Here is a 57,671-nt window from a genome sequence, read left to right as displayed (position 1 = left end):
CATGGCCTTGTCCATGTCCACTTCCAGCAGGAAGTGCACGCCACCGGACAGGTCCAGGCCCAGCTTCATGGGGCTGGCACCCAGGTTGCGCAACCACTGCGGGGTGGTTTGTGCCAGGTTCAGCGCCACGACATAGTCATCGCCCAGCGCCTTGCGCACCACATCCTTGGCGGGCAGCTGGTCTTCCTGATTGGTCAGACGAATCAGGCCACTGCCCTTCTCACCCAGGCTCACGCCTTTGACTGCGATGTTTGCATCGACCAGCGCCTTGCTGACGCGATCGAGATCGGCCTGGTTGACCTGCAGCGCCGAGCTGGCACCGCTGATCTGCACGGCCGGGTCATCCGGGTAGAGGTTGGGAGCGGAATAAATGAAACCGATCGCCAGTACCAGCAGGATCAGTGCGTATTTCCACAGAGGGTATTTGTTCAGCATCACGCCGCCCGTTCAAGACGCGGGGCGCGTTGCGCGCCCCGACTGGAAAAATGAAACCGGTAACTCAGATAGCCTTGAGCGTACCTTTTGGCAGGGTCGCGGCAATGGCGCCCTTCTGGAACTTCAGCTCGACAGTGTCGGACACTTCCAGCACCACGAAATCATCGGCCACTTTGACGATCTTGCCGGCAATGCCACCGTTGGTGACAACTTCGTCACCTTTCTGCAAGTTGCCCAGCAGGTTCTTCTGCTCTTTGGCACGTTTGGCCTGTGGACGCCAGATCATCAGGTAGAAGATGACCAGGAAACCGACCAGGAAAATCCACTCGAAGCCAGTACCGGCAGGGCCGGCGGCGGGGGCTGCAGCGTCCGCGTATGCGGCGGGGATCAAGAAGCTCATGGGTGCACTCCTAATGCGAATATTTTAATAATGGATGCAGACAGTCAGTCCAAGGGCGGTACAACAAGCCCGCGCTTGGCGTAGAAGGCGTCGACGAAGGCGGCCAATTTACCTTGTTGAATAGCCTCGCGTAAACCGGCCATCAAACGCTGGTAATGGCGCAAGTTATGGATGGTATTCAACATGCTGCTGAGCATTTCGCCACACTTGTCCAGGTGATGCAGATAGGCGCGGGAGAAGTTGCTGCAGGTGTAGCAGTCACAGGTCGGATCCAGTGGCGATTCATCATGGCGATGGAACGCGTTGCGGATCTTGATCACCCCGGTGTCGACGAACAGGTGGCCGTTGCGCGCGTTGCGCGTAGGCATCACGCAGTCGAACATATCGACGCCGCGGCGCACACCCTCAACGAGATCCTCCGGTTTGCCTACCCCCATAAGGTAACGAGGTTTGTCAGCCGGCATCTGCTCGGGCAAGTAGTCCAGCACCTTGATCATCTCGTGCTTGGGCTCACCCACCGACAGGCCGCCGATGGCCAGGCCGTCGAAGCCGATGTTCTCAAGCCCTTCCAGCGAGCGCATGCGCAGGTCCTGGTACATGCCGCCCTGAACGATGCCGAACAGCGCGGCGGTGTTGTCGGCATGGGCGTTCTTCGAGCGCTGGGCCCAGCGCAGCGACAGCTCCATGGACGTACGGGCGATGTCGTGCTCGGCAGGGTACGGGGTGCACTCATCGAAGATCATCACCACGTCCGAACCCAGATCACGTTGCACCTGCATGGATTCTTCCGGGCCCATGAACACCTTGGAGCCGTCCACGGGAGAGGCGAAGGTCACGCCTTCTTCCTTGATTTTGCGCATGGCGCCCAGGCTGAAGACCTGGAAGCCACCGGAATCGGTGAGAATCGGGCCTTTCCACTGCATGAAGTCGTGCAGCCCGTTGTGCTTCTTGATCACCTCGGTACCTGGGCGCAGCCACAGGTGGAAGGTGTTGCCCAGTATCATCTCGGCACCAATGGCCTCGATGTCACGGGGCAACATGCCCTTGACCGTGCCATAGGTGCCCACCGGCATGAACGCCGGGGTTTCGACCGTGCCACGGGGGAAGGTGATGCGGCCACGACGGGCCTTGCCGTCGGTGGCCAGCAGTTCGAAGGACATTCGGCAGGTGCGACTCATGCTTGCTCCTCGGGCCCGCGAGGCGCCGGATTGCGGGTGATGAACATGGCATCACCGTAACTGAAGAAGCGGTACCCCTGCTCGACCGCCGCCGCGTAGGCAGCCATGGTCTCGGGGTAACCGGCGAAGGCCGAGACCAGCATCAGCAGCGTGGACTCAGGCAGATGGAAGTTGGTAACCAGCGCATCGACCACGTGGAATGGGCGGCCGGGGTAGATGAAGATATCGGTGTCACCGCTGAAGGGCTTGAGCTGGCCATCGCGGGCGGCGCTTTCGAGCGAGCGCACACTGGTGGTGCCCACGGCGATCACGCGCCCGCCGCGGGCACGGCAGGCCTCGATGGCGTCGACCACATCCTGGCTCACTTCGAGCCACTCTTTATGCATGTGGTGATCTTCAATCTTGTCGACCCGCACCGGCTGGAAGGTACCGGCGCCCACGTGCAGGGTGACGAACGCGCGCTCCACCCCTTTGGCGGCGATCTGCTCGAGCAGCGCCTCGTCGAAATGCAGGCCTGCGGTAGGCGCGGCGACAGCGCCTGCCTTCTCGGCGTAGACCGTCTGGTAGCGCTCCCGGTCCGCACCTTCGTCAGGGCGATCGATGTAGGGCGGCAGCGGCATGTGGCCGACGCGGTCGAGCAGCGGCAATACCTCTTCGGTGAAACGCAGCTCGAACAAGGTGTCGTGGCGCGCAACCATTTCAGCTTCACCGCCACCGTCCACCAAAATGACCGCCCCTACCTTGGGCGCCTTGCTCGCCCGCACATGGGCCAGCACACGGTGGCTGTCGAGCACACGCTCGACCAACACTTCGAGCTTGCCGCCGGAGGCTTTCTGACCGAACAGCCGCGCCGGAATGACCCGGGTGTTGTTGAACACCATCAGGTCACCCGGGCGCAGATAGCCCAGCAGGTCGGGGAATTGCCGGTGCTCGCGTGCACCGCTTGGCCCGTCGAGCACCAGCAGGCGGCTGCCATGGCGCTCGGCCAACGGATGGCGGGCGATCAGGGAATCGGGAAGTTCGAAGGAGAAATCGGCAACGCGCATGATGATGTTCGGTTCGGCAGGGCCGGGAAGTTTAGCCCAACGAATGAAAATTGACCATGAAAGACGATTGACCGACCGACGGCACCTCTCTATACTGCGCGCCACGCCCTGATGGCGGAATTGGTAGACGCGGCGGATTCAAAATCCGTTTTCGAAAGGAGTGGGAGTTCGAGTCTCCCTCGGGGCACCAAATCCGAAAAAGCCGACCTTAAATGGTCGGCTTTTTTTTTGCGCCGAAAAAACCATTCAGTGCAGCACATTTGCTTGGCGCCAGCCCATTGATTTGCTGGTGACTGACCATGCAGCAATGCTATTGGCCAGTGGCCATACCCGCCGCCTACCCTCACTTCGTCGGATAAAAGCCGAACGTATTGCCTAGCTGATGGCATTTAGCCATAGTGCGGCTCCTCTCAATCCCCTCCCCCCTCGTGTGACCAATGAAAACAACCGCGCCCTGTATGGCGGCAATGATGCTGCTAAGTGGGTGCAATGGAGTGCCAACGTCCTACGTTTCAGACCCGGTCTACAGTCAAGCTTTCGTGGTGACGTCCGGGGCACCGCTGCCCATGCTGCTGATGGCAAGCGCCATCCAGTGGAACGCAGATTATGCCGTCACCGCCAAACACACGCCTTTCCTGCGCAACGTGGTCCACGAAGGACTAGGCGATGTGGTGTTCTTCAAGCACAAAGCCAGCGAAATACCGCACTGGCGACAATATATGCCTGGAGAAACGGTCACGGCAGTGGGCTACAACAGCTTGATGATGCCCGTACAAGGCAAGGGCCACGCGCTCTCGTCACTGGTCCGGCTCGATGGCACCCCTGGCAGCGTGTTCTATTCGGTGCACGACGGGCCGATCACCAAAGGGATGTCTGGCGGCCCGGTATTCGCCGATGACGGTAGCGTGGTAGGGATCAACATCGCCATCATCCCTACCAGCGGCATCGATGCCATCAGACGACCGGACCTGGTGGGCAAGGACCGGGTCAGTGTGTTCATGTCCTTCAGCGAGATCGACAAGGAATGGCGGCGCTACCAGTACATGCTGGCGCGCAAGTCCAAACCCGCGGCCCCAACATCGATCAAGGGCTTCGTGGCCGTTGCAGCAAAACCCTGATCAGGCGGGCTCAGAAGCCTGGGGCGCCAGGACGATGCAATTTCGGCCGGCGCGCTTGGCGGCATACAACGCCATATCGGCGGCGTGCAGCCAGGCCTGGGCATCGGTAATGCCTGCATGATAAGGGGCGATGCCGATACTCAGGCTCAGGGTAAGGTGCGGCAGCGCCGGGTCGCGGAACGCCTCCACGGCCAGGCGCAGCCGCTCCAGCACATCCCTTGCTTGCCCTGGCGTCGTATCGGGCAGCATCACGCAGAATTCGTCTCCTCCGTAGCGGGCCGCAGGGTCGTGCTTGCGCAGATGGAAGGAGAGCGTGGCACTGATCACCCGCAGGATGTTGTCACCCACCTGGTGGCCATGACGATCATTGACCTGTTTGAAGTGGTCCACGTCGATCAGGGCAAGGCAACTGCTCCCGGCGTTAGCTCGGCAACGCGCGAATTCGCGCAGCAGCAGTTCCTGCCACGCCCCATGGTTGCTCAGGCCCGTAAGGCTGTCGGTCTGGCTCATGCGGGCCAGTGCACGTTTATGCTGGCCCAATTGGACAGTCACCTGATAGCAGATCATGCCAATGGCCATGGGGTAGATCAGCAGGATCGGCAGACACGCCAGCATCTGCACCTGCGTGGTGGCCGGAAAAAGCGGCGGCGCGAACAGCCACAGGCCCAAGGCGATGCCGATGCCCTGGGCAATCACCGTTCTGATCAACAGGGGCCAGCCACCTGCCGCGATCTTGTCCATGGCAATCATCGACAGGATGATCACGCTGGGCAAAGGATTGAGCCCCATGGCACCCGCCCAGCAACCCCCGGCGAATCCATCGACCACCAAGTTACGCTGCTCGGTCTTGTAGGGCTGGGCAGAAACCCGGGCTATCTGAAACGCAAGGTGCGGCCAGACAAAACCGTGTGCCAGTAACAGCGCCCACACCCACCACTCTGGCTGCAATGGCGCAATGCCGATCAATACACAAAAAAAGCCGAGGCCGGTTCCGATGGCGCGTGGTGCATACATGCGTTTGGCGAAGGAAAGGCCCGTGCCGGTGCGCTCGATCATGGCGGGATACCGAGAAAATAAGGCGGAAGGTGCAGGGTACAGCTGCAGAGCATGTGCATGCTGAGGCAAGGCATTGTGCCACCATCCAAATCGGGCCGGCAAACGCGTCTGGATGAAATGCACACACCCATTCGGATATCACGCCAGCACTTGTCAGCCCCACACGCGTTGCAACAACCTCATGCAGAACCTTCGGCGGGACTCAGCGTCCCATCCAAGGTCCTGAACCCGTAAAGGTGCGCCATTTGAAAGACGTCATCATCCGCAAATACCGTCTGGTCGTGAAAACCTTCGGCTACATCGGTTGGTCACTGTTCTGGCTGCTCATCTGGGACGTGCTGGTCACCATTGATTTCATGCTGTTTCTCAACAGCAAGTTCACCCTGCCCCTGATCCCTCTTTCATTGATGGGTTCGGCGCTGGTCGTGCTGGTGAGCTTTCGCAACAGCAGCGCCTACAACCGCTGGTGGGAGGCCCGTACCCTGTGGGGCGCGCTGGTCAACAGTTCCCGCAGTTTCGCCCGTCAGACGCTGACGCTGATCGATGACCATGACGATGGATTAAATCCGGTCAAGGCGACCCTGCTGCGTCGGCACATCGCCTATATCAATTGCCTGGCCGCACACCTGAAGGGGGAAAAATGCCCACAAGAGCTGGTGGCGTTTATCCCTGAGGCAGAATTCGAGCGTCACCACGGTTCCAACAATTTTGCCAATGACATCTTGAGTGGTTCCGCCGCGTTACTGGCCAGGGAATATCAGGAGGGCCGGCTGGACAGCATCCGTCTGGCTCGCCTTGAGTCCACCCTGGTGGACTTGTCCAATGCACAAGGTGGCATGGAGCGCATCGCCAATACGCCACTGCCCTACCCTTATGTGTATTTCCCTCGGTTATTCATCACGCTGTTCTGCCTGATCGTACCGGTCGGCCTGGTAGAGTCGCTGGAATGGTTCACGCCCCTGGCCTCCACAGTTGTTGGCTTCATGCTGCTGGCGATCGAGCGCATCGGGACCGACTTGCAGAGCCCGTTCCGCTTCAGCGAACACCAGATCCAGATGGATACCATCTGCGAGACGATCGAGCGCAACCTGGAATCGATGCAGCGTGGCGCGCAATCGGGCGAGGCGGTGAGCGCCTGAGAACGGGCAGCGGTCACAGGGCCGCTGGCCTGATCAGGCCCTTACGAAACGTTGGCGCAGTACATCACTGAGCGCATCGACCAGAAACACCAGCGCCAGCATTCCAATGATCACCGTACTGGCCTGGGCCTCCTGGAACAGGCTCAAGGTGGTGTAGAGCAGCTGTCCCAAGCCTCCGGCACCGACGAAGCCCAGTACACTGGCCATGCGTATGTTGTTTTCCCAACGGTACAAACTGTAGGCAAGCAATTGCGGCCACAGGTTGGGCAAGGTGCCGTAGCAGAAGGCTGCTACCTGCCCCGCGCCTTGCAGGCGTAAGGCTGCTGCAGGTTCGGGCGAGGCGTTTTCCAGCGCTTCGGCAAACAGCCGTCCCAGTACGCCAGCGGTGTGCAGCGCCAACGCCAGGGTGCCGGCGTTTGGTCCCAGTCCAGCTGCCAGCACCGTCAGCGCGGCCCATACCAGCTCCGGAATAGCGCGCAGGGCATTGAGCAGCAACCGGGCCAGCGCCCGCAGCGGCCAGCCGAAGCGGCCTGCCGCCGGCAGCGCCAGCAACAGGCCCATGATGGCGGCCAGCAAGGTGCTGATGCCAGACATGGCCAGGGTCTCCAACGCGCCCTGCGCCACGGCTCGCAGATGCTCGCTGGACAGGTCCGGGGCCAGGAACCGCCCGGCATACTGGCCCATCTGGGCCAGCCCACCGTTGCCGATCAAGGCACCGAAATCCAACCCCAGGTAAGCGAACGAGCCGACGATGGCTGCCAGCAGCGCGGCCAACAGGGCCAGGTTGATGAGCCGATTCATACAAGCCTCCAGCGCAATAACCGGCTGAGCCCATCGGCAAACATCACCAAGACCAGGAACGTCAGCAACATGCTGGCGACCTCGGCGCCAGCGAACATGCGCATGGACAGGTCGATCTGCTGACCCAGACCGCCGGCCCCCACGAACCCCATCACCACCGATGCCCGTACTGCACATTCCCACCGATAGACCGTGTAGGACACCGCTTCGCTGGCGGCATTGGGCAGGATGCCGTAGAAAAAGGCAGCCAGCCGTCCACTGCCCGCCTGCAACAAGGCGTGGGCAGGCCGTTGGTCCACTGATTCGAAGATTTCCGCATACACCTTGCCCAGCATGCCGCTGTAGGTAATGGCAATTGCCAGCACGCCAGCCGTGGGCCCCAGGCCTACGGCGCGCACGAACAACAGTGCCCAGACGATTTCAGGCACGCTGCGCAGGAAGATCAGCACTCCCCGTACGGGCAGCCGCACCAGGCGCGACCAGACACCCGGGCGCCCGCCACGTGAGGCAGCGCTCAGGGACAAGGCGCGGCTGGCCAGCAACGCCGCCGGCACGGCCAGCAGCCAGGCGAGTACCATGCCAGCGGTGGCCACAGCCAAGGTCTGTAGCGTGGCCTCCAGCAATAGCTCGAGAAAGTCGCGTTCATGTGCCGGTGGCCAGAATGCCCCTGTGAAACGTGCCATCTGCTCGCGGTTTTCGGCCTGCAACAGCACGGCCGGATTGAGCTCGCTCAATTGGATACCCGGCCACAGGACCGCGATGGCCAGCAACCCGATCAGTACCCTCGGCACCATTGCCGGATCACGGCGACTGGCGCTCAGCATCTGGGCAACTGCACGTGGGGGCTTGTAGCATCAACACCACGTCCAGCCACCAACTGCTCGTTGGCATACAGCGCCTGCAGCAGCTCGTCGGTCACCGCCTGGGCCGGGCAGTCGAACAGCACGCGCCCTTCGCGAATGCCGATCACCCGGGGAAAGTGGGCCAATGCCAAATCGACCGCGTGCAGGCTGGCCACCAACGCCACACCAGTGGCCTGGGCATGCCGGTTGAGCAACGCCAGGCTGTGATCGGCCAATACCGGGTCCATCGCCGACACTGGCTCGTCGGCAAGCACGATACGGGGTTGCTGATAAAGCACCCGCGCAATACCTACTCGCTGAAGCTGGCCACCCGACAGTTGACCGCACTGCACGAACAGCTTGTCTGCAAGACCCAGTTCGGCCAGGGCCTGGCGCGCACCAGGCACATCGCAGGGATACAGCAGGTTGAGCAGACTGCGACCAAGCCCCCACTGGCCCAGGCGGCCCGCGAGCACCGCAGTGACCACCCGCTGGCGCGGCGGCAGCGGCGGCGCCTGGTGAACCAGGCCTACCTGGGCCCGCAGGCGCTGCCGGGCCCCTGTCGACAACGCCCATGGCTGCTGCCCGAGCATCTCCAGACGACCGCTGCTAGGCCTGGTCGCCGTGGCCATCAGGTGCAGCAAGCTGGACTTGCCGGCCCCCGATGGGCCGATGATGGCGACGCGCTCAGCCTGCGCGATGCGCAAGGTCACGCCCTCCACGGCGCGCACCGCACCATGCCGCAAGCTTGCACCTTGCAGCGCGATGACTGCCTCAGAAGGCACGGCAGACGTCACTTGAGCAAGCCGGCCTCGCGGGCGGCCTGCTCGGTGCCCGCGTAGTTTTCCGGTTTGGTTTCGATGAAGCGGCTGGCCGCCTGCAGGTCGAGAATGGCTTTTTGCTCTGGGTCGGCAGGGTCGAGGTTCAAGAAGGCCTGTTTGATCTTCTCCTTGAGGGCCGGGTCCATGTTGCCACGCACCGTCCAGTTGTAGTCGAAATAGGTCGGGGTCGTGGCAAACACGCGCACCTTGGCGGTATCGACCTTGCCGGCGTCCACCAGCTTCTGCCAGACGCTGGCGTTGAGCACACCGGCATCGACCTTGCCAGCCTGCACCCAGGCCACGGTGGCGTCATGGGCACCGGAATAGGCGACGCGGCTGAAGTACCCTTCAGGCTTGATGTTGTCCTGCTTGAGCATGAAGTAGCGTGGCATCAGGCTACCGGACGTGGAAGAAACGGACCCGAAGGCGAAGGACTTGCCCTTGAGGTCCGCAAGGCTTTTCACCGCAGGGTCGGCAGTGATGAACTTGGAGGTGAACTGGGCGTCCTGCTCGCGTTGCACCAGCGGCGTGGCCGTTGGATCCTTCAGGTGCACCTGCACGAACGTAAATCCGCCCAGCCACGCCAGGTCCAGCCGATCGGAGGCCAGCGATTCGACCACGGCCGGATAGTCAGCCACCGGCACGAACTTCACCTGCATGCCCAACTGTTTGGACAAGTATTCGCCCAGGGGTTTGAACTTGCGTTGCAGTTCGGTGGGCGCCTCGTCAGGAATGGCGCTGACACGCAGTGTCTCTGCCGCCTGGACGGCCAGGGCACAGCAGGACAGCACCAGGCTGGCGGCGAGCGCCATAGGACGTTTGAGCATGGGTTTCTCCGGTTCAATAGCGGGGAATGGGGGCGAATTCGAGGCTGCGCGCAGTAGCAGGCGGCGCATGTGGGCTGCCTTGCCGACGTGCAGGTTGCAGCTCGATGCAAGTCATTGACCCAACGATTATAAGAGCCGCAGGCCCAATGACCAGCTTTGCTACAATCGGGCGATAAATTGACCTGCCGAGGTACACATGAGCGAGCCGATTCGCCTGACCCAGTACAGCCACGGTGCCGGCTGTGGCTGCAAGATATCCCCCAAGGTGCTGGACGTCATCCTGGCCGAAAGCGGTGCCCAGGCCCTGGACCCGAAACTCTGGGTCGGCAATGCGTCGCGCGACGATGCCGCCGTGTATGCCCTGGACGAGGAGCGCGGGGTGGTGTCGACCACCGACTTCTTCATGCCCATCGTCGATGACCCCTACGATTTCGGCCGCATCGCGGCAACCAATGCCATCAGCGATATCTACGCCATGGGCGGCGATCCACTGATGGCCATCGCCATCCTGGGCTGGCCGGTCAACGTCCTGGCACCCGAGGTTGCTCGTGAGGTAATCCGCGGTGGCCGGGCTGTCTGCGCCGAAGCCGGCATCCCGCTTGCTGGTGGTCATTCCATCGACGCCCCCGAGCCGATTTTCGGCCTGGCGGTAACCGGCGTGGTCAGCAAGCGCCATCTCAAGCGCAACGACACCGCCACGGCGGGCTGCCGCCTGTATCTGACCAAGCCGCTCGGCATCGGCATCCTCACCACTGCCGAGAAGAAAGCCGTGCTGCGCGAGCAGGATCGAGGCGTGGCGCGCGACTGGATGTGCACCCTGAACACGCCGGGCAGCCGATTTGGCAAGCTCGACGGGGTCAAGGCCATGACGGACGTCACCGGGTTTGGCCTGCTCGGCCATCTGGTTGAGCTTGCAGAAGGCAGCGGCCTGACCGCACACCTGGACTACGCCAAGGTGCCCCGCCTGCCGAGTGTCGAGCACTACCTCGCGGCCGGCTGCATTCCGGGGGGTACGCTGCGCAACTTCGAGAGCTACGGGCACAAGATCGGCGCGCTCAGTGACGATCAGAAGCACTTGCTGTGTGATCCGCAGACCAGCGGCGGGCTGCTTGTGGCCGTGACCCCGGAGGGTGAAGACGCATTTCTCGCGGCAGCCGCCGACCTGGGCTTGCAGCTGTCGCCTATCGGCTATCTGGCAGAGCGACAGAGCCACGCAGTCGAGGTCGCCTGATGCGGCCAGACTGCACCGATTTCCGTCAGTTGTTCCTCGACGATGTGCCGATGATGGACATGCGCGCGCCCGTCGAGTTTGCCAAGGGCGCCTTCCCCGGCGTGATCAACCTGCCCCTGATGAACGATCTGGAACGGCAGAAGGTGGGCACCTGCTACAAGCAGCAGGGCCAGGCTGCCGCCATCGCCTTGGGTCATCAACTGGTGGGCGGCGCCACCAAGCAGGCCCGTCTGGAGGCGTGGGTGGCCTTCACCCAGGCTCACCCGGAAGGCTATCTGTATTGCTTTCGTGGTGGCCTGCGTTCACAGATCGTCCAGGGATGGTTGCGCGATGAAGCCGGTATTCGCTACCCGCGTATCAGCGGGGGCTACAAGGCGATGCGCAACTACTTGCTGGAAACCACGGAGCAGGCCGTCAGCGAGTGTGATTTCGTACTGGTTGGCGGCTTGACCGGGACTGGCAAGACCGACGTGTTGCAGCAGCTGGGCAACGTGCTGGACCTTGAAGGCCATGCCAATCATCGCGGTTCGAGCTTTGGCAAACGCGCCACCGGGCAACCGGCCCAGATCGACTTCGAGAACCAGCTGGCCATCGATGTGCTGAAAAAGCGCGCGCAGGGTATCGGCCAATTCGTGTTGGAGGATGAAGGGCGCATCGTTGGCAGTTGCACGGTGCCTTTGTCTTTGTACCAGGGCATGCAGCATTACCCGCTGGTGTGGCTGGAGGACAGTTTCGATGGCCGGGTCGAGCGCATCCTGCGCGACTATGTCATCGACCTCAGTGCCGAGTTCATCGCCCTGCATGGCGAGCAAGCCGGGCCGCACTTGTTCGCGCAGCGCATGCTGCAGAGCATGGCCAACATCCGCAAGCGCCTGGGCGGAGAGCGCCATCAGCGGCTCACGGCGCTGCTGGAGCAGGCTTTGGAAGAGCAATTGCGCAGTGGCTGTGTGGACCTGCACCGAGGTTGGATCGAGGGGCTGCTCAACGAGTACTACGACCCGATGTATGCCTATCAGCGTGAGGCGAAGGCCGAGCGGATCGAGTTTGTTGGGGATGCTGTGCAGGTGCGGGAGTATCTGGCGCAACGCGCGCGGCGCAAGTAGGGTCTGAGCCGGGGCTGCCAGGCAGCTGCCAGCTCTCGCTCTTACTCGACTCTGGCCTTTGATCTTGATCTTGACCTCGATCTTGATCTTGATCTTGACCTTGACCTTGACCTTGACCTTGACCTTGATCTTGACCTTGACCTTGATCTTGATCTTGATCTTGATCTTGATCTTGCTTTTGATCTTCGCGACTTCAGAAGGCCGAACGCAGGTCTTGCGGAGGGAGGTGACAGGCATGGATGCCTGTCAAGCGCTGGGCCCCAGGATGGGGCCTACAGCGCGGTCCTCCCGGGAGCAAGACCGGAGTGAGGGAACCCCGAAGCGCAGCGTAGGGGCCGTATGAATGGAGCGCAGCGTTTTTTGGTTACTTTTTGTCGCGTTTGACAAAAAGTGACTCGCCGTAAGGGCGAAAAGGTGATTAAGCGTCCCCATCGCAAATGGACTATGCTCTCTTTCAATACCCACACCAATGCAACCAAAGCTCAAAGTTCAAAGTTCAAAGTTCAAAGTTCAAAGCGTGGGCGCATACAGCAAGTTGGTATCCATTGGCGCGGGTGGCGCACAGTCACCCTTCCGCCCTTACGGCGGCTCACTTTTTGTCTTGGCAAAAAGTAAGCAAAAACCGCCTGCTCCTATCATCCGGCCCCTACGCTGCGCTCCGGGGTCCCCTCGCTCCGGGCTTGCTCACGGGAGGACCGCGCTGCAGGCCCCATCCTGGGGCCCAGCGCTTGACAGGCATCCATGCCTGTCACCTCCCTCCGCAAGCCCTGCGCTCGGCCTCCTGAAGTCGCGATCTGTGTTGCCTGGACTACCGCGCGCTTAGAAGCAACAGCAACAGCAACAGCAACAGCAACAGCAACAGCAACAGCAACAGCAACAGCAACAGCAACAGCAACAGCAACAGCAACAGCAACAGCAACAGCAACAGCAACAGCAGTTTTACTTAGAGTAGGCAGGAGCGCCTGCAATACTGAACCGGATTAGTATGAATGAGAAGGGACAAATAAGATGCACTTACAGAATCATGACAAGGCACTGTTACCCAAGTTGTAACGAGTGGCCAACTTTGCGTATGGGCGTAAGAACGCCCACGCAATTACAACATAGCCTCAACTACACCAGCACAAGCCACCATCACCGCTGCGGATCCAATACGCGCTCAAGCTCCGCCGCCCGCTCTTGGGTCATGTCCATCAGGCAGGTCCCGCCCTCAAGCTGCGCCATGGTGCCGCCACTGGCCGTGCGATGAAACTGGCAGTTGGCATCCCGATAAGCCAGCCACTTGCGCTGCACATCGCGCAGGCTCTTTTGCTGATCCGCCGGCAGTTTACCCAGCAGCTGTTTGTAGACGCCGTTCAGACGCTGGTCCTGTACCTGCGTCTCGGCCTTGAGGCATTCACCCATGGCCAGGGTACTGGAGGCATTGTCCATACAGCGGGCATAAGCGGGCGACGGATCGTCGGCCATGGCCAGCGGCGTGCAGCACGCCAATGCCAGCCCAGCCAGATAGTGCTTGATCATGCGAACTCTCCGTGAAGGTCAAAGCGTTTGAGGTTGCTCCGGCGGCATCAACACCCTGCTCGGCTCGAAGCGCAGCGACGGCATCTGTGTGGCGGCATACAACATCACCGCCAATGCTGCAATCAGGGTAACGTCCGCCCAATTCCACCCAGGCATATCAGCGGCTTGGCGCGCTTTCAGACAGTACCAGCCCTGACCAAAGCAAAACACCAGCATCGCTGCCACCCACACGTAGAAGCCTGCCGCCAAGCCCGTCAGGTCGTGGAACTCATAACTCTGGTTGTCAGGCAGGCGGTCGATACCCAGGCTGGTCCCTGCCAGATACAGCGCACAAAGCCCCAGCAGCAGGGCCAAACGGCGAAAGCGCCGATGCGCCAGGATGGCCAGGGCGAGCAACGGGTTGGCAAACCACTGGTGCAGGCCGAATGGTATGCCCCAAGGCCCGTACAGCAGCATCTGCAGGGCGGGCATGTGGTGGCCGTCACTCATCGAGGCGCCATCGAGACACAGGGCGACCAGGTACAACAGGAGGGTAATGCTGAGGTAAAAAGCGGGCAAAGGACACCTGGAAGGTCGGCACAGGGGATGACCATAACCCATGTCATCCCCCGCTTCCAAACTGGGTGATCGCAGCCTCTCACGCCACCGGCGGTTCCAGCAGCAGCCCGTAGATACCCGAGTCCGACAGCTCACCGCCCACGCACCAGCGCGCTCGCAGGGTGCCCTCCAGCACGAACCCCTGGCGCTCCAACGTACGCGCCGAGCCTTGGTTGCGAGGGTCGATCTCGCCTTCCAGGCGGCGCATGTGCAGGGTATTGGCGATGTAGTCGATAAAGCACGTCAACGCTTCATCCATGTATCCCCTGCCCTGCACAGCGCTGGCCAGGCAATAGCCGATCTCACCTCGCCGGGAGGTGTCGTCGATGTTGAACAGTTGAACCATACCGATCAGTTCGCCGTTGTCCCGGCGGTACATACCCAACTTGAGTTGCTCGCCATTGGCGTACGCTTCACGGTCAGCTGCCAGCGCGCTCTGGGCTTCAGCCAGATTCTGCCAGGGCGCGTGGTGCCAGTACCGCATGACCTCAGGGTCGGCCATGATCGCCAACCACTTCGCCGCATCGGCGTGGCGCATGGGGCGCAGGTAAAGGCGCGGGCTATCGAGACACAGATCACTCGGGAAACTTCGGGGTGGGGTCACGCCGGCTCACCTGTCCATTGCTGGGTAAGATGACAGTTTAGCGTCAAGCGCGACCTTCAGGCAGTGCAAAACTGCACGGCGGGCCACAGTCGACAGCCAACGCATTCAGCTTCGCATCGCGACTCTGTCAGAGATGGCGAATCCTACCGACTTCCCTGTCAACGATTCAGATCCAAGACGCTCGTGCGCGCACGCTTAGATACGGGCTTAGGCGACCTCAGCCCCATCATCGGGCCAATGCGGCTCATTCGCCCCAGGCGGGGTCAATGGCGGTAGCCCGTAGGCGGCCCGGGCGGTATCACAGCGTGGGTTGTGTACGCCCCCTTCCCACGACGCCTCGAACTCGCGGCAGGGACTGGAACGGTTGGCGTAGATGGCGCAGGCCACACCCTGCCCCACCTCGCCCTGCAGGCTAATGCAGCGGCAGGGCTTGGCGTCGGTGCCAATCATGGCCACCCGAGACGGACTCACTTGCACCACCAGATCGTCAGGCACCACACCGCCGGAGGACTGGCATTCACCCCAGAAGAAGGACACACGGAAGTACCCGCAGCAAGCGCCGCAGTCAAGGCAAGGGTTATATTCGGACATGATTGCACGGAAGAAAGGTGGTTGAGATCGGGGCTGGCCCGAGCAGCCATTCTCGGTCCAAGCGGGGGTGATTGAATAGAGGGGCAGAAAAAAATAACCGCAGGCGCTTGGCTTTCACCAGACACCCTATTCGCCCCTCGATTTCAGTTAGCGCAGCGCTTTATAGGTATCGCCATCGCATTGATTCAGGCCAAGGCCCGCGGCTGGGCGATAGGGATCACCGCGCACATGGCTGAAGGTCGTTTGCCGGGTGCCCTGGTGTAACAGCCGGTCGTCAGGGCTACCTTCGGTCACAAGGGTGTAGGACGCACGACGCATTGCTTGGTACCGGTCCTCACAGTCTGCCATTGCCTTGTGATAGGCCATCACTTGTCCGTCACTCAAGTTCAGGCACTTGGCCAATTCGACACCCCAGCGCCTCAGGCATACTTCGGCGTAGTGCCTGACCACCAAACCCGGCTCGACGAGCACTTCGCCGCTGCCCGCACCGTCAACCGACGCATTCCCCACCAACGTCGCGTGCCGACCCGGCATGGGAAACACGCTTATCCGGGTACCGGGTTGCACGCCTGGCACCACACAGGCGAACCCTTTGGAGCGTTCGTCACGGGAGTAGAAGCCCACATACTCGCGCACATTGCCCGGCAGCATCACGCGCTCTGGCTGCACATTGCCAATGCCTGGAACCGGGTCAATGGTAAAAATGTTGACCGGGACATCACACAGTTCAGGGTCCTTGGCCATGGCATTGGCCAGCATGTGGCAGCTGATGCCGCCGCGGCTCCAGCCGACCAGGTTGACCTGGGTAGGCACGCGCGGCTTGCGGAACAGATGAATGATGCGCTCTTGCAGCTCTTGCGGCGTGGGGTGGCGATCGCCGTAGTCATAGGTTCTCCAGAACCACGAAGCGGTCGAAGCCACCTCTGGCACAGGGACGCCGGCATCCTTGAGGCGTTTGTACTCGGCTTCGCTTAGCTTGGTGCGCTGCCAGCGGTTTTCGCCCTTGATGATCTGCAGCACATGGCTGACGTTTTCTTCCCAGCCACGGCCAAACAACTGCCCTGTCCAGTTGTAGTAGCCGCCGGGATCGACGAACAGGCTGTCGTCCTGGAGATTGCCGCTGCCCGGACCGTCGACAGCGACCCAGTGGGCAAATTCGCGGCCTTGGTCATGGCTTGCCAGGGTCGAGACCAGTTCGCCGTTCCAGAAGTTGGTGTTGGTGTCGTCGAAGCGATGGGAACCTGTCCCACAGAAATAGGCGGTAAAAACACTCATGTCACTATCATCGTGCGAGAAATGAGTGCCGAAGGTAATCAGTCAGCGAGGCAAGGCACATTCGGAAGCCCACCCCACCATTGAGCGCAGCGCACCTGCCGCCGGCAACGCCAGCGGCAGGCCGTCACGGATTACTTGCGCGCCAGCCCGTCAGCCCGGAACATCTGGCGGATACCGCGGATGGCCTGACGGATCCGGTCCTGGTTTTCGATCAGGGCAAAGCGCACATGGTCATCACCATAGTCCCCAAAGCCGATGCCTGGCGAGACACATACCTTGGCCTCGGCAAGCAGCTTCTTGGAAAACTCGAGCGAACCCAGGTGTGCGTACTCAGGCGGGATCTTGGCCCAGACGTACATGGACGCCTTGGGGTTCTCGACCATCCAGCCCAACTCGTGCAAACCCTTGACCAGCAAATTGCGACGCTGGCGGTACTGCTCGGCAATATCCCGTACGCACTGCTGATCCCCTTCCAGCGCTGCAATGGCAGCCACCTGCAAAGGCGTGAACGTGCCGTAGTCGTGGTAGCTCTTGATGCGCGCCAGGGCATTGACCAGTTCGGGGTTGCCGACCATGAAGCCGATCCGCCAGCCGGCCATGTTGTAGCTCTTGGACAAGGTGAAGAACTCCACCGCAATGTCCTTGGCGCCAGGCACCTGCATGATCGATGGCGCCTTCCAGCCGTCGTACACGATGTCGGCATACGCCAGGTCGTGGACCACCAGCACGCCATATTGCTTGGCCAATGCCACCACGCGTTCGAAGAAGTCCAGCTCCACGCATTGGGCAGTCGGGTTGGACGGGAAGCCGAGAATCATCATCTTGGGCTTGGGGATCGACTCGCGAATGGCCCGCTCAAGCTCGTTGAAGAAGTCCACGCCCGGCACAAGCGGGACAGAACGCACCTGGGCCCCGGCGATGACAGCCCCGTATATATGGATCGGGTAGCTGGGGTTGGGTACCAGTACCGTATCGCCTTGGTCCAGTGTGGCCAGCATCAGGTGCGCCAGGCCCTCTTTCGAACCAATGGTGACGATGGCCTCATCTTCGGGGTCGATGTCGACCTCGTACCGTTCCTTGTACCAGTTCGAGATAGCGCGACGCAGGCGCGGGATGCCGCGGGATGTGGAGTAGCCGTGGGTATCCTCGCGCTGAGCGACCTGCACCAGCTTCTCGACGATATGCGGCGGCGTGGCGCCATCGGGGTTACCCATGCTCAGGTCGATGATGTCCTCGCCACGGCGGCGGGCAGCCATCTTGAGCTCGGCAGTGATGTTGAAGACGTAGGGCGGGAGACGATCGATGCGCGCAAAACGGCGCGGCAAACCTGGAGTGGCCATGGTTTCCTCTAAAAAACGTAAGCGCCCGGAACCGTCCGAGCGACGCTGGCCGCATGCGGCGACCTGATTCAGAAGATAGTGCCGATATAGGTGTCTTGTAAAGGGTAATCTGCTGTTTTTTATTATCTAAACAGGGGCATTTTTTGTAGCGCCAAAGCGCGCAGTGGTGCGCCTCACCATCGCTGGTAGGCCTGTTCCAAAAAAGCTCTACAAACCAAGCGAGGGGTCTGGCTCACCCGCCACAGGCCCCAAATAGACATAAAAAACCCCGGCGCTCAGGCCGGGGTTTTCGTGAAGCAGGCGTGGTTTCAGCGTGCGTAGGTCATCAGCACGTCAGCAGCCGTCTGGCTGTCCACCCCCATCATCAGGCTCAGGGCCATGACGGTGAGGATGGAAAAGCCGAACACTTTGCGCGCCCATTTGCTGTCGTCTTCGGCCTTGTAGCCACCCCAGGCCATGTACAGCCAGTAAAGGCCCATGGCAGCTGCCACGGCCATGTAGCCGAGGCCAGCGTAACCGCCGAGGGTGAGCATCAAGGTCGCAAGCACGAACGCCAGCACATACAGCACGATCTGCTTCTTCGCAGCCAGGATGCCACGCGCCACCGGCAATACCGGAATGTTTGCGGCGCTGTAGTCCTTGAAGCGGAAGATGGCGATGGCAAAGCTGTGCGGCATCTGCCACAGGCTGAACATCACCAGCAGGGTCACAGCCGCCAGGTCGAAGCTATTGCTGACAGCGCAGTAGCCAATGACAGGCGGCATGGCACCGGACAGGCTGCCGACCAAGGTGCCGTGCACCGATTTACGCTTGAGCCACAGGCTATAGAAGCCTACATAGACCACGAAGCCGATCAGTGCGCAGTACGCGGACAAGGGGTTGGCCTGCACGTACAGCAAGCTGAAACCCGCCACCCCAAGCAGGGTGGCGTAGATCAGCGCGAGGGGCAGTGACATGCCACCCTGTACCATCACGCGGTTCTTGGTGCGCTCCATTTTCTGGTCGATGTCGCGGTCGATGCAGTTGTTGAATGCACAACCGGACGCCACCACCAGGGAAGTACCAACGACCACTGCCAGCAGCAGGGCGAAGTCCACATGGCCCTTCGCGGCAAGGAAGAAACCGCCTGCCACGGAAAGCACGTTACCGAAAATGATCCCCGGTTTGGTGATTTGGATAAAGTGCTTAACGGACATGCAGTCTTACCTCACTTGGCCAGCATTTCGACGTGGATGCTGAACATGATCCACAGCGACAGGCCAACCAGCAGCGCGATCACCATGGCGGTGAACAGGAACGTCGATACGTTGTTGCGTTGCTCTTTCGAGCGGTCCATGTGCAGGAAGTACACCAGGTGTACCACTACCTGAATCACGGCCATGGCCACAACGATCAGAACGGTCAGGTTCTTCGGCAGGCTTGGGTACATCACCAGGCCGAACGGAATCGCGGTCAGGATGATCGACAGGACGAAACCGATCATGTACGACTTGACGCTGCCGTGGCTGCCTTCGTGATGAGTGTCGTGTGCGTTAGCCATTACAGAACCCCCAGCAGGTAGACGACGGTGAATACGCAGATCCAGACCACGTCCAGGAAGTGCCAGAACAGGCTCAGGCAGCTCATGCGGGTCTTGGCGGTCGGCGTGATGCCGTGCTTGTTGATCTGGTACATCATGATTGCCATCCAGATCAGACCAGCCGTCACGTGCAGACCGTGGGTGCCTACCAGCGCGAAGAAGCCCGACAGGAAGCCACTGCGGTTCGGGCCGAAGCCTTCGCCGATCAGGTGATGGAACTCGTAGATTTCCATCGCGATGAAGCCCGCACCGAACAGGAAGGTCACAGCCAACCAGCCCAGTACGCCTGCCTTGTTACCGGCGAACATCTTCAGCATGGCGAAGCCGAAGGTGATCGAGGACAGCAGCAGGAACAGCGTTTCGACAGCTACGAACTTGAGCTCGAAGATGTCATGACCCGACGGGCCGCCGGCAAAACTCCCGGACAGCACCGCGTAGGTGGCGAAGAGCGACGCAAACAGGATGCAGTCGGTCATCAGGTACAGCCAGAAGCCCAGTACGGTCATCTGGCCCGAGTCGTGGTGGTGATCGTCGTGCCCATGGTCGTGACCATGAGCACCGTGCATTACTTGACTGGACATTGATTACACCCGCTCAAACGATTCGACACGTGCGCCGGCAGGCAGAGCACCTGCATTGGCCAACGCTTTCATGCGCTCGCCTTCGATGCGCGCCACTTCTTCGGCCGGAACCATGAAGCCCTGGTCGTCACGCGCAGCGTGGCGAACGAAGACAGCGATGGTTGCAACCAGGCTTGCGCCGACCAGCCACCAGATGTGCCAGATGAAAGCGAAGCCGAAGATGGTCAGGAACAGACCCATGAACAAACCGGTAGAGGTATTGCTCGGCATGTGGATCGCTTCGTACTTGCCCGGCACCTTGTAGGCAACACCGGCTTCCTTGGCTTCGTGCCAGGCATCCAGGCCAACCTTCTCAGGCATGTGGGCGAAGTTGTAGAACGGAGGTGGCGACGAAGTCGACCATTCCAGGGTACGGCCGCCCCATGGGTCGCCGGTCACGTCCAGGTTCTGGTGACGATCGCGAACCGATACGAACAGCTGGATCAGCTGGCAGGCGATACCGAACAGGATCAGCACGGCACCGACCACGGCAACGTACAGGTAGGGTTCCCACAGTGGGTTGTCCGAGTGGTTCAGACGACGGGTCATACCCATGAAGCCCAGTGCGTACAGCGGCATGAATGCCACGTAGAAGCCCGAGATCCAGAACCAGAAGGCAGCTTTGCCCCACTTCTCGTTCAGGGTGAAACCGAAGGCTTTCGGGAACCAGTAGGCGAAGCCGGCGATGTAGCCGAATACCGCACCACCGATGATCACGTTGTGGAAGTGGGCGATCACGAACAGGCTGTTGTGCAGCACGAAGTCAGCACCCGGTACAGCCAGCAGAACGCCAGTCATGCCACCGATGGAGAAGGTGATCATGAAGCCCAGGGTCCAGAGGATCGGCGCAGTGAAGCGCAGACGGCCCTGGTAGATGGTGAACAGCCAGTTGAACAGCTTCACACCCGTCGGAATGGAGATCAGCATCGTCGCCAGGCCGAAGAAGGTGTTGACGCTGGCGCCGGCACCCATGGTGAAGAAGTGGTGCAGCCAAACCGCAAAGCCCAGTACAGCGATCGCACCCGATGCGTAGATCATCGCGTGGTGGCCGAACAGGCGCTTGCCGGAGAAGGTGGAGGTCACTTCCGAGAACACGCCGAAGGCCGGCAGGATCAGAATGTAAACCTCAGGGTGACCCCAGGCCCAGAACAGGTTGACGTACATCATCGGGTTCCCACCAAGCTCGTTGGTGAAGATGTGGAAGTCCAGATAACGGTCAACGGTCAGCAGTGCCAGTGCAGCGGTCAGGATCGGGAACGAAGCCACGATCAGGACGTTTGCCCAGGTGCAGGTCCAGGTGAAGATGGGCATGTCCATCAGCTTCATGCCAGGTGCGCGCATCTTCATCACGGTGACGAGGAAGTTCACGCCTGTCAGCGTCGTACCCAATCCTGAGAGCTGTAGCGCCCAGATGTAGTAGTCGACACCCACGCCCGGACTGTACTGAATACCCGCGAGCGGCGGATAGGCAACCCAACCGGTCTTGGCGAATTCACCAACGCCCAGCGAGATGTTCACCAGCAGCACGCCTGCCAGCAGCAGGTAGAAGCTCAGGGAGTTCAGGAACGGGAAGGCCACGTCACGCGCACCGATCTGCAGAGGAACCGCGAGGTTCATCAGGCCGGTGAAGAATGGCATCGCCATGAAGATGATCATGATCACACCGTGGGCGGTGAAGATCTGGTCATAGTGTTCAGGCGGCAGGTAGCCTTCGGAACCACCGGTGGCAACAGCCAGCTGGGTCCGCATCATGATGGCGTCGGCAAAGCCGCGCAGCAGCATGACCATCGCGACGATGATGTACATCACCCCGATTTTCTTGTGGTCGACGGTCGTCAACCACTCGGTCCACAAGTAGGACCACTTGCGGAAGTAGGTGACCGCACCAACGACAGCGATACCACCGAGCGCGATAATGGCGAGTGTCACCATGACTATCGGCTCGTGATAGGGTATCGCCTCCAGGCTTAATTTACCGAACATCTCTTACTCCTCTGCACCGGCAGCTGGTTGCATACTCGATTCCACACCCTTGGTAGTGGCCAGGTCTTTGCTGCCAGCTTCTTCGTGGCTCGAACGACCGCGGTTCATGCCTTCGTACTTGTCGACGATCAGCTGGAACTGGTCAGGCGAGGCCTCGCTATACAGCGTGACTGGGTTGTTTTCGCTTGGTTTGGCCAAGGCTTCGTATTCGGCCTTGCCCAGCTTCTTCGGCGACTGCTTGACTTCGGCGACCCACTTCTCGAAGTCTTCCTGGGACGTGGCAGTAGCCTTGAATTTCATGCCGGTGAAGCCAGCACCGCTGTAGTTGGCGCTGATACCGTCAAACACGCCGTTCTCGTTGGCGATCAGGTGCAGCTTGGTGGTCATGCCCGCCATGGCGTAGATCTGGCCGCCCAGGCCCGGGATGAAGAACGAGTTCATCACGGCGTCGGAGGTGACGCGGAAGTTGACCGGGGTATTGGCCGGGAAGACGATCTTGTTGACCGTGGCGATACCTTGTTCCGGGTAGATGAACAGCCACTTCCAGTCTAGCGCGACGACGTCGATCTGCACGGGCTTCACGTCGGAATCCAGAGGACGGTACGGGTCGAGCCTGTGGGTGGACTTGTAGGTCACGTAACCCAGCACGATGATGATCAGAATCGGGATGATCCACACCGCAGCCTCGATCTTGGTCGAGTGAGACCAGTCCGGGGTGTAGGTGGCTGCCTTGTTGGAAGCGCGATACTTCCAGGCGAACACCACGGTCATGATGATGACTGGCACGACGACCAGCAGCATCAGGCCGATTGCGATCAGGATCAGGTTCTTTTGCTCAATGCCGACCTGTCCCTTCGGGTCGAGCAGGGTCCAGTTGCACCCACTGAGTAAAAGCATGCCTAAAAAGGGCAATATGCCAAACAGTCTGGGGTAACGCTTTTTACTCATCTCACGACCTCTAGATCAGCTTGCTTCAATGCAATTGGTGTTTGGTAGCCAACACTTCGTCCAACCAAGTGAGGCATTGCGCGCCCGTACCCGCTCCTGCCTGGGCCCGACTGCAGGACCTTGGCTTCAAGCGAGTTAGCGGTGCTTTTGGTTTCGTAGGCAAAGGCCTGTATAGCAGACCAATTCCATTTGGTGCGGAAAACGCGGAGGGGGGTCCGCCCGGTATCGCCGTTGGGCGAAACTTGACGAAGTCAGCAAAAAGGAGCGCTGGGGCTTCCTTCAATCCTGCGACTTGCAAGCAGTGCCGAACGGAAATTGGGGGCGATTGTAGATAGGTCGCCAACCCTTGACTATGACTTATTGAGCAACAGTCCTTTACAGGATCTGTAACAATAACGCCGATAAATTCAACTTCGCGACACTTTGTCGCACCCCTGGCTATAGCCCTGCAACCCGCATTCAGCAAGGGCTACAGCTTGATCTGGATCAACTTCCCAGGGGTTTCCCGACCTTGATCGAGCGCCTGAAAACCTTGTTGGATTCAGGGACTTTTGTCTAAGGGCGGCGACGGTTGCGGTAGATGCCAAGTGGCACCAGCAACGCCGTCAGGACGAAGGCAATCAATGCCCATTGCGCCAGCGAAAGGCCCAGCACCGGTGGGTAAGGCGTGCTGCAGAAGCCGTCCACTTGAAACGCCAGCGGCCAGAGCTTGGCCAAGGGCAAGTCATCGACGATGGGCTGCAGGGTATCGATGCCACAACTGACCATGGGGTTGGCGAGTATATACACATGGTTGCCGGCTGCAATGATTCCGCCAATGGCGCTGACCACCACCAGTGCCTCGAAGAAGGTCAGGCTGCGTCGCCCGGGCATGGCTGCGGCCAGGAATGCAAAGACGGCGATGAACAGGAGCGCATAGCGCTGAAGGATGCACAACGGGCATGGCGCCTCGCCCAGCACTACCTGCATGTAGAGAGCGCCACCGATCAGCGAAACGCAGATCAGGCCCAACAGTACCAGAAAGCGCCGTTCCCGATTCAGGCGCGATGTTTGATCATTCATTGCCGGTTCCTTGGATGGATAGTCGCAGCGTATTCCGCCAGCCCGGCGTAATTCTACACAGACGCCGGTTGCCTGGGCGCCCCGCCTTTCATGGATACATATTCCAGGCGGCAATGGGGTGTGGCTCAGACCGGGCATTGGCAGGACGGTTCAACGAGGGGCAGCGAAAATTGAAGCTACCGAACAGGCCGCCGTTGCCGCCTGCTTCTCGCTCAGCAGGAGTGAATGGCAGCTGGGTTAATGCAGGATTAACGCTCAGACACGTATCGCCCTGGCGATCTCGTCTTCGCAGGAAGGGGCTGCCTTGCAGCCCCAGAGACGGCCGACCTTGCGCCTGGCCGTTACGCTTCTTTATATATAGTCACTAGGCGCTAATGCGCTTACGCCAGCGCTGCGGCCGGCCCGAAGAACTCGTAGCGGGTCTGTTGCTCGGGTACGCCCAAGGCCAGAAGCTGGCGTTTAACGGCGGCCATGAAGGGCTTCGGTCCGAGGAAGTAGGCGTCCACATCGCGCTCGCGAGGGAGCCATTCGCCCAGCAGATGCTGGTCCAGCAGGCCCACGGCATCGGCGTGGGCTGCTTCATCCGCTTCGGCGTAGCAGTAGAAACGCTTGAGCTGCGGATGCCGCGCTGCCTGAGTGTCGAGCCACTCGCGAAATGCATGCACCTGTCCATTGCGCGCGCAGTGAATGAAGTGCACCGGCCGCCCGGTCGGCAAGGCTGCTTCTAGCATGGCCAAGGTAGGCGTAATGCCCACGCCCCCACTGATCAGCACTAACGGTCTGTCACTGGCGGCCAGTGTGAAATCACCGGCTGGCGGGAACAATTCGAGGGTGTCACCTACCCTCAGGTGGTCATGCAGGTAGTTGGAGACCTTGCCATCGGATTCGCGTTTGACGCTGATCCGATATTCACGCCCGTCGCACAAGGCGGAGAGCGAATAGTTGCGGCGTTGCTCTGCACCATCGATCATCAGCCTCAGGCCGATGTACTGCCCTGGTTCAGCCTTGAGCACCGGCTTGCCGTCCACCGGTGCGAAGTAGAAGGAGACGATCTCGAGGCTTTCTTCCACCCGCCGTGCCAGTCGGAATTCGCGAGCCCCTCGCCACCCGCCGTCGGCCTCTTCCTTTTGCTTGTAAAGGTTTTCTTCAGCACCAATGAGTATGTCTGCCAACTGGCCATAGGCTGCGCCCCAGGCATCGATTACCTCGGCCGTGGCAATGTCTGTGCCCAACACTTCCTCGATGGCCCGCAGTAAACAGCGGCCAACGATCGGGTAATGCTCGGGCAGGATCTGCAGCGCCACATGCTTGTTGATGATCTGGCCCACCAGACCGCCCAGCTGTTCGAGCTGGTCGATATGACGGGCATACATCAGCACGCCATTGGCCAAGGCACGGGGCTGATCACCGCTGGCCTGATGCGCCTGGTTGAACAGTGGGCGTACCTCGGGATACTCGTTGAGCATCATCTGGTAAAAATGAGTGGTCAGTGCCTCGCCGCCTGTTTCCAGCAATGGAACGGTGGCCTTGATGATCGCACGTTGTTCGGCATTGAGCATTGCAGCAACTCCTGAGCCTGGGGCTTCGAATGATGCTCAGTCTTTTCATCATTCGTGCCAAGTCCAGCGCGCAGCGAATCCGCGGCCTTCAAGCCGCAGCATGTCTAAATGACTCAGGGCGGCGTATAGTCAATTAGACCCACAGGAGTCCCTATGACTGCCAAGCCACTGCTTACCGCCTTGCTGCCACTGGTCAGCGACCTGTCTCGCGACCTGCCTGATCAGGAACGCTATCGCCGTTTACTGCAAGCCATGCGGAGTCTGTTGCCCTGTGACGCTGCCGCCTTGCTCCGGCTCGATGGCGAATGGCTGGTGCCCTTGGCCGTGGACGGCCTAAGCCCAGACACCCTTGGCCGTCGCTTCAAGGTCAGTGAGCATCCACGTTTTCAGATTCTGTTGAGCAGCCCCTCCCCTACCCGCTTTGCCAGCGACTCCGAGCTGCCAGACCCTTACGATGGCCTGGTCAATACGCCGGATGTGGACTTGGAGGTTCACGACTGCATGGGTTGCCCTTTGATGGTCGATGAGCGCCCGTGGGGGCTGGTCACCCTCGATGCCCTGACGCCCGGCCAGTTCCAGAGCCTGGAGCTCGACGCCTTGCAAGCCTTTGCCAGCCTGGCCGCTGCGACGGTGACCGTGGCCGAGCGGATCGAACGCCTGGCCCTGCGTGCGGAAAATGAGCATCAGCGGGCGGAGGTGTACCGCCAGGCCAGTGGTCAGGACCGAGAGCTGATCGGCCAGAGCCCGGCCCACCAGCGCATGGTGGAGGAAATCCGACTGGTGGGCAGCAGCGATCTCACCGTGCTGATCACCGGCGAGACCGGGGTGGGCAAGGAGTTGGTGGCCCAGGCCCTGCACCAGGCGAGCAGCCGGGCCCACAAGCCGCTGATCAGCCTGAACTGCGCAGCGCTGCCCGACACGCTGGTGGAAAGCGAGCTGTTCGGCCACGTGCGCGGGGCCTTCACCGGCGCCCATGCAGACCGCCGGGGCAAGTTCGAACTGGCCCATGGGGGCACCTTGTTTCTCGACGAGGTGGGCGAGTTGCCGCTGGCGGTACAAGCCAAGCTGCTGCGCGTGTTGCAAAGCGGACAGTTGCAGCGGCTGGGTTCAGACCGCGAACACCACGTCGATGTGCGCCTGATCGCCGCCACCAACCGTGATCTGGCCGCCGAGGTGCGCAACGGGCGCTTGCGTGCCGATTTCTACCACCGTCTGAGCGTCTATCCGTTGCATGTCCCTCCTCTGCGGGAACGCGCACGCGACGTGTTGCTGCTGGCAGGCTACTTCCTCGAACAGAATCGCTCACGCTTGGGCCTGAGCAGCCTACGACTGGGCGCGGACGCTCAAGCTGCAATCCTGGCCTACGACTGGCCGGGCAACGTGCGTGAACTGGAGCATCTGATAGGCCGCTCGGCGCTCAAGGCGTTGGGCCGACAAACGGTACGCCCCAGGATCTTGTCCTTGACCGCTGCCGATCTGGATCTGCAACCACCTACCTCACTCCATTCGCAGCCCGCTCCAGCCCCTGAGACGACGGTACCCGACCTGGGTGCTGGAGGCCTGCGCCAGGCGCTGGACATCTACCAACGCCAGCTGATCCAGGCCTGCCTGGATCAACATCAGGGCAACTGGGCAGCCACCGCAAGAGCGCTCGAACTCGACCGCGCGAACCTCAGCCGCCTGGCCCGGCGGCTAGGTATCCGCTAGGGATGCCTCACAAAAGGATTAACCCAGAAAGCCTCTGGTTGGTCTGAACACGGCTGCTATATCTCCTAAACGCCCATGCCTCGACTCACCAGTCGAGGCTGCCGCATCGCGTTCCAGAGGACCTGGTGCAGCAATGCCGGCCACATTCAGGCCGGGGGGATCAGTCGACCAGCAGGGAGCACTTCATGGAAAACATCGTCGTCGCCGATAAGCAGTCCGCCGTCGCCACCCAGAATGCCTGGGGCAATATCAGCCTCAATGGCCCAGGCGTCGTGCAAATGCCCGTCGCCCCCGACCAGGTCGCCACCGTCACCCAACGCGGGCAGGATTTGATCGTCACGCTCAAGTCCGGCGAGAAGGTCACCATCGGCAATTTCTTCGCGGTGAATCAGGCTGGCGTTGGCAGCGACATGGTGTTCGTCGGCGAAGACGGTACCCTCTGGCAAGCCGAATACGACGCCCAGGCGTTCACCGGCTTCACCTTCAACGAAGTGGCTTCTCTGGACGAACTGGTTGCAGGCATCGGTACGGCGGGCGATGCCATGCCGACGTGGGCCATCGCAGGCCTGGGGTTGCTCGGCGTGGGCGGCGGCGCGGCGGCGGTAGGCGGCGGTAGTGGCGGCGGCGGCGGTAGTGGCGGTGCAGTGCCTGACACCACGGCCCCGGCGACCCCCATCGACCTGCTGGTTTCCCCGGATGGCCTGCGCCTGTCGGGGCGCGGTGAAGCGGGTGCGATCGTGAACATCCGCGATGCGGCTGGCAACCTGCTCGGTACCGGTACGGTCGGGGCCGATGGCAGCTTCGATGTAGCGCTCAACGCCCCCCAGATCAACAGCGAAAACCTGCAAGTGACCTTGACCGATGCAGCCGGCAATGTGTCTGCACCAGGCACCGTGACCGCACCGGATGCGACCGCTCCGCTGGCGCCAACCGAACTGGCGATCGACGCTCAGGGTACAACGCTCACCGGCCGTGCCGAGCCAGGTTCCACGGTGTCGGTCAGAGGGGCCGACGGCGTGCTGCTGGGCTCGGCCACGGCAGGGGCGGATGGATTGTTCAGCGTTACCCTGCAACCGGCACAGACCGCCGGCCAGGCCTTACAGGTCACGGCCGAGGATGCGGCGGGCAACACGTCCGCCGCAGCCGGTATTGCCGCTCCAGTGGTCGATGGCACCGATACCACCCCTCCTGATGCACCCGTGGCGCTCGCTGTGTCCGCTGATGGCACGCGCCTTTCGGGCCGTGGCGAGCCCGGCACTACGGTCAATGTTCGCGACGCTGCCGGCAATGTGATCGGCAGCGGCGTGGTGGGGGCCAATGGTGCCTTCGAGGTGGTGCTCACACCCGCGCAGCTCGATAGCCAGAACCTGCAAGTTACCCTTACCGATGCCGCTGGCAACGTCTCTGCACCGGGCGCTGTCGTAGCGCCAGACCTCACGGCGCCGCTCGCACCGACCAACCTGGCCGTCGATGCCCAGGGTGCCACCCTGACCGGGCGGGCCGAGCCCGGGTCTACCGTTTCGGTACGCGGCCCCGGCGGCGCGTTGCTGGGCACCGCCATCGCGGGCGCTGACGGCCTGTTCAGCATCACGCTACAACCCCCGCAGACCACTGGCCAGGCCTTGGCCGTGAGCGCCACCGACGCGGCAGGCAATACGTCGCCGGCAGCCAACATCACCGCGCCCTTGGTCGATGGCGGTGACACCACGCCGCCGGATGCACCTGTGGATCTGGCGGTAGGCCTGGCTGGCACCCAACTGACCGGCCGCGGCGAAGCCGGCACCACCGTGCAAGTGCGCGACGCGGCAGGCAACCTGCTCGCCACGGGCACCGTGGGTGCTGATGGCACCTTCACCGTGAGCCTGGACCCCGCCGTCAAGGCCGGCAGCAGCCTCCAAGTCACCCTGACCGACGCGGCAGGCAACATTTCGCCAGCCGCCAGCGTGGCATCTCCAGATCTTGTGGGGCCTGAGCAACCCACCGACCTGGCCCTGGCCGATGGTGTCACCTTCACCGGGCGCGGTGAGCCAGGCGCTACCGTGCAAGTGCGCGATGCTGCCGGCACCGTGATCGGCACAGGCACCGTGGGCGCAGACGGCGCCTTCAGCGTCACTCTCTCCCCTGCCCAGGCCAACGGCCAGGCACTGGACGTACGCCTGATCGATGCGGCAGGCAATGCCTCGGCACCCTTGCAGTTCGATGCCCCTGACATCACCCCGCCAGAGGCGGTCACCAATGTGCTGGTTGGCCCGGGCGGCACCGTGATCGGTGGCCGAGGCGAGCCGGGTGCGACGGTCGAGGTGCGCGATGCGAACGGTACCCTGCTGGGCAGCGCTGTGGTTACCGCCAACGGCACCTTCCTGGTCAACCTCGACCCCGCCGTGCAACCCGGCGAGCAACTGAGCCTGGTGCAGACAGACCCTAGCGGCAACGCCTCGCCCGCAGTCGACTACGAAGTGCCCCTGACGCCAGCCCTGGAAAGCCCTGCCAACCTGGCGGTAAACGCCGACGGCACCGTACTCAGCGGTACTGCTCCGGCGGGCTCGCGCGTCGAGGTGCGCGATGCCAGCGGTGTGTTGATCGGCAGCGCCATCGCCAATGCCGACGGCAGCTTCAGCATCGACCTGAACCCCGCTCAGGCCAATGGCGAACTGCTGGATGTAGTGGCCATCGCCGACGATGTGTCATCGCTGCCCGCCCAAGTCACCGCCCCTGACATCACGGCGCCCACCGCCCCCACAGAGCTGGCGGTGAGCGCCGACGGCACCGTGGTCACCGGCCGCGCGGAGCCGGGCAGCACCGTGCGTATTCTGGCCGCTGACGGCACCGAGTTGGGCTCGGCGGTCGTCGGCGCCACCGGCGTGTTCAGCATTACGTTGAACCCTGCCCAAGTAGACGGCGAAGTGCTGCAAGCCACTGCCGCCGATGCTGCGGGCAACGTATCCCAAGCCAGCGTAGTCACAGCACCGGACATCGATGGTGGCGGTGATGTCACCCCGCCAGACGCGCCTGTGAACTTGGTCATCGGACTGGCAGGCAGCCAACTGACCGGTCGCGGCGAAGCCGGCACCACAGTGCAAGTGCGCGACGCGGCAGGCAACCTGCTCGCCACGGGCACTGTCGGCGCCGATGGCACTTTCACCGTCAACCTGGACCCCGCCGTCAAGGATGGCAGCAGCCTCCAAGTCACCCTGACCGACGCGGCAGGCAACATTTCGCCAGCCGCCAGCGTGGCATCTCCAGATCTTGTGGGGCCTGCGCAACCCACCGACCTGGCCCTGGCCGATGGTGTCACCTTCACCGGGCGCGGTGAGCCAGGCGCTACCGTGCAAGTGCGCGATGCTGCCGGCACCGTGATTGGCACAGGCACCGTGGGCGCAGACGGCGCCTTCAGCATCACCCTCTCACCTGCCCAGGCCAACGGCCAGGCATTGGACGTACGCCTGGTCGATGCGGCAGGCAATGCCTCGGCACCCTTGCAGTTCGATGCCCCTGACATCACCCCGCCAGAGGCGGTCACCAATGTGCTGGTCGGCCCTGGCGGTAACGTGATCGGTGGCCGAGGCGAGCCAGGTGCGACGGTCGAGGTGCGCGATGCGAACGGTACCTTGCTGGGCAGCACCGTGGTTACCGCCAACGGCACCTTCCTGGTCAACCTCGACCCCGCCGTGCAACCCGGCGAGCAACTGAGCCTGGTGCAGACAGACCCTAGCGGCAACGCCTCGCCCGCAGTCGACTACGAAGTGCCCCTGACGCCAGCCCTGGAAAGCCCTGCCAACTTGGCGGTAAACGCCGACGGCACCGTGCTCAGCGGTACTGCTCCGGCAGGCTCACGCGTCGAGGTGCGCGATGCCAGCGGTGCGTTGATCGGCAGCGCCATCGCCAATGCCGACGGCAGCTTCAGCATCGACCTGAACCCCGCCCAAGCCAATGGCGAACTGCTGGATGTGGTGGCCATCGCCGACGATGTGTCGTCACTGCCCGCTCAAATCACCGCCCCCGATATCACAGCGCCTGCCTCCCCCGCGGAGCTGGCGGTGAGCGCCGACGGCACCGTGGTCACGGGCCGCGCCGAGCCGGGGAGCACCGTGCGTATTCTGGCCGCTGACGGCACCGAGCTGGGCTCGGCGGTCGTCGGCGCTACCGGCGTATTCAGCATCACCTTGAACCCTGCTCAGGTAGACGGCGAAGTGCTGCAAGCCACTGCCACCGATGCCGCGGGCAATGCATCCCAGGCCAGTTCGGTCACCGCACCGGATATCGATGGCGGTGGCGATACAACGCCGCCTGAAGCGGCTTCCAACCTGGTCGTGGGTGTGGCGGGTACTCAGTTGAGCGGTCGCGGTGAAGCCGGAGCTACCGTCCAAGTGCGCAATGCGACCGGTGACCTGATTGCAACAGGCACCGTGGCCGCCGATGGCACCTTCACTGTCAACCTGGACCCCGCCGTCAAGGACGGCAGCGACCTGCAGGTCACGCTCACCGATGCCGCGGGGAACGTGTCCCAGCCCGCGACCGTTACCTCCCCTGACCTGATTGGCCCGGCGCAGCCAACCGACCTGGCCTTGGCTGGCGGCGTGACCCTGACCGGTCGCGGTGAAGCGGGTGCCATCGTGCAGGTCCGTACCGCAACCGGTACCGTGATCGGCTCGGCAATCGTGGGTGACGACGGCCTGTTCACGGTCACCCTCTCTCCTGCCCAGGCCAACGGCCAGGCGCTGGACGTGCGCCTGGTAGACGCAGCTGGCAACACGTCTGACCCGTTGCAGTTCGATGCCCCGGACATCACCCCACCCGAAGCCGTGACCAATCTTCTGGTCGGCCAAGGGGGGACCGCACTCAGTGGTCGTGGCGAAGCCGGTGCCACAGTTGAAGTGCGTGACATCGATGGCAATCTGCTAGGTCGCGGCGTAGTCACCGCCAACGGCACATTCCTGGTAAACCTCGACCCTGCCGCGCAGGCCGGTGAGCAACTGAGGCTGATTCAGGTAGACCCCAGCGGCAATGCTTCTATCCCCGTGACAATCGCGGTGCCGGCGACCAATCCACCCGCCAGCCCTGCTGAGCTGGCACTGTCCGAAGACGGTACCACCCTCACCGGCACCGCCCCGGCAGGCACTCGGGTGGAAGTGCGCGGGGCGGACGGTGCGTTGCTTGGCAGCGCAGTCGCAGGCCCTGACGGCAGCTTCACCGTCGAGCTGGCACCCGCACAAGCCAACGGCGAATTGCTCGATGTGGTCGCGATCGACAGTGCAGGGCTTTCTTCCCTGCCCACCCAGATCATCGCCCCGGACATCACTGCGCCTGCAACGCCAAGCGAACTGGCCATCAATGCCGACGGCACGGGGCTCAGCGGACGTGGCGAGCCCGGCAGCACCGTGCGTGTGCTGGCTGCCGATGGCACCACGGTATTGGGCAGCGCAGTGGTCGGCGCCACTGGCCGCTTCAGCATCACATTGAACCCGCCACAGGTCGACGGCGAGGTCTTGCAGGTCACGGCCACCGACGCAGCGGGCAACACCTCTGCTGGGGGTAATGTCACCGCGCCGGATATCGATGCCGTGGACAACACCCCGCCTGCACCTGCCACGGGCCTGGCCATCAACCTTGCCGGCGCGCAACTGAACGGGCGCGGTGAAGCTGGCGCTACGGTGCAGGTACGCGATGGCCAAGGCAATCTGCTGGCCAGCGGAACCGTCAATGCCGACGGCACCTTCCAGGTCAACCTGGACCCTGCGGTCAAGGACGGCAGCACCCTGCAAGTCGTGCTCACCGATGCCGCCGGCAACGCCTCCACCCCCGCCACCGTGGTCAGCCCCGACCTGCTGGCGCCCGCCCAGCCAACCGAGCTTGCCCTTGAAGGCGGCATCACGCTTACCGGTCGTGGCGAGCCTGGCGCAACGGTGCAAGTACGCACCGCTGGTGGGGCCGTGATCGGCACCGGCCTGGTGGATGCAAACGGCAACTTCAGTCTCACCCTGGCACCCGCGCAGGCCAACGGCGAAGCACTCGATGTACGCCTGGTGGACGCCGCCGGCAACGCCTCGACCCCGCTGCAGTTCGAAGCACCGGACATCACGCCTCCGGCTGCGGTAAGCAATGTCGTGGTGGGTAACGCCGGCTTGACCGTGGCCGGTCGAGGCGAAGCGGGCGCGCGCGTGGAAGTGCGCGATGCGACCGGCACTGTGATCGGCAGCGGCACCGTGAGTGGCAACGGGACCTTCCTGCTCGAACTCACCCCACCCGCCCAGCCCGGCGCACGCCTGAATCTCGTGCAGACCGACCCCAGCGGCAATGCGTCCGAACCGCTGCTGTTCGACGTCCCCCTTGTTCCGGCCCCGGCCAGCCCGAGCGGTCTGGTGGTGGCCGACGACGGCACCAGCATCAGCGGCACGGCCCCGGCAGGCAGCCAGGTGCAGGTACGTGATGCCAATGGCAACGTAGTCGGCAGTGTGGTGGTAGGTGCCGGTGGCACGTTCACCGTGGTGCTCAACCCGGCTCAGGCCAACGGCGAACTGCTCGACGTGGTGGCCATCGATGGCGCAGCAAACGCCTCCCTGCCCGTGCAGGTGACGGCGCCGGACATCACGCCACCAGCCATCCCCGGCGAGTTGCAGGTCAATGGCGACGGCAGCGTGGTCACGGGGCGCGCCGAAGCAGGCAGCACCGTGCGTGTGCTGGCCGCTGACGGGGTCACTGTGCTGGGGTCAGCCGTGGTGGGTGCAACCGGTGTCTTCAGCATCACCCTGAATCCGCCACAGGTCGACGGCGAGGTCTTGCAGGTCAATGCCACCGATGCCGCCGGCAATGCCTCGTTGCCAGGCTCGGTCACTGCGCCTGTGATTGACAACGGGGGCGACACCACGCCGCCACAACCTGCCACCGACCTTGTGATCAGTGCCAATGGCGCCACCGTTTCCGGGCGCGGCGAAGTCGGCACCACCGTGCAAGTGCGCAATGATCAGGGGCAGCTGCTGGCAAGCGGCACGGTACAAGCCGACGGCACCTTCGTGGTGCAGTTGCAGACGCCGGTGATTGACGGCTCGGCGCTCCAGGTCACCCTTACCGATGCAGCGGGCAACGTCTCGGCGCCAAGCTCGCTGGCCGCGCCTGACCAGGTGGCGCCGCTGCAGCCTGCCAATCTGGCGCTGGAAAACGGCGTGACCTTGAGCGGTACTGCCGAGGCCGGCGCGCGCGTTGAAGTGCGCGACGCCGCTGGCACCCTGATCGGTAGCGCCATCGCCCAGCCCGGCGGCACCTTCAACCTCACACTCGACCCGCCGCAGGCCAACGGTCAGGCCCTGTCCGTGACCGTGACCGACGCTGCGGGTAACAGCTCGGTGCCGCTGGGCTATGTCGCCCCCGACATCACGCCGCCAGTGCCGGTCAGCAACGTGCAAGCAGGTGCGGGAAGCCTCGCCGTCGCAGGCAGGGGTGAACCGGGCGCCACCGTACAGGTGCGCAATGATGAGGGCTTGGTCATCGGCACGGGGACTGTCGCGGTCAACGGCACCTTCGTCGTCAACCTCGATGCGCCGCTGGCGGCCGGCCAGGCCATCTCGCTGGTGCAGACCGACGCAGCTGGCAATACCTCCACGGTGATAGACGTCACCGTTTCGCAAGCCCCTGTACCGGCCAGCCCGACCGATATCGTGGTGGCTGGGGACGGCACCTCGGTCAGTGGCACCGCACCGGGCAACGCTCAGGTTGAAGTACGCGATGCCCAGGGCAATGTCATCGGCACCGTTCAGGCCAACCCTGACGGCAGCTTCACCGTGGGGCTCACACCGGCCCAGGCGAACGGCGAAACCCTGGATGTGGTCGCCGTCGACGGCGACGGCACCCCCTCGCTGCCCGTGCAGATCGTCGCTCCCGACATCACGGCCCCCAATGAACCTACCGATCTGCAGTTGAACACCAATGGCAGCGTATTGACCGGACGGGGCGAGGCAGGGGCCACGGTGCAGGTCACCGATGCCGATGGCAACGTGCTCGGCACGGCTCAAATCGGTGCCAACGGCGTTATCAGCGTGCAGCTGACGCCACCACAAACCGATGGCCAGACCCTGGAAGTCACCGTGCGCGATGGCGCCGGCAACACCTCCAGCTCCACCCTCACGGCGCCTGATCTGGACGGCCCGCTGCAGCCTTCTGCGTTGGCCATCGACACGGCGGGTATCCACCTCACCGGCGTGGGTCAGGTCGGCTCGATCATCACCGTCCGCGACGCAGGCGGCGCTGTGTTGGGCAGCGCAACCGTGGGCGCTGACGGACGCTTCGACGTCACCCTGTCCGCTGCCCAGCGCAACGGCGAAAGCTTGAGCGTGGAAGCCACCGACAACCTGGGCAACAGCGCAGGGCCTGTACCCTTCACGGCGCCGGATACCACGCCACCTCAGCAGGTTACCGATGCGGTCATCAACGGCGCAGGCAGCGTGGTGAGCGGTACTGGCGAAGCCGGCGCCACGGTGACCGTACGCGCGCCGAACGGCGCCGTGCTGGGCTTCGCCCAGGTAGGCAGCAATGGCGCCTTCTCGGTCACGCTCGACCCCGCGCAGACCAATGGCCAAGTGCTGAGTGTCGAACAGCGTGATGCTGCCGGCAACCTGTCCCAAGCCGTCGATCTGACTGCACCGGACAACGAACCGCCTGCCCTACCCGGCACCCTGCTGGTATCAGCCGATGGCACCCTCGTGACCGGCACGGGCGAGCCTGGCGCACAAGTCACGGTGACCGGTGTGGCTGGCATCGTGCTGGGCACTGCCGAGGTTCAAGCCGATGGCAATTTCAGCGTCACCCTGGTACCCGCGCAGCTCGGTGGCCAGGACCTGTCGATCATACAGACCGACCCTGCCGGCAACCCGTCCCCGGCGGGCACCGTGACGGCGCCCGACCTCGCACCGCCTCTGGCGGCTGTTGGCCTCTCGCTCAATGACGCCGGGAACGTACTGAGCGGTCAAGGTGAGGCCGGGGCCACTGTCGAGGTGCGCGATGCCGCTGGCAATGTGCTGGGCAGCGTCGAAGTAGGGGTAGATGGCAACTTCGAAGTCCCTCTCACCCCAGCGCAAACCAATGGCGAAGTGCTGTCGGTGATCCTCATCGACGCACAGGGCAACCTGTCGCCTGCAACCACGCTCACGGCTGACGACAGCACACCACCGGCAACCGCTACGGGTCTTGTCATCACCCCGGGCGGCACTGCCATCCAGGGCGTTGGCGAGCCCGGCGCCACGGTGGAAGTACGGGGCGCTGGCGGCGCCGTGCTGGGCAGTATCGTGGTGCCTGAGGGTGGTAATTTCACCGTACCCGTGTCACCTGCGCAGCTCGATGGCCAGGTGCTGGATGTCGTACTGATCGACGGCGCCGGCAACGCCTCCTCGCCAGGACGGGTCACCGCGCCGGACATCACCCCACCTGCGCAACCCACCGGCGTGGTGGTCAGCGAAGACGGCACCACTGTGACCGGTAACGCGCCTGGCGCCCAGACCGTCACGGTACGCGACAGTGCCGGCGGTGAAGTCACTGTCCCGGTAGACGCCGACGGCGGCTTCAGCGTGACGCTGCCCACCGCGCAAAACAATGGGGAGACCGTCACCGTCGTGGTCACCGACCCGACCGGCAATGCATCGGTGCCGATCAGCGTGACAGCACCGGACAACACCGATCCGCTGCCAGCTACCAATGTCAGCGTGAGCCCCGATGGTACGACGGTCGGCGGCACGGCCGAACCTGGCAGCACGGTGGTCATCCGCAACCCGGATGGCTCCGAGCGCGGCAGTGATACGGCCGGCCCGGACGGCACCTTCGTGATCCCGGTCGACCCGCCCCTGAGCACGGGCGAAACGGTCGACGTGGTCGTGATCGACCCGTCCGGCAACGCCTCCACCGACGTGCAGCTGCAGGGCCCGACCGGTAACGAAGTGGCGGCCCCAAGCAACCTGGCGATCAGCGAAGACGGCTTCCTCCTGACCGGCCAGGGCACCGTCGGTACCTTGATTACCGTGACATCCGCCGGTACCACATTGGGCACAGCGACGGTTGGCACCGACGGCATCTTCCGCGTGTTCTTCCTCAATGCCCAGCTCAATGCGCAGAAATTGCAGGTCACCGCGCGAGCCACGGCAGGCGGCCAACCCTCGGTGCCAGCCACCGTGGTTGCCGAAGACACCACGCCGCCTGATGCACCGACAGGCGTGGCCATCGACCGTATCGGCAGCACCTTGACCGGCCAGGGCGAAGTGGGCGCTACCGTGCGTGTCAGCGATAGCTTGGGCAACTTCCTGGGCAGCGCGACCGTAGGCAGCAATGGCTTGTTCACGGTCAACTTCGTCCCGGCAGTGGCCAACGCCCAGAACCTCATCGTGACCCAGGCGGACGCGGCCGGTAATGTGTCATTGGCTGCGACCTTGCAGGCCCCCGATCTGCAGGCGCCTCTGGCTGCCAACAACCTGAGCTTGAACAACGCAGCCACGGTCGTCAGCGGCCAGGGTGAAGCCGGGGCGCTGGTGACGATTCGCGATGCCAGCGGCGCGGTACTGGCCACCGGCACCGTCAACCAGAGTGGCCAGTTCCAGATCACCCTGCCCAGTGCCCAGACCACCGGCAGCGCGCTGCAGGTCACCCTCAGCGACGCAGCCGGCAACGTGTCGGCGCCGGCCAGCCTCGCGACCCCAGACCGCACACCGCCAGCGGCAGTGATCGACGCGCAGTTGAGCGGCGATGGCCGGCAGCTGTCCGGCAGCGGTGAACCCGGCGCCACCGTGCAGGTGCGCAACGCTTCCGGCACCGTACTGGGAACCGCGACGGTGGGTGTGGATGGCCGCTTTACCGTGGTGTTCGATACACCCAAGGCCAACGGTCAGGCCATCGGCGTCACCCAGGTCGATGCCGCCGGCAATACCTCGGTTGCCGTCAACCTCACCACGCCAGACCTCACGCCCCCTGCCGCCCTGACCAACGTGGTGCTGAACAACAACGGCCTGACCCTGACCGGCTTGGGCGAAGCAGGCGCCACCGTCAGCGTGCGCGGGGTCGACGGCACTATCCTCGGTACAGGACTGGTTGCGGCCAATGGCAGCTTTACCCTGACCCTGAACAGCGCCCAGCTCAACGCGCAGCGCCTGAGCGTCAACCAGACCGATGCGGGCAACAACACATCGGTGGCGGTTGCCGTGACTGCGCCGGACTTTACCGCCCCCGACGCGCCGGTCAACCTGCTGCTCGCCCCGTCGGGCCTGCAGATGACCGGCAGCGCCGAAGCAAACAGCACGGTGACCGTGCGTGACAACGCCGGCAACGTGCTGGGCACGGCAGTCGCCGCCGCCAATGGTACCTTCCAGGTAACCCTCAACGCGCCCCAAACCAATGGGCAGGCCCTGCAGGTGACCGCCACCGACGCTGCCGGCAACGTTTCGACCGCTGCGCCCTATACCGCAGCGGACACCACGCCGCCAGCCGCCGTCAGCAACCTGGCCGTGTCCGCCGACGGCGCAAGCCTGGTGGGTAGCGGTGAGGCCGGTGCCACAGTGCGCGTCAGTGCAGCCGATGGCAGCCTGTTGGGCACAGCAGTGGTCGCAGCCGACGGTCGCTTCAACGTCAGCCTCAGCCCTGCGGCACTGGTGGGTGAAACCTTGAGCGTGGTGCAAGCCGACGCAGCACAGAACGTCTCGCCTGCCCAATCGATCAACGCCCCTGGGCCTTTGGCACCGGCAACCCCGGCAGACTTGGTCCTGGCCGCCGACGGCCTGTCGGTCTCGGGAACGGCAGCCAGCGGCACCACCGTCAACGTGTACGGCACCAATGGGCAACTTCTGGGCAGCAGCCCGGTGGCCAATGACGGCAGTTTCACGGTCAACCTTGGCAGTCCGCAGGCCAACGGCGAAGTGCTGCTGGTCGCCGCTACTGGCACCGACGGCGCGGTATCGCTACCTGCCACGCTGCAGGCGCCGGATACCACGGCGCCGCTACCGCTCACCGGCCTGGTGCTGTCTGACGACGGCCTGGTCGTAACCGGCCGCGGCGAACCGGGCGCTACCGTGACCATCACTGGCGAAGGCGGTATCGAACTCGGCACTGCCGTGGTCGATGCTGCTGGCAACTTCAGCGCCACGCTGGCCACGGCACAACTGGACGGCGAGCTGCTCAATGCCAGCCAGGCCGATGTGGCCGGTAACGAATCGAACAGCGTCAGCCTTACCGCGCCAGACCGCACCGCGCCAACACCTGCACAGGACTTGGCCTTCGCTGGCGGTGGCAGCCTGCTCAACGGGACAGGCGAGCCAGGCGTCACCGTGCGGGTGATCGCTGCCGACGGCAGTGTGCTGGGCACCGACACCGTGCGCGTCGATGGCACCTTCCAGGTCAACCTCTCCGCGCCTCAGGCCAACGGGCAACAGGTGCAGGTGCTGCTGACCGACGCCGCCGGCAACCAATCGGGCGCCAGCGTCATCACCGCGCCCGATACCACGCCGCCAACCGCACCGGCAGAGCTGGCGGTTTCCAGTGACGGCGTCACCATCACAGGGCGCGGCGAAGCCGGCGCAGCAGTGACCGTCACCAATGCAGCGGGTGAGGACATCGGCAGCGCCATTGTCGATGCCAGCGGCAACTTCACGCTGACCCTCGACCCGCCGCTCACCAACGCCGAAGTGCTGAGCTTCACCCAGGCCGATGGGGCCGGTAATGTCTCGCCGGTCGCCACCTTGCAAACGCCTGATTTCACCCCACCAGAGCCATTGACACAGGTAGTGATCAACGCCGATGGCAGCGTAGTCACCGGCTTTGGTGAGCCGGGATCAACGGTAACCGTCAGGGATGCAGCGGGCGTGACGCTGGGCACGGGCCCGGTCCTGGCCGACGGCAGCTTCCGTGTGGACCTGTCGCCGGCTCAGATCGATAACCAAGTGCTTTCCGTGCTGCAGGCCGACCCACCCGGCAACGTCAGCGAGGCGGTCACGGTGCAGGCGCCAGACCTGACGCCGCCAGCAGCGGCGACCGAGTTGCGGCTCAATGCGGCCGGCGACACCCTCGGTGGCGTCGGCGAAGTGGGCGCCACCGTGCGGGTGTTCGTGGGCACGACACAGATCGGCACGGGTGTGGTGAACGCCGCAGGCACCTTCACCATCGCCCTGCAAACCCCGCAGCTCAATGGCGAGCGCTTGCAGGTGACCCTGACCGATGCTGCCCAGAACGTCTCGCCGGTCAGCACCCTGACCGCACTGGACATCACGCCCCCTGAAGCAGTGGTGGCGACCATCAACAGCAGCGGCACCCAATTGGTCGGCACAGCCGAAGTCGGGGCGCGCGTGACGGTGCTCAACAGCCAGGGCGATCTGGTAGGCCAGGTTGTCGTCGCCGCTGACGGCCGTTTCGTGGTGGCACTGACGCCGGCACAGATCAACGGTGAAGTGCTGACCCTCATCGCCCAGGACGCCACCGGCAACCCATCGCCGGGGGTGCAATTGCAAGCGCCTGACCTCACCCCACCGGTGCAGCCGGGCGACCTGGTGCTCGATGCCACCGGCCAGACCCTCACCGGCACGGCCGAAGCCGGCACCACCATCAGCGTGCGCGGGCCGGACGGTGTCGAAGTCGGCACTGTGCAGGTGGCGGCGGGCGGTGCCTTCACGATCGCCCTGGATCCAGCCCAGGACAACGGCCAGCTTCTGACCGTCGTCTCCATCGACGCAGCAGGCAACACCTCACTCCCGGCCACCTTGCTGGCCCGGGATACCTCGCCGCCCGATGCCGTCACAGACCTGGCGGTGGACAACACCTTCACCGTGATCACGGGCCGTGGCGAGCCAGGCGCAACCGTTACCATCAGCAAAAACGGGACGGTGATCGGTACCGGTGAAGTCAGCGAGGCCGGGACCTTCCAGATCGTCACCAGTCCGCCTGCCGGCTCGGTGGCGTCGCTGGTGGTCTACCAGACCGATGCGGCGGCCAATACGTCTGCCAGCATCACCTTTGTCACGCCGTTGGCACCCCCTCCTGTACCACCTACCAATGTCGTGCTGGCCAGCGATGGCCTGACTTTGTCGGGCAATGCGCCTTCGGGAACAGGCATTCGGGTATATGACGCGGCAGGCAATCAGATTGGTGTCGGCGGCGCCACCTTGAACGGTACGTTCAGCCTGCAACTGACGACTGCACAGCTCAACGGGCAGCAACTGACCGTCACGGCCGTTGCCTTGGTTGGCGGCGAATCGCAGCCGACCTTCGTGGTGGCGGCAGACATCACCCCGCCTGCAAACCCTGTCAACGCCGCGCTGTCGACCAATGGCCTGGTACTGACCGGCACCGGCGAAGCGGGCGCAACCGTGACCGTGCGCAGCGCCGGCAATGCGGTGCTGGGCACCGGGCAGGTCAACGCCGCAGGCGAGTTCAGCATCAACCTCAATGCACCGCAGTTGAATGGCCAGGTGCTGAACGTCAGCCAGACCGACGGGGCGGGCAACGCCTCTGGCAGCACGGCCTTCACCGCGCCTGACCTCCAACCACCGGCTGCGCCGACCAACGTGACGGTCAACGGTGCAGGCACCGTGCTGACCGGCAACGGCGAAGCAGGCGCTACCGTTACCGTGCAAGGCCCAGGTGGCCAGGTCGGTACCGGTGTGGTGCAGGCCAACGGCACCTTCACCATCGCCCTGACCTCGCCGCAGAACGATGGGCAACTGCTGGTGGTGCGCCAGACCGATGCCGCCGGCAACCTGTCCGGCAGCGCCAGTGTGTTCGCACCCGATACCACGCCGCCTGCCGCGCCGATTGCCACCATCAACCCCACCGGCACCGCCGTCAGCGGCTCGGGCCAGGTCGGCAGCACGGTACAAGTGCGCAACGGCGCCGGTACGGTGCTGGGCACCGCCACGGTCGGCAGCAACGGCCTGTTCGTGGTCAGCCTGGCGGCCGCGCAGATCGACAACCAGGCGTTGTCGGTCACGCTCACGGACGCAGCAGGCAACGTTTCGACGCCCACCGCGTTGACCGCGCCGGACTTCACCCCGCCAGCGGTCGCCGGCAACCTGCAGGTCAATGCCGACGGCACCAGCCTGACCGGTACCGGCGAGCCCGGCGCCACCGTCACCGTGCGCAGCGCAACCGGCACGGTGCTGCAAACCGGTACCGTGCAGCCTAACGGCAGCTTCACCGTGGCCTTGAACCCACCACAGGACAATGGCCAGCTGCTGTCGATCACCCTGAGCGACCCACGCGGCAACGTGTCGGGCAACGTCACCGTCACCGCGCCCGATGTGGACGCCGATGCGCCGGTCATCGCCAGCGACAACCTGGCAACCGCCGTGGTCAACCTTGCGCCCGTCGTCAGCAGCCGTACCTACCAGGACTCGTTCAGCACCCTGCTGGCGGGCTTCAGCAAGACCTTTACCTGGACAGTGGGAGCAGGCACAACGGCGGATCCAACGCTGACGCTCAACACGGGCAGTGCCCTGGCCCTGCTGGACAACGCCACCTTCACCTTGCAGGTGAAAAATGCCAGCGGCGCCTGGGTGACGCTGGCGACCGGTAACAGCCAGGGCTTGCTCGACCTGGTATTGCTGCCGCTGGGCCAAGGCCTGCGCGTGGACATCGGCGAGCTGCGTGCCGGTGACTACCGGCTGACCGTGGGCAGCGGCGGTATCGGCCTGCTGACCACGGTCAACACCACGTTGCAGGTCGATACCACCAGCCTGACCCAGTTCACCGGTACGGGCGCAGCGACGTCCGGCAACGTCGTCACCGATGTGGGTATCGACGGCACGACCGATGCGCGTGGGCCGGACAGCGACGCGGTGCTGCAAGTGCTCAAGGGCGGGAGCTACGTGACCGCTGGCAGCGCTACCACCGTGCAGGGCCAGTACGGGACCCTGGTAATACGGGGCGATGGCAGCTACACCTATACCCCCAACGGCAGCCCGAGCAGCGTCGGCAAGGTGGATGTGTTCAGCTATCAGCTGGTGCATCCGAACGGCAAGTCCGACACGGCCAACCTGTACGTGCGCATCGACAGCCCACAAGCCACCGAGGTGTGGAGCAACACCAACTATGCAGCGCCCGCCACCGTAGTGGACGCGGTGAATGACGTCGACAACACCAACATCAGCCTGGTGAACCTGCAAACCAGCAGCACCACCACGTTCTCACCGCTGTCCTTGCCGGTGCTCGGTACCCGCTCGGCCACGTACACCACTACCGTGGCAGCCAACACCACCGCTGATGTACAGGTAGTGCTCAATTCTGCCAACCTGCTGACCCTGCTCAACGGCACCACGCTCGAGCTGCTCAAGCTCAACCCGGCCACAGGGCAGTACGTGACGGTGCAGACCGTCGGCGGTGGTTCACTGGTCACTCTGCTGGGCGGGGGAGCGGGCTACACCTTCCAGAACCAGGGCGCCGGCACCTACCACGTGCGGGTCACCGCAGGCGGCATTGGACTACTCAGCTCGCTGACCACCACGGTCAATGCCACGGCCACTCACCTCAATGAGTTCGTGGTAGGCAGCTATACGCCGGTCACCGGCAACCTGCTGACCGACGGCGCGGGCGCCGACAACCTGGGCTCGCCCCTGACGGTGCTGAGCGTGCTGACGGCGGCGAACACCTTCACCATCCCGGGCTACAACGGGGCCATCGTCCAGGGCAGCTACGGGACCTTGGTGGTGCAGGCCGATGGCAGCTACGCCTATACCCTCGATGCCGGCCTCAGTTCGTCGGTGATCGGGCAACAAGAGGTGTTCACTTACGAGCTGACCCACCCCAACGGCACTACCGACACCGCCACGCTCACCATCAACCTCGACCCGATCACAGGCTTTGCCGCCACCGCTGCGATCATGGCGGACACCGGTGACGAGGGCGCGGCGCTGGCCGGTGTCGCCACGGTCGCTGCCAGTGAGGTGATCGCCGGCACCGATGGCGATGACACGCTGGTGGCCAGTGCCGGTAGCGCGGTCACGCTCGACGGAGGCGCCGGTAACGATACTCTGGTGATCAGCGACCAGGGCTTTGCCAGCCTCAACGGGGGAAGCGGTAGCGACACGCTGCTCTGGAATGGCGGTGATGCCAGCATCGACCTGGGCAACCTGGTCGGTCGGGTGCACGAGATCGACACCATCGACCTCAACGACACCAGCGCAGTGACTCTCACATTGACCCTGGCCGACGTGGTGGCGGTTACCGACAGCGCCAGCGACACGCTGATCATCAAGGGGGATGACAGTGACTCGGTTCACATGACCGACACCTGGAGCAAGGTGGGGAACCAAACTGCCGACGGTATCGACTATAACCAGTACACGGCTCAGGAGGATCCGAGTCACCACTTGTGGGTGCAAAGCGGTATCCATGTGGTCTGAGGCCGCTGCAAACCCGCCGGGTACATCCCCGGGGGCAAGGACGATGACCAGCAGTAAGGACACTCTGTGAAACCAAGCAGTACGCTGTCACCGTGGTTGCTGGGAGCCTTCGGGCTCCTGGTCTTGAATTTTCAACCGGCGGCCCAGGCCGCCGATGACATAGACCCCGCATTACGCCAGATCGGGCCGTCCCTGCTCAGGGACGCGCCTGAAACGGTACCGGCAAGGCCTGCCGTGGGCATGGCGCCGGTAGCCGGCGCGCAGGCCTTGGGGCTGTCCGAGGCCGTGTTGCAAGCCGCGCAATGGCACCCCAGCATCGCCGAGGCCATCGGTAACCTGTACAAGCAAGGCGAAGGTATCAACGTCGCCCGTGCAGGTTATTACCCGCAGATCTCCGGTGGCCTGCGTACCGGCTATGACACCGGGTACGGCGGTGACCGCAGCAGCCAGGCCATCAACCTGTCGCTCAAGCAGATGCTGTACGACTTCGGCAAGGTCGATCATGCGGTCAGCGCTGCCCAGGCCGCAGCCGCCCGGGCCCAGGCCAATATTTTGCTGGTGGTCGATGACCTGGCCCGGGACACGGCCTATGCCTGGATCGAAACGCGCCGCTATGAGCAGCTGATCGGCATTGCCCGTGACCAGATCCGCGGGGTGGGCGACATTGCCAACATGGCTCGCCAGCGCAGCGACATGGGCGCCAGCACCCGCTCTGACGTGGTCCAGGCCGAATCGCGGGTACAAAGCGCCCGCGCCGTGCTGGAGGAATACAGCGCCCAGTACGAACGCTGGCGCTCGACCCTGGCGGCCTTGCTCGGACGTGCCACGCCGGTCTCTCTGGACGAACGACCGCCTCGGGAACTGGCCCAGGCCTGCAAGCGCCCGAGTCAGGGCGACGAGCGCCTGCCAGCGGTACTGATGGCGCTTGCCCAACGTGCCCAGGGCCAGGCCGAACTGGCCCAGGCCAAGGCCGAGGCTTACCCCACCGTGTCGTTGCAGCCGCAGGTCAACCACTACCTGGACAACGACTACAACCGTGACAACTCGCGCCTGGACCGTACCCAGGCCGGTATCTACCTCAACGTGGAGGTACCCATCTACCAGGGCGGCTCCATCAGTGCCCGCAGCCGCGCGGCCGGCTATGCCCTGACGGCCGCCGATTCGGCCGAGGATGCCGCGCGCCTGCAGGCCCGTCGCGGCCTGGCCGAGGCCACCGCACAAACAGCGGGCCTGGGGCGCCGCCTGAACTCGCTCGAGGCCCGCCAGGACAGCATCCAGGAAGCGCGAATGCTTTATGGCCGCCAGTACCTGGACCTGGGCACGCGCCCCCTGCTCGACTTGCTCAATGCCGAGCAGGAAATCTACCAGTCGCGCTTCGAACTGGCCGGCACCCGTTCCGACCTGCTGCGTCTGGACGTGGACTGCCTCTACAACACGGGCGCCCTGCGGGCGGCCTTCGGCCTCGAGGGGCGTAACCTGCAAGGTGTGGAGATTCAGCCATGAGCGATCCGGTCAATGTGACGCTGCCCGAACCGGCCCAGGCCCCGGCGCCTGCCACCAGCGCGCGCGCTGACCTCGGCCCTTGGCTGGAGGTGATGCTGCAGGTCGCGCACCATTATCGTCTGGACGTGTCACCCCAGCGCATCCGCCTGGCCGCCGATGAGGATGCCCGCCCCCTGGACGAAATCCTGCGCCACATGGCCCGACAAGCCGGCCTGGCCTTGCGCTTCGTGCGTTTCGACGCAAAAGGCTTGCGGCAATGGCGCACGCCGCTGGTGTTGGAGCTCGATGACGGCCAACTGGCGGTGGTCGAGTCGGTGACCCAGGAGGACGACCTGGCGGTGGTCTTCGCAGGCGATCAAGGGTTGACCTCGCGCCTGCCCCGCGATGCGCTGCAAGGCAGGATCACCCGCGTTGCACTGCTGCGCCCCGCACGGCCACTGCGCGATGTGCGCACCGATGACTACACCGCCCCGTACGACCGGCACTGGTTCGCCCGTATCGTACTGCGCGATCTGCGCCCGTACGGGCAAGTGATGATCGCCTCACTGGTCGCCAACGTACTGGCGCTGGCCGGGGTGCTGTTCTCGATGCAGGTCTACGACCGCGTGATTCCGGCTGAATCACTGCCGACCTTGTATGTGCTGTTTGGCGGCGTGGTGCTGGCGTTGGTGTTCGACTTCAGCATGCGCCTGCTGCGTCTCAAGGTCACCGACCTGTTGGGCAAGCGGGCCGACCTGCGCGTCAGCGACCTGGTCTATGGCCACGCCCTGCGCCTGCGCAACTCGGTGCGGCCCAAGTCCACCGGCTCGTTCATTTCGCAGTTGCGCGAGCTGGAGTCGATCCGCGACCTGATCACCTCCAGCACCGCGACGGCACTGGCCGACCTGCCCTTCTTCCTGCTGTTCCTGTTCGTGTTCTGGCTGATCGGCGGCGTGCTGGTGTTCGTGCCGATCGTGGCCCTGGTGGCGATGGTGGTGCCGGGCTTGCTCGCGCAGCGGCGCCTGGCACGGTTGGCCAATGCCTCGATGCGTGAGTCCTCGTTGCGCAATGCCATGCTGGTCGAGAGCATCCAGGGCCTGGACGAGATCAAGGCCCTGCAAGCCGAAGCGCGTTTCGAGCGGCAATGGAACCAGTACAACGCCGCCTGCGCCCACACCAACCTGCGCCTGCGCACCCTCACCAACGGGCTGGTGGCCTGGACGCAGAATGTGCAAGGGGCCGTATTCGCCGTGGTCATCGTGATCGGCGCGCCCATGGTGATCGCCGGCGACCTGACCACTGGCAGCCTGGTGGCCGCCTCCATGCTGGCCTCGCGCATGATGGCGCCGCTGGCCCAACTGACCCATGTACTGACCCGCTGGCAGCAGGCCAAGGTGGCCCTGCAAGGGCTGGACAAGCTGATGCAGTCGCCAGTGGACCACCCCGAAGGCGAGGCACGGGTGCACATGCCTGCCCTGCGTGGTGAATACCGCTTGCGCCAGGCCACCTTCCGCTACAGCGAAGAGGCGCCGCCTGTGCTCAACATCGCGCAGCTGGACATTCGCCCGGGCGAGCGCATTGCCGTGCTCGGCCGCAACGGCGCTGGCAAGTCGACCTTGCTGCAGGCGCTGGCCGGTAGCATGGACCTGATGCAGGGGGAGGTGAGCCTGGACGGTATCGCCATGGCGCACCTGGACCCGGCCGACCTGCGCCGTGACGTGGGCTTGCTGGCCCAGTACGCCAGGCTGTTCCACGGCACCCTGCGCGAGAACCTGACCCTGGGCGCCGGCCAGGCCAGCGATCAGGAGCTGGTGGCGGCGCTGTCGGCCACCGGTGCGCTGGACTTCGTGCGTCGCCTGCCCAAAGGCATGGATCACCTGATCCTCGAAGGCGGCCTGGGCCTGTCCGGTGGGCAGCGCCAGGCCCTGGTGCTGTCGCGGCTGCTGGTGCGTCAGCCGCAGGTGCTGCTGCTGGACGAGCCCACCGCTTCGCTCGATGACATCACCGAGCGCCGGTTGCTGGATAACCTGGATCGCTTCTGCCAGGGCCGCACCTTGGTGATCGCCACCCACCGGTTGAGCGTGCTGCAGCGGGTGGACCGCATCCTGGTGCTCGACGGCGGCCGTATCGTGATCGACGACGCACGCGACGCCGCGTTGGCCAAACTGCAAGGAGCGCAGGCATGAGCAACCATGAACTTCCCGCCTCTTACCTCGATGGTCAGGATGACCAGGCGGTGTTTCGGGCTGGGCGCCTGATCACCCTGTGCGCGGTGATGCTGGCGGCATTCCTGGCCTGGGCGGCCTGGTTCGAGGTGACCGAGGTGTCCACCGGCACGGGCAAGGTCATCCCCAGCTCCCGTGAGCAGGTGATCCAGTCGTTCGAAGGTGGGATCGTCGCGCAGATGAGCGTGGCCGAAGGAGATCTGGTCGAGCGCGGCCAGGTCCTGGCCCAGCTCGATCCGACCAAGACATCATCAAGCGTGGGCGAAAGCGAAGCCAAGTACCGCGCCGCCAAGGCCAGCCAGGCGCGCCTGCAGGCAGAGGTCACGGGCAAGCCGTTGAAATTCCCGGCTAGTCTGCGCGAGTCGCCCGAGCTGATCGAGGCGGAGACGGCGCTGTACACCACCCGCCGCCGTGGTCTTGAGCAGACGCTGGCCGGTATCGAGGACTCGCTGCGGCTGGTGCGCAGCGAGCTAAAGATCACCGAAAACCTGGCGAAGATGGGCGCTTCCAGCCGCGTCGAGGTCATCCGCCTGAACCGCCAGCGCTCGGAACTGGAGCTCAAGGCCACCGAGGCACGCTCGGAGTATCTGGTGCGGGCCAGGGAGGAACTGGCCAAGGCCAGTGCCGAGGCCGACAGCCTGTCGGAGGTAATCCGTGGCCGCAGCGACTCATTGACGCGCCTGACCTTGCGCTCGCCGGTGCGGGGTATCGTCAAGGACATCGAGGTCAACACCCTGGGCGGTGTGGTGCAGCCAGGTGGCCAGGTGATGAAGATCGTGCCGATGGATGAGCGCCTGCTGATCGAGACCCGCATCGCGCCACGGGACATTGCCTTCATTCACCCCGATCAGGCCGCCAAAGTGAAGATCAGCGCCTACGACTACTCGGTGTATGGCGGCTTGGACGGCAAGGTGGTGGGGATTTCGCCGGATACTCTGCAAGACGAGGTCAAACCTGAAATCTACTATTACCGGGTGTTCATTCGCACCGAACAGGACAGCCTGCAGAACAAGGCCGGCAAGCAGTTTGCAATCGTGCCAGGGATGATCGCCACGGTGGATATTCGCACCGGGGAGAAGACGATACTCGACTACCTCATCAAACCCCTGAACCGGGCCAAGGAAGCCTTGCGCGAGCGTTAGCGCAAGCGCCCCTAAAGCCTTTACGGAACAGGCCGATAACCTGTCATCCCCTGTTCCCCACCGAAGGTCACCATGGCCAAGCAAAATGCCCGCGCGGACGCGTTGTCCCTGCTGTTGTTCACCCTGCGCAGCGGCAAGCTGATGGCAATCAACCTGCTCAAGGTCAGCGAAATCATTCCGTGCCCGGCGCTGACCAAGCTTCCCGAGTCCCACCCGCATGTCAAAGGCGTGGCGACCTTGCGCGGGCATCCGCTGTCGGTGATCGACCTGTCCCGCGCCATTGGCGAGCAACCGCTGGCCGACCCCAACGGCGGGTGTTTGATCGTCACCGAGATCAGCCGCTCACGCCAGGGCCTGCACGTGCAAGCGGTCAGCCGCATCGTGCACTGCCTGAGCACCGACATCAAACCGCCGCCGTACGGTGCGGGCAAACAGTCGTTCATCACGGGCGTCACCCGCGTGGACAACACCTTGGTGCAGGTGCTCGACATCGAGAAGGTCATTCACGGCATCGCCCCGCCCCCCTTCGAATTGCCCGCCAGTGGCCTGAGCGTCGAGGACGCCAGCCTGCTGGCTGCCGCCAACATCCTGGTGGTCGACGACAGCAACGTCGCCCTGCAACAGTCGGTGCATACCCTGCGCAACCTGGGTATCGAATGCCGCACCGCCCGCAGTGCCAAGGACGCCATCGGCATTCTGCTGGAGCTGCAAGGCACGGCGCAGGAGATCAATGTCATCGTCTCGGACATCGAGATGAGCGAGATGGACGGCTATGCCTTCACCCGCAGCCTGCGCGAAAGCCCGGATTTCCAGCACGTGTATGTGCTGCTGCACACCTCGCTGGACAGCGCCATGAGCAGCGAAAAGGCGACCCAGGCCGGGGCCAATGCCATCTTGACCAAGTTCTCGTCCCCGGAGTTGACCGACTGCCTGGTGGTGGCGGCGCGGGCGGTGGTCTTCGCCGAGCGCTGACCTGCCCACACGGCGGCGGGTTTGCCCCTCGGACTGACTGGGGCATACTTCCATACCCCCTTTCGCAACCAACAGGAAGCCACGCATGAAACGTATCAGCCTCATCCTGATCAGTTGCGCCCTGTTCAGCGGCCTCGTCCAGGCTTCCAGCAGCCAGGCCTGGAACGAGCACCGCCAGCAAATGCTCAAGGCCTGCCTGGCTGCCAGCCAGTTCAAGAACGCCCATGCCCGTAGCAAGCCCGCCGAATTCGACGACCAGACCGGCATGAGCGCCCTGCTGGTCGAAGGCCTGTACCCGCAAAAGCACATGAAGCAGCGAACCGGTACCGAGTTGTGCCTGTATGACCGCAAGCAACAGCGGGCGTATGTGAGTGAATGGAGCCCGCAAACCAAGTGAGCGATAGCCTGCGTTTCGCCTGCACCGGCTGCGGCAAGTGCTGCAGCGGCCACCATGTGCCCCTGACCCTGGCCGAGTCGCAGCGCTGGGCCCGTGACGGCGGGCAGGTGATAGTGCTGATAGAGGCATTCGTGGTGGACGGCCCTGGCATGCCCCCTGAGCAACGCGAACATGTGCTGTTGCGCTCTCATGCCGTGCCCAGTGCCGACGGCCAGGTTCGGGTGTCGGTGACCTTCGCGGCCTTCAACCCTGGCCGTTGCCGCTACCTGGACGACAACGACCTGTGCGCCATTTACGACCAGCGCCCACTGGTGTGCAGGATCTATCCGGTTGAAATCAACCCGCACATTCCCTTGCGGCCCGAGAGCAAGGATTGCCCACCCGAGGCCTGGCAACAGGGGCCTGAGCTGATTCACGGCACACAGCTGGTCGATGCCGAGTTGCAGGCGCTGGTGCAGGCCTCTCGGCAGGCAGACAGGGAAGACATTGCGGCCAAGGTGGCGGTCTGCCAAGCACTGGGCATGACCACCAGCGCGCTCAAGGGCAACGGCTTCACGGCCTACCTGCCTGACATGCAGGCATTTGCCACAGCCCTTGCAGAGCATCCTCAGGACACAGGGGGGTCTTGGGCTCTGCATGTCGAAGACGCTGTATTGCAGGCCCAGTTACAGGCACTTGGGGTGCAGGTGACTGACCAGCCACCGGTTTATTACGCCTTTATCGGGTTCTAGGGGCAGGACGGGTGATGTTGGCTTGAACACCGTCAGCCCGTTTTACCCGGTCAGGGGCGCCGCTGCGGCTGTAGTGGCCTACGCAGTGGCCGTGCCACGCAGCTTCGCGACTCACAAGGTTCGGTGATCCTTTCACAGGGTGTGTTCACACCGCCCACTGAGCGCCTTGTCTTTCGTCACGCTACAAGGCTCTAAACCGGGCATTTCAACGACAATCTGCGCCATTCCAGCCCCGATACTTACCTTTTACGCAACAGTGCTTATCCAACTTCGCTCTGTTTAAACTGCCTTCACACGACTAACTTTACCCCTGTCCTCATTAGCACTTGCACCGCAAGAAGGTAGTTAGAAATGTCCAACAGTATGGGTATTGCCAGCGTGTTCGTCCTGTCGTCCCTGTTGTTGTCCCCCCTGGCCATGGCCGAAGAGTCGCCCGCATTCGTGGCCCGCAACGCCGAGTTCGCAGCGGCCCATCAGGACGCCCGCGAAACAGTGGCCGCCCAGCATGCCGAGACGGTCAAAGCCTCGCAGCAGACAGCGTCCAAAGCGGTTGTCGATACCGACGCCGACAGCTGAGCCTACGCCTCGGCGCGTTCAACATCCGCCATGGGATTCATCTGTTTCAATATGTTAGCCTCTAAAAAGCCGCTGCCCTATCAGCGGCTTTTTTTCGTATGCGCTGGGTTTTCCCCTGGCAGATTCGTCATGCAGCAAGCATGACCATCTCCTACAACAAGCACTGCCCCGCCTACCGATCAAGGAGTCAATACCGGTGTCTTTCGCGTTTCGCTTCACCCCGCTTTTCATTGCGCTCAGTGCAAGTATTCCCGTCACGGCCCAGGCCACCGATGACAATGCCGAAGGTTTTGTAGCGGGTTCATCGTTGAACCTGCACCTGCGCAATGCTTATTTCAACCGCGACTCCCACAATCAGGGTGCACGCGATACGCGGGAATGGGGTCAAGGGGCAGTGGCGCGCTTCGAATCCGGTTACACGCCAGGCATCGTCGGTTTCGGTCTCGACGCGCACGCCATGCTGGGGGTTAAGCTGGACGGTGGCGGTGGTCATGCAGGCACCAGCATTCTGCCTACACATGTGAAAGGCGACGGCGAACTGGGCGCTGCCCCGCATTCGTTTTCCACAGCAGGCGCGGCGCTCAAGCTCAAGGCGCTGGACACCGAGTTCAAGGCCGGCGACCTGTTCTTGACCAACCCCGTGATCGCCGGTGGCGAAACCCGCATGCTGCCGCAAACGTTCCGGGGTATCAGCCTGATCAACACCAGCGTCGAGGGGCTGCTGCTTGAGGGTGGCAAGGTCAGTTTCACCAAGCCCTACAACCAAAGCGGCCACCGCCGTATCGATACCTACTATGGCTCGCTGGATGAGCGCGGCAAGAGCAAGCACCTGAGCTGGGCGGGCGCAGCCTGGAGCGGTACACCCAACATCACTACCAGCGTGTATGCGGCCGAACTGAAGGATATCTGGAACCAGTACTACGCCGACTTCGACTACACCTACGTGGTCAACGAGCAGGTCAGCCTCAACCCTGGCGCCCACTTTTATCACACGCAAGACACAGGCCGGGCCTTGCTGGGCAGCATCGACAACAATACCTACAGCCTTCACCTGACACTCAATGCGGGCGCCCATACCGTGACGGCCGCCTATCAGCGGGTCAACGGCGATACCCCGTTCGACTACATCAACCTCGGTGACAGCGTCTACCTGGACAACTCGCGCATGTATTCGGACTTCAACGCGCCGAACGAGCGGTCCTGGAAACTTCAGTACGGGTACGACTTCGCCGGCCTCGACTTGCCCGGCTTGAGCGCATCGCTGTCTTACTCGCGGGGCAAGGCCGACCTGACCAAGGCCGCCCAGGGCAACAGCCACTACGATTACTACCGGGCCGATGGCAAGGATGCCCAGCACTGGGAACGCGACCTGGACATCAAGTACGTGTTCCAGGAAGGCGACCTCAAAGACCTCTCGGTACTGGTACGGTATGCCACGCACCGCGGCGGCCAGGGCTACGCCTCGATTGACGGCAACAGCAACAACGACGAGATGCGCGTGATTGTCGACTATCCCTTGAACGTGTTCTGACAGTCACTGCAATCACTGGCTGATCAGCGCGGCAGGGGAACCCCTGCCGCACGGTAATTCCGTCGGACGAACTTGTCCGACAATCTTCACTTGCCTAGAATGTCGCCGCCGCAAATGGCCCCCAGCAGTCGCGACCATGCCTACCTCACCGTTACGCCTCCCCCCCTCCCGGTCGCACCCCGAACTTGCTCTCGTGCTGGGCAGTTGCCTGGCCGTGTTCGCCATCGTGGCCATCGTCAGCTACTTGCTGATGCGCGAGCGTGAAAGCGTGGAGCAATCGGCCGTACGCTCGGCCAACAACATCGTGCAATTGATCGAAAGTGACATTTTGCGCAATGTCGAGCTTTACGATCAGGCCCTGCAAAGGCTGATCTGGGCGGTAGGCCGCAAGGAGCTGCCCTCCGTACCCGGCCCCCTGCGCCAGCGGCTGCTGTTCGATGACACCTTCGCCGACCGCAAGCGTGGGGATGTACTGTGGCTGAACAGCAACGGTGACGTGGTAGGCGATTCGACCAGCAGCGTACCGCGCAAGGCCAACTTCCGGGACACAGGCGTGTTCCAGACCCATTTGCACAACCCCAACACCACCCTGCTGGTGGGGCCGCCGTTCAAGGCCCGATTGGGCGACCTGGACTGGTGCATCAGTTTCAGCCGGCGCATCACCGACCCGAACGGTGATTTCGCAGGCATCGCGGCTGGCGCGCTGCGCCTTGGCTACGTTACCGATCTGTTCAAACGCCTGGATATCGGCGCCAACAGCAGCGTGAACCTGCTCAACGTCGAAGGCCAGCTTCTGGCCCGCCAGCCCATGGGCCCCTCCGATCCATCGGTCGGTAGCCAGCATGCCGGCAAACCCAATTTCCAGCGAATACTCGGGCAGCAGAGTGGCAGCTTCGTCGCGGCCTCCGCCGGGGATGACGGCGAGCGCATGTATACCTTTGCCCGCGTGGGCGACTTGCCGCTGATCGTGCTGGTGGTGCATGCCACCGACGAGGTGTTCGCGTCCTGGCGCCGTACGGCACTGCTGGTCAGCGTTGCCACCGGGCTGCTGTGTGCGGGCATCATCTGGTTGACCTGGCTGCTCAGTCGCGAGCTGCGTCGCCGTTTCCAGGCTGAACAGCGCCTGGCGACCTTGGCCGCGACCGACAGCCTGACCGGCCTGGCCAACCGCCGGCACCTGGACCAAGTGCTGCGCCTTGAATGGGCACGTGCACAGCGTACGCGCCAACCACTGACGGTGCTGATGGTGGATGTGGATCATTTCAAGGCGTTCAATCAGCGCCACGGCCATGCGGGCGGTGACCATGTACTGCGCGAAGTGGCCAAGGCCATCGAGGCCTGTATCCGTCGGCCGGCCGATCTGGCCGCCCGGTATGGCGGGGAGGAATTTCAGGTGGTACTGCCGGAAACCGACGTGGAAGGGGCACGGATGCTGGCGGAACGAATATGCCGCAGCGTCGCACGACTCGCACCTTTTGGTAACGATACCCAACCGGTCACGGTGAGCATCGGTATTGGCAGCCTCAACGCACACACCCAGCAAGACCTTGCAGCCATGCTGGATGGGGCGGATGAAGCGCTCTACCGGGCCAAGGCCAACGGCCGCAACCGGGTAGAAGGCCCGGTCACTTAGGAATGAGCGCGGACCTTGTCACGCAGCGCCTTTACTTCATCATGATTTTGCTGCACGCCTTGGAGCTGACGATCGACCAGGTCCAGGCTGCTTGCTGCGGCAGGGACGTTGAGCTTGACGAGCTTTTCACGGGCTTGACGGTACGCCTTCAGGGCATAGTCCTGGCCACGCTCGGTCTCGTTCATCACCGCCTCGTCATCATGGCTGGTGAAGGCTGTCTTAAGTTCGATCCAGGCACGGTGCAGGTCACCGGTGAAGCTGGTGGATGTCTCCGGGTCACCGCCCAATTTACGGACCTCGTCCTGAAGCTCCTTAACAGCTTCGCTGCAACCACCGGCGCGCTTGGTCAGGAAGTCTTTGAGCATGGGACTCTTAACGTCTTCTGCCGATTTCAGAAAGCCTTTCTGGCCATCTTTGCTGTATTCGATCAGGTCGTTGAGAATATCGATCACGTCTTTATTGGTATCGCTCATGACTCAAACTCCTTGAGGGTTGATAAGTAGACAGGAGCAGCCTTCGTGCCAGCTTTCCAAAAAAAATAAAGTATTTTAAATCAGCAGCTTAAGAGATAAAGGCAAATTGCCATGCATCGCGTTCTGCATGATCCGCCTAGGTGGGTCGTGCAGTTTGCAGTATGGTGGGCGTCTTTATGACGAGTACGAAAATGTTCAACCCGGAACGTCTCGAGCTGCTGGTGACCCACAGCATGCCGTTCGGCAAATACCAAGGCAGGATCATTGCCGACCTGCCGGGCGATTACCTGGCGTGGTTTGCGCGCAAGGGCTTTCCTACAGGAGAGCTAGGGGAGTTGCTGGCGTTGATGCATGAGGTCGATCATAACGGCCTGGTTGACCTGCTGGCGCCGTTGCGGCGCAAGCATGGCTGTTGAGCGGGTTGGCCGACCGCGCCCTCACGGGACGGCACGGTGTAGCGCTGACGCCGCTCCCTGTAGGAGCGCCCTGGCAAGGCCGTGCCCACAGTGATCGCGTAATGTCGAAGTTGACGTATTCATCGGACCGCCTTGCACTTCATGGGCAAGCCAGCAAGCCCGATGAACGGCATCCGTAGCCGAGAAGGCTTGCCGCTGAGCAACCCTACCCCTTGGCCGGCGCCACCATCAACTCGACGTCTTCATTCTTCTTGATCAGCGCATACACCACCGCCGTCAGCAAGCTGCCTGCGACAATCGCCAACAGGTACAACGCGGCATGGTTGATGGCGTTCGGGATCAGCAGAACGAACAGGCCACCGTGTGGCGCCATGAGCTTGCAACCAAAGTACATGGACAACGCTCCGGTCAGCGCGCCCCCTGCCAGGCTCGCCGGGATTACTCGAAGCGGGTCCTTGGCGGCGAATGGAATGGCCCCTTCAGAAATGAAGCACAGCCCCAGCGCCAACGCTGCCTTGCCTGCCTCCCGCTCGCTCTGGGCGAATTTGCGCCTGGCCAGGAACGTGGCAAGGCCCAGGCCGATCGGCGGCACCATGCCAGCGGCCATGGTGGCCGCCATCGGGGCATAGCTCGAAGAGGCCAGCAACCCTACCGAGAACGCATAGGCGGCCTTGTTGATCGGCCCGCCGAGGTCGATGCACATCATGCCACCGAGCAGCAGCCCCAGCAGGATCGCGTTGGTGGTGCCCATGCTGTCGAGAAACCGCGTAAGGCCTTCAAGCATGGCCGCCACGGGCTGCCCCACCACGTAGATCATCACCAGCCCGGTGAACAGGCTCGCCAGCAAAGGAATGATCAGGATCGGTTTGAGCGCCTCCAGGCTGGTGGGCAGCTTCGCCCAGCGGGCAATGGCCTTGGCGCTGTAGCCGGCCAGAAAGCCTGCCACGATGCCGCCAATGAAGCCGGCGCCCAGGGTGCTGGCCAGCAGACCGCCGATCATGCCTGGGGCCAACCCTGGCCGATCAGCGATGGACCAGGCGATATAGCCTGCCAGCAGTGGCACCATCAGTTTGAACGCCGCTTCGCCGCCGATCTGCATCAGCGCAGCCGGTAGCGTCCCCGCTTCCTTGTAAGCTTCGATGCCGAACACGAACGACAAGGCGATCAGCAGCCCCCCGGCCACGACCATGGGCAGCATGAACGAGACACCGGTCAGCAGGTGCTTGTAGACGCCGGTCTTTTCGCCCTTGCTGGCGGCGGCGCTGGCCGAAGCAGCCCCACCCTCCTCCACCTTGGCTTCGGCCAGCGCCTTGTCCAGGGTGGCGCGGGCCTGCTTGAGCGCAATGCCAGTACCGCAGC

Annotated in this window: 41 protein-coding genes and 1 tRNA gene (2 of these 42 only partly in view); 17 read left to right on the top strand and 25 right to left on the bottom strand. The window is 63.3% G+C overall.

What is annotated here, in order from left to right:
- The 4 genes from secD to queA form a co-directional block, all read right to left on the bottom strand.
- On the bottom strand, positions 1-435 hold the start of the coding sequence (gene secD, locus FH041_RS21600; RefSeq protein WP_028687027.1) for a protein translocase subunit SecD. The gene continues 1,428 nt to the left of window position 1, outside the view; the window shows 435 of its 1,863 coding nt (coding positions 1-435); its start codon is at positions 433-435; its stop codon lies beyond the left edge, outside the window.
- Between the two features lie 64 nt (positions 436-499).
- On the bottom strand, positions 500-835 hold the full coding sequence (gene yajC, locus FH041_RS21595) for a preprotein translocase subunit YajC (protein WP_023533309.1): 336 nt from the start codon (positions 833-835) through the stop codon (positions 500-502).
- Between the two features lie 44 nt (positions 836-879).
- Positions 880-1,995 (bottom strand): tRNA guanosine(34) transglycosylase Tgt, encoded by a 1,116-nt coding sequence (gene tgt, locus FH041_RS21590; protein WP_161780411.1) that lies wholly within the window; start codon positions 1,993-1,995, stop codon positions 880-882.
- Between the two features lie 14 nt (positions 1,996-2,009).
- The gene (queA, locus tag FH041_RS21585) at positions 2,010-3,059 is read right to left on the bottom strand and encodes a tRNA preQ1(34) S-adenosylmethionine ribosyltransferase-isomerase QueA (protein WP_027913679.1); all 1,050 of its coding nucleotides are present in this window, start codon (positions 3,057-3,059) and stop codon (positions 2,010-2,012) included.
- A 105-nt stretch (positions 3,060-3,164) separates the two neighbouring features.
- Here queA and FH041_RS21580 point away from each other — a divergent pair.
- Together FH041_RS21580 and FH041_RS21575 are read left to right on the top strand one after the other, a co-directional pair.
- Positions 3,165-3,249: transfer RNA gene (locus FH041_RS21580), tRNA-Leu, on the top strand.
- Between the two features lie 280 nt (positions 3,250-3,529).
- Positions 3,530-4,177, top strand: coding sequence for a trypsin-like peptidase domain-containing protein (locus FH041_RS21575; RefSeq protein ID WP_027913665.1), 648 nt, complete (start codon positions 3,530-3,532; stop codon positions 4,175-4,177).
- Here the strand turns inward: FH041_RS21575 and FH041_RS21570 are convergent, their stop codons facing one another.
- Positions 4,178-5,233: a diguanylate cyclase gene (locus tag FH041_RS21570; protein ID WP_027913664.1), complete on the bottom strand. Its 1,056-nt coding sequence runs from the start codon at positions 5,231-5,233 to the stop codon at positions 4,178-4,180. It lies immediately after the preceding gene.
- 245 nt (positions 5,234-5,478) lie between these two features.
- Between FH041_RS21570 and FH041_RS21565 the strand changes: the two genes are divergently transcribed.
- Positions 5,479-6,372: a bestrophin family protein gene (locus FH041_RS21565; protein WP_088523099.1), complete on the top strand. Its 894-nt coding sequence runs from the start codon at positions 5,479-5,481 to the stop codon at positions 6,370-6,372.
- Between the two features lie 33 nt (positions 6,373-6,405).
- Here the strand turns inward: FH041_RS21565 and phnE are convergent, their stop codons facing one another.
- The 4 genes from phnE to FH041_RS21545 are packed head-to-tail and all read right to left on the bottom strand — an operon-like array spanning position 6,406 to position 9,663.
- On the bottom strand, positions 6,406-7,173 hold the full coding sequence (phnE, locus tag FH041_RS21560; RefSeq protein WP_027913662.1) for a phosphonate ABC transporter, permease protein PhnE: 768 nt from the start codon (positions 7,171-7,173) through the stop codon (positions 6,406-6,408).
- Positions 7,170-7,997, bottom strand: coding sequence for an ABC transporter permease (locus FH041_RS21555; RefSeq protein WP_140175055.1), 828 nt, complete (start codon positions 7,995-7,997; stop codon positions 7,170-7,172). Before FH041_RS21555 ends, phnE begins: the two co-directional genes overlap by 4 nt.
- Positions 7,991-8,800, bottom strand: a complete 810-nt coding sequence (locus FH041_RS21550) for a phosphonate ABC transporter ATP-binding protein (protein ID WP_177438160.1) — start codon at positions 8,798-8,800, stop codon at positions 7,991-7,993. Before FH041_RS21550 ends, FH041_RS21555 begins: the two co-directional genes overlap by 7 nt.
- Before the next feature lie 8 nt (positions 8,801-8,808).
- Positions 8,809-9,663 carry a putative selenate ABC transporter substrate-binding protein gene (locus tag FH041_RS21545; RefSeq protein ID WP_027913659.1) on the bottom strand — a complete coding sequence of 285 codons (855 nt, stop codon included), beginning with the start codon at positions 9,661-9,663 and terminating at the stop codon, positions 8,809-8,811.
- A 196-nt stretch (positions 9,664-9,859) separates the two neighbouring features.
- On the opposite strand from FH041_RS21545, the gene selD reads away from it, so the two are divergent.
- Positions 9,860-10,894 carry a selenide, water dikinase SelD gene (gene selD, locus FH041_RS21540; RefSeq protein ID WP_027913658.1) on the top strand — a complete coding sequence of 345 codons (1,035 nt, stop codon included), beginning with the start codon at positions 9,860-9,862 and terminating at the stop codon, positions 10,892-10,894.
- Positions 10,894-11,997 (top strand): tRNA 2-selenouridine(34) synthase MnmH, encoded by a 1,104-nt coding sequence (mnmH, locus tag FH041_RS21535; RefSeq protein WP_088523102.1) that lies wholly within the window; start codon positions 10,894-10,896, stop codon positions 11,995-11,997. The genes selD and mnmH overlap by 1 nt, the downstream gene beginning before the upstream one ends.
- Before the next feature lie 808 nt (positions 11,998-12,805).
- Here mnmH and FH041_RS23080 read toward each other — a convergent pair.
- The 14 genes from FH041_RS23080 to hmpA form a co-directional block, all read right to left on the bottom strand.
- The gene (locus tag FH041_RS23080) at positions 12,806-12,928 is read right to left on the bottom strand and encodes a hypothetical protein (RefSeq protein WP_257225204.1); all 123 of its coding nucleotides are present in this window, start codon (positions 12,926-12,928) and stop codon (positions 12,806-12,808) included.
- A 203-nt stretch (positions 12,929-13,131) separates the two neighbouring features.
- Positions 13,132-13,518 carry a lysozyme inhibitor LprI family protein gene (locus FH041_RS21515; RefSeq protein ID WP_088523825.1) on the bottom strand — a complete coding sequence of 129 codons (387 nt, stop codon included), beginning with the start codon at positions 13,516-13,518 and terminating at the stop codon, positions 13,132-13,134.
- 18 nt (positions 13,519-13,536) lie between these two features.
- The gene (locus tag FH041_RS21510; RefSeq protein WP_027916562.1) at positions 13,537-14,076 is read right to left on the bottom strand and encodes a hypothetical protein; all 540 of its coding nucleotides are present in this window, start codon (positions 14,074-14,076) and stop codon (positions 13,537-13,539) included.
- Positions 14,077-14,155: 79 nt separating this feature from the next.
- Positions 14,156-14,719 carry a GNAT family N-acetyltransferase gene (locus FH041_RS21505; RefSeq protein ID WP_027916563.1) on the bottom strand — a complete coding sequence of 188 codons (564 nt, stop codon included), beginning with the start codon at positions 14,717-14,719 and terminating at the stop codon, positions 14,156-14,158.
- Between the two features lie 207 nt (positions 14,720-14,926).
- Positions 14,927-15,310 (bottom strand): YkgJ family cysteine cluster protein, encoded by a 384-nt coding sequence (locus FH041_RS21500; protein WP_027916564.1) that lies wholly within the window; start codon positions 15,308-15,310, stop codon positions 14,927-14,929.
- Between the two features lie 147 nt (positions 15,311-15,457).
- Positions 15,458-16,585 carry a hypothetical protein gene (locus FH041_RS21495; protein WP_140175053.1) on the bottom strand — a complete coding sequence of 376 codons (1,128 nt, stop codon included), beginning with the start codon at positions 16,583-16,585 and terminating at the stop codon, positions 15,458-15,460.
- A 131-nt stretch (positions 16,586-16,716) separates the two neighbouring features.
- The gene (alaC, locus tag FH041_RS21490) at positions 16,717-17,925 is read right to left on the bottom strand and encodes an alanine transaminase (RefSeq protein ID WP_028688214.1); all 1,209 of its coding nucleotides are present in this window, start codon (positions 17,923-17,925) and stop codon (positions 16,717-16,719) included.
- Positions 17,926-18,233: 308 nt separating this feature from the next.
- Entirely contained in the window at positions 18,234-19,121 is an 888-nt protein-coding gene (gene cyoE / locus FH041_RS21485; protein ID WP_023533464.1) for a heme o synthase, read from the bottom strand.
- Between the two features lie 11 nt (positions 19,122-19,132).
- Positions 19,133-19,465, bottom strand: coding sequence for a cytochrome o ubiquinol oxidase subunit IV (gene cyoD, locus FH041_RS21480; RefSeq protein WP_023533459.1), 333 nt, complete (start codon positions 19,463-19,465; stop codon positions 19,133-19,135).
- Entirely contained in the window at positions 19,465-20,085 is a 621-nt protein-coding gene (gene cyoC / locus FH041_RS21475; protein WP_023533465.1) for a cytochrome o ubiquinol oxidase subunit III, read from the bottom strand. Before cyoC ends, cyoD begins: the two co-directional genes overlap by 1 nt.
- 3 nt (positions 20,086-20,088) lie before the next feature.
- Positions 20,089-22,107 carry a cytochrome o ubiquinol oxidase subunit I gene (gene cyoB / locus FH041_RS21470; RefSeq protein ID WP_023533473.1) on the bottom strand — a complete coding sequence of 673 codons (2,019 nt, stop codon included), beginning with the start codon at positions 22,105-22,107 and terminating at the stop codon, positions 20,089-20,091.
- A gap of 3 nt (positions 22,108-22,110) precedes the next feature.
- A complete protein-coding gene (cyoA, locus tag FH041_RS21465; RefSeq protein ID WP_023533467.1) occupies positions 22,111-23,055 on the bottom strand; it encodes a ubiquinol oxidase subunit II in 945 nt (314 codons plus the stop codon).
- A 555-nt stretch (positions 23,056-23,610) separates the two neighbouring features.
- Positions 23,611-24,117, bottom strand: a complete 507-nt coding sequence (locus FH041_RS21455; protein ID WP_027916567.1) for a disulfide bond formation protein B — start codon at positions 24,115-24,117, stop codon at positions 23,611-23,613.
- Between the two features lie 380 nt (positions 24,118-24,497).
- Positions 24,498-25,676, bottom strand: coding sequence for an NO-inducible flavohemoprotein (gene hmpA, locus FH041_RS21450; RefSeq protein WP_028688215.1), 1,179 nt, complete (start codon positions 25,674-25,676; stop codon positions 24,498-24,500).
- 153 nt (positions 25,677-25,829) lie between these two features.
- Between hmpA and norR the strand changes: the two genes are divergently transcribed.
- From norR to FH041_RS21395, 11 genes are all read left to right on the top strand, one after another.
- A complete protein-coding gene (gene norR, locus FH041_RS21445; RefSeq protein ID WP_049695472.1) occupies positions 25,830-27,383 on the top strand; it encodes a nitric oxide reductase transcriptional regulator NorR in 1,554 nt (517 codons plus the stop codon).
- Positions 27,384-27,568: 185 nt separating this feature from the next.
- Positions 27,569-44,734: a BapA/Bap/LapF family large adhesin gene (locus FH041_RS21440; protein ID WP_140175051.1), complete on the top strand. Its 17,166-nt coding sequence runs from the start codon at positions 27,569-27,571 to the stop codon at positions 44,732-44,734.
- Between the two features lie 66 nt (positions 44,735-44,800).
- Positions 44,801-46,237, top strand: a complete 1,437-nt coding sequence (locus FH041_RS21435) for a TolC family outer membrane protein (protein WP_088523828.1) — start codon at positions 44,801-44,803, stop codon at positions 46,235-46,237.
- Positions 46,234-48,402, top strand: a complete 2,169-nt coding sequence (locus FH041_RS21430; RefSeq protein WP_023534687.1) for a type I secretion system permease/ATPase — start codon at positions 46,234-46,236, stop codon at positions 48,400-48,402. Before FH041_RS21435 ends, FH041_RS21430 begins: the two co-directional genes overlap by 4 nt.
- On the top strand, positions 48,399-49,583 hold the full coding sequence (locus FH041_RS21425; protein WP_023534727.1) for an HlyD family type I secretion periplasmic adaptor subunit: 1,185 nt from the start codon (positions 48,399-48,401) through the stop codon (positions 49,581-49,583). Before FH041_RS21430 ends, FH041_RS21425 begins: the two co-directional genes overlap by 4 nt.
- Positions 49,584-49,655: 72 nt before the next feature.
- Positions 49,656-50,555 carry a chemotaxis protein gene (locus FH041_RS21420; protein ID WP_088523829.1) on the top strand — a complete coding sequence of 300 codons (900 nt, stop codon included), beginning with the start codon at positions 49,656-49,658 and terminating at the stop codon, positions 50,553-50,555.
- Between the two features lie 85 nt (positions 50,556-50,640).
- Positions 50,641-50,952, top strand: a complete 312-nt coding sequence (locus FH041_RS21415) for a hypothetical protein (RefSeq protein ID WP_049695469.1) — start codon at positions 50,641-50,643, stop codon at positions 50,950-50,952.
- Entirely contained in the window at positions 50,949-51,683 is a 735-nt protein-coding gene (locus FH041_RS21410; RefSeq protein WP_028688220.1) for a YkgJ family cysteine cluster protein, read from the top strand. The genes FH041_RS21415 and FH041_RS21410 overlap by 4 nt, the downstream gene beginning before the upstream one ends.
- A 351-nt stretch (positions 51,684-52,034) precedes the next feature.
- Positions 52,035-52,259, top strand: a complete 225-nt coding sequence (locus FH041_RS21405; RefSeq protein ID WP_028688221.1) for a hypothetical protein — start codon at positions 52,035-52,037, stop codon at positions 52,257-52,259.
- Positions 52,260-52,455: 196 nt separating this feature from the next.
- Positions 52,456-53,790, top strand: coding sequence for an OprD family porin (locus FH041_RS21400; protein ID WP_028688222.1), 1,335 nt, complete (start codon positions 52,456-52,458; stop codon positions 53,788-53,790).
- A gap of 136 nt (positions 53,791-53,926) precedes the next feature.
- On the top strand, positions 53,927-55,423 hold the full coding sequence (locus FH041_RS21395) for a diguanylate cyclase domain-containing protein (protein WP_140175049.1): 1,497 nt from the start codon (positions 53,927-53,929) through the stop codon (positions 55,421-55,423).
- Here the strand turns inward: FH041_RS21395 and FH041_RS21390 are convergent.
- Complete coding sequence (locus FH041_RS21390) at positions 55,420-55,896, bottom strand: PA2169 family four-helix-bundle protein (protein WP_140175047.1); 477 nt, start codon at positions 55,894-55,896, stop codon at positions 55,420-55,422. The genes FH041_RS21395 and FH041_RS21390 overlap by 4 nt on opposite strands.
- A gap of 191 nt (positions 55,897-56,087) precedes the next feature.
- Between FH041_RS21390 and FH041_RS21385 the strand changes: the two genes are divergently transcribed.
- A complete protein-coding gene (locus tag FH041_RS21385) occupies positions 56,088-56,312 on the top strand; it encodes a DUF3820 family protein (RefSeq protein WP_128611090.1) in 225 nt (74 codons plus the stop codon).
- Positions 56,313-56,517: 205 nt separating this feature from the next.
- Here the strand turns inward: FH041_RS21385 and FH041_RS21380 are convergent, their stop codons facing one another.
- Positions 56,518-57,671, bottom strand: the 3' portion of a protein-coding gene (locus FH041_RS21380; RefSeq protein ID WP_140175045.1) for a PTS fructose-like transporter subunit IIB. The gene runs 580 nt beyond the window's last position; the window shows 1,154 of its 1,734 coding nt (coding positions 581-1,734); the start codon falls outside the window, past its right edge; it ends in the stop codon at positions 56,518-56,520.

Origin of the sequence: Pseudomonas sp. SWI7 (genome assembly GCF_006351945.1) — a bacterium.
Classification (GTDB): domain Bacteria; phylum Pseudomonadota; class Gammaproteobacteria; order Pseudomonadales; family Pseudomonadaceae; genus Aquipseudomonas; species Aquipseudomonas fulva.
The sequence above is the reverse complement of the archived record's forward strand: the minus strand, read 5'-3'. Positions and strand labels throughout refer to the sequence as shown.

Excerpts from the sequence above, each read along its gene's own strand:
- FH041_RS21575 (WP_027913665.1), top strand. The coding sequence starts at position 3,530 with ATGCTGCTAAGTGGGTGCAATGGAGTGCCAACGTCCTACGTTTCAGAC.
- FH041_RS21545 (WP_027913659.1), bottom strand. The coding sequence starts at position 9,663 with ATGCTCAAACGTCCTATGGCGCTCGCCGCCAGCCTGGTGCTGTCCTGC.
- FH041_RS21455 (WP_027916567.1), bottom strand. The coding sequence starts at position 24,117 with ATGAATGATCAAACATCGCGCCTGAATCGGGAACGGCGCTTTCTGGTA.
- hmpA (WP_028688215.1), bottom strand. The coding sequence starts at position 25,676 with ATGCTCAATGCCGAACAACGTGCGATCATCAAGGCCACCGTTCCATTG.
- cyoD (WP_023533459.1), bottom strand. The coding sequence starts at position 19,465 with ATGGCTAACGCACACGACACTCATCACGAAGGCAGCCACGGCAGCGTC.
- FH041_RS21515 (WP_088523825.1), bottom strand. The coding sequence starts at position 13,518 with ATGATCAAGCACTATCTGGCTGGGCTGGCATTGGCGTGCTGCACGCCG.
- FH041_RS21555 (WP_140175055.1), bottom strand. The coding sequence starts at position 7,997 with ATGCTGAGCGCCAGTCGCCGTGATCCGGCAATGGTGCCGAGGGTACTG.
- norR (WP_049695472.1), top strand. The coding sequence starts at position 25,830 with ATGACTGCCAAGCCACTGCTTACCGCCTTGCTGCCACTGGTCAGCGAC.
- FH041_RS21440 (WP_140175051.1), top strand. The coding sequence starts at position 27,569 with ATGGAAAACATCGTCGTCGCCGATAAGCAGTCCGCCGTCGCCACCCAG.
- FH041_RS21420 (WP_088523829.1), top strand. The coding sequence starts at position 49,656 with ATGGCCAAGCAAAATGCCCGCGCGGACGCGTTGTCCCTGCTGTTGTTC.
- FH041_RS21415 (WP_049695469.1), top strand. The coding sequence starts at position 50,641 with ATGAAACGTATCAGCCTCATCCTGATCAGTTGCGCCCTGTTCAGCGGC.
- FH041_RS21405 (WP_028688221.1), top strand. The coding sequence starts at position 52,035 with ATGTCCAACAGTATGGGTATTGCCAGCGTGTTCGTCCTGTCGTCCCTG.
- FH041_RS21425 (WP_023534727.1), top strand. The coding sequence starts at position 48,399 with ATGAGCAACCATGAACTTCCCGCCTCTTACCTCGATGGTCAGGATGAC.
- FH041_RS21385 (WP_128611090.1), top strand. The coding sequence starts at position 56,088 with ATGTTCAACCCGGAACGTCTCGAGCTGCTGGTGACCCACAGCATGCCG.
- FH041_RS21570 (WP_027913664.1), bottom strand. The coding sequence starts at position 5,233 with ATGATCGAGCGCACCGGCACGGGCCTTTCCTTCGCCAAACGCATGTAT.
- FH041_RS21395 (WP_140175049.1), top strand. The coding sequence starts at position 53,927 with ATGCCTACCTCACCGTTACGCCTCCCCCCCTCCCGGTCGCACCCCGAA.
- yajC (WP_023533309.1), bottom strand. The coding sequence starts at position 835 with ATGAGCTTCTTGATCCCCGCCGCATACGCGGACGCTGCAGCCCCCGCC.
- cyoE (WP_023533464.1), bottom strand. The coding sequence starts at position 19,121 with ATGTCCGTTAAGCACTTTATCCAAATCACCAAACCGGGGATCATTTTC.
- phnE (WP_027913662.1), bottom strand. The coding sequence starts at position 7,173 with ATGAATCGGCTCATCAACCTGGCCCTGTTGGCCGCGCTGCTGGCAGCC.
- alaC (WP_028688214.1), bottom strand. The coding sequence starts at position 17,925 with ATGGCCACTCCAGGTTTGCCGCGCCGTTTTGCGCGCATCGATCGTCTC.
- FH041_RS21495 (WP_140175053.1), bottom strand. The coding sequence starts at position 16,585 with ATGAGTGTTTTTACCGCCTATTTCTGTGGGACAGGTTCCCATCGCTTC.
- cyoA (WP_023533467.1), bottom strand. The coding sequence starts at position 23,055 with ATGAGTAAAAAGCGTTACCCCAGACTGTTTGGCATATTGCCCTTTTTA.
- FH041_RS21500 (WP_027916564.1), bottom strand. The coding sequence starts at position 15,310 with ATGTCCGAATATAACCCTTGCCTTGACTGCGGCGCTTGCTGCGGGTAC.
- tgt (WP_161780411.1), bottom strand. The coding sequence starts at position 1,995 with ATGTCCTTCGAACTGCTGGCCACCGACGGCAAGGCCCGTCGTGGCCGC.
- queA (WP_027913679.1), bottom strand. The coding sequence starts at position 3,059 with ATGCGCGTTGCCGATTTCTCCTTCGAACTTCCCGATTCCCTGATCGCC.
- cyoB (WP_023533473.1), bottom strand. The coding sequence starts at position 22,107 with ATGTTCGGTAAATTAAGCCTGGAGGCGATACCCTATCACGAGCCGATA.
- FH041_RS21390 (WP_140175047.1), bottom strand. The coding sequence starts at position 55,896 with ATGAGCGATACCAATAAAGACGTGATCGATATTCTCAACGACCTGATC.
- selD (WP_027913658.1), top strand. The coding sequence starts at position 9,860 with ATGAGCGAGCCGATTCGCCTGACCCAGTACAGCCACGGTGCCGGCTGT.
- FH041_RS21430 (WP_023534687.1), top strand. The coding sequence starts at position 46,234 with ATGAGCGATCCGGTCAATGTGACGCTGCCCGAACCGGCCCAGGCCCCG.
- cyoC (WP_023533465.1), bottom strand. The coding sequence starts at position 20,085 with ATGTCCAGTCAAGTAATGCACGGTGCTCATGGTCACGACCATGGGCAC.
- mnmH (WP_088523102.1), top strand. The coding sequence starts at position 10,894 with ATGCGGCCAGACTGCACCGATTTCCGTCAGTTGTTCCTCGACGATGTG.